Origin of the sequence: Pontibacter populi (assembly GCF_019336435.1) — a bacterium.
Lineage (GTDB): Bacteria > Bacteroidota > Bacteroidia > Cytophagales > Hymenobacteraceae > Pontibacter > Pontibacter humidus.
Map to the genome: position 1 here is coordinate 57,672 of NZ_JAHWXQ010000007.1, position 52,092 is coordinate 109,763.

Annotated in this window: 45 protein-coding genes and 1 tRNA gene (1 of these 46 cut by a window edge); 25 read left to right on the forward strand and 21 right to left on the reverse strand. The window is 45.1% G+C overall.

Annotated elements, in window-relative coordinates; translation table 11 throughout:
• Positions 1–89, reverse strand: partial view of a hypothetical protein gene (locus tag KYK27_RS17530; protein WP_233150505.1) — the start only. 520 nt of this gene lie to the left of the window's left edge; the window shows 89 of its 609 coding nt (coding positions 1–89); its start codon is at positions 87–89; its stop codon lies beyond the left edge, outside the window.
• A 202-nt stretch (positions 90–291) separates the two neighbouring features.
• On the opposite strand from KYK27_RS17530, the gene KYK27_RS17535 reads away from it, so the two are divergent.
• The 4 genes from KYK27_RS17535 to KYK27_RS17550 all read left to right on the forward strand — a co-directional run bounded on the left by KYK27_RS17535 (position 292) and on the right by KYK27_RS17550 (position 5,284).
• A complete protein-coding gene (locus tag KYK27_RS17535) occupies positions 292–555 on the forward strand; it encodes a hypothetical protein (RefSeq protein WP_199111614.1) in 264 nt (87 codons plus the stop codon).
• Between the two features lie 121 nt (positions 556–676).
• A complete protein-coding gene (locus tag KYK27_RS17540; protein ID WP_199111615.1) occupies positions 677–1,471 on the forward strand; it encodes a thymidylate synthase in 795 nt (264 codons plus the stop codon).
• Between the two features lie 308 nt (positions 1,472–1,779).
• Positions 1,780–2,553 carry an MBL fold metallo-hydrolase gene (locus KYK27_RS17545; RefSeq protein WP_370583655.1) on the forward strand — a complete coding sequence of 258 codons (774 nt, stop codon included), beginning with the start codon at positions 1,780–1,782 and terminating at the stop codon, positions 2,551–2,553.
• Between the two features lie 118 nt (positions 2,554–2,671).
• Positions 2,672–5,284, forward strand: a complete 2,613-nt coding sequence (locus KYK27_RS17550) for a SusC/RagA family TonB-linked outer membrane protein (RefSeq protein ID WP_199111616.1) — start codon at positions 2,672–2,674, stop codon at positions 5,282–5,284.
• 59 nt (positions 5,285–5,343) lie between these two features.
• Here the strand turns inward: KYK27_RS17550 and KYK27_RS17555 are convergent, their stop codons facing one another.
• The 3 genes from KYK27_RS17555 to KYK27_RS17565 all read right to left on the reverse strand — a co-directional run bounded on the left by KYK27_RS17555 (position 5,344) and on the right by KYK27_RS17565 (position 7,884).
• Positions 5,344–6,159, reverse strand: a complete 816-nt coding sequence (locus KYK27_RS17555; protein ID WP_199111617.1) for an aminotransferase class IV — start codon at positions 6,157–6,159, stop codon at positions 5,344–5,346.
• Positions 6,160–6,393: 234 nt separating this feature from the next.
• Positions 6,394–7,515 carry a DNA-processing protein DprA gene (gene dprA, locus KYK27_RS17560; protein WP_199111618.1) on the reverse strand — a complete coding sequence of 374 codons (1,122 nt, stop codon included), beginning with the start codon at positions 7,513–7,515 and terminating at the stop codon, positions 6,394–6,396.
• Positions 7,516–7,536: 21 nt separating this feature from the next.
• The gene (locus KYK27_RS17565) at positions 7,537–7,884 is read right to left on the reverse strand and encodes a MerR family transcriptional regulator (RefSeq protein WP_199111619.1); all 348 of its coding nucleotides are present in this window, start codon (positions 7,882–7,884) and stop codon (positions 7,537–7,539) included.
• A gap of 202 nt (positions 7,885–8,086) precedes the next feature.
• On the opposite strand from KYK27_RS17565, the gene alaS reads away from it, so the two are divergent.
• The 3 genes from alaS (at position 8,087) to KYK27_RS17580 (ending at position 13,384) form a co-directional block, all read left to right on the forward strand.
• Positions 8,087–10,723: an alanine--tRNA ligase gene (alaS, locus tag KYK27_RS17570; protein WP_199111620.1), complete on the forward strand. Its 2,637-nt coding sequence runs from the start codon at positions 8,087–8,089 to the stop codon at positions 10,721–10,723.
• A 72-nt stretch (positions 10,724–10,795) separates the two neighbouring features.
• Positions 10,796–12,253, forward strand: coding sequence for an Asp-tRNA(Asn)/Glu-tRNA(Gln) amidotransferase subunit GatB (gatB, locus tag KYK27_RS17575; RefSeq protein WP_199111621.1), 1,458 nt, complete (start codon positions 10,796–10,798; stop codon positions 12,251–12,253).
• A gap of 9 nt (positions 12,254–12,262) precedes the next feature.
• On the forward strand, positions 12,263–13,384 hold the full coding sequence (locus KYK27_RS17580; RefSeq protein WP_199111622.1) for a TlpA disulfide reductase family protein: 1,122 nt from the start codon (positions 12,263–12,265) through the stop codon (positions 13,382–13,384).
• A 157-nt stretch (positions 13,385–13,541) separates the two neighbouring features.
• Here the strand turns inward: KYK27_RS17580 and KYK27_RS17585 are convergent, their stop codons facing one another.
• From KYK27_RS17585 to KYK27_RS17595, 3 genes are all read right to left on the reverse strand, one after another.
• Positions 13,542–14,159 (reverse strand): hypothetical protein, encoded by a 618-nt coding sequence (locus KYK27_RS17585; RefSeq protein WP_199111623.1) that lies wholly within the window; start codon positions 14,157–14,159, stop codon positions 13,542–13,544.
• 4 nt (positions 14,160–14,163) lie between these two features.
• On the reverse strand, positions 14,164–14,697 hold the full coding sequence (locus KYK27_RS17590; RefSeq protein ID WP_199111624.1) for an acyl-CoA thioesterase: 534 nt from the start codon (positions 14,695–14,697) through the stop codon (positions 14,164–14,166).
• Positions 14,698–14,792: 95 nt separating this feature from the next.
• Entirely contained in the window at positions 14,793–15,452 is a 660-nt protein-coding gene (locus KYK27_RS17595; RefSeq protein ID WP_199111625.1) for a protein-L-isoaspartate(D-aspartate) O-methyltransferase, read from the reverse strand.
• Positions 15,453–15,623: 171 nt separating this feature from the next.
• Here KYK27_RS17595 and KYK27_RS17600 point away from each other — a divergent pair, with 171 nt between their 5' ends.
• Complete coding sequence (locus KYK27_RS17600) at positions 15,624–16,211, forward strand: riboflavin synthase (protein WP_199111626.1); 588 nt, start codon at positions 15,624–15,626, stop codon at positions 16,209–16,211.
• A 198-nt stretch (positions 16,212–16,409) separates the two neighbouring features.
• On the opposite strand, the gene KYK27_RS17605 is transcribed toward KYK27_RS17600, so the two are convergent.
• Both KYK27_RS17605 and hemF read right to left on the reverse strand, forming a co-directional pair.
• Entirely contained in the window at positions 16,410–16,988 is a 579-nt protein-coding gene (locus KYK27_RS17605; protein ID WP_199111627.1) for a phosphatase PAP2 family protein, read from the reverse strand.
• 6 nt (positions 16,989–16,994) lie between these two features.
• Positions 16,995–17,894 carry an oxygen-dependent coproporphyrinogen oxidase gene (hemF, locus tag KYK27_RS17610; protein ID WP_199111628.1) on the reverse strand — a complete coding sequence of 300 codons (900 nt, stop codon included), beginning with the start codon at positions 17,892–17,894 and terminating at the stop codon, positions 16,995–16,997.
• A gap of 207 nt (positions 17,895–18,101) precedes the next feature.
• Between hemF and KYK27_RS17615 the strand changes: the two genes are divergently transcribed.
• Positions 18,102–20,180 carry a thiamine pyrophosphate-dependent enzyme gene (locus tag KYK27_RS17615; RefSeq protein WP_199111629.1) on the forward strand — a complete coding sequence of 693 codons (2,079 nt, stop codon included), beginning with the start codon at positions 18,102–18,104 and terminating at the stop codon, positions 20,178–20,180.
• A gap of 239 nt (positions 20,181–20,419) precedes the next feature.
• Here the strand turns inward: KYK27_RS17615 and KYK27_RS17620 are convergent, their stop codons facing one another.
• Entirely contained in the window at positions 20,420–22,852 is a 2,433-nt protein-coding gene (locus tag KYK27_RS17620) for a BamA/TamA family outer membrane protein (RefSeq protein ID WP_199111630.1), read from the reverse strand.
• A gap of 13 nt (positions 22,853–22,865) precedes the next feature.
• Here KYK27_RS17620 and KYK27_RS17625 point away from each other — a divergent pair, with 13 nt between their 5' ends.
• The gene (locus tag KYK27_RS17625; protein ID WP_199111631.1) at positions 22,866–23,612 is read left to right on the forward strand and encodes a TrmH family RNA methyltransferase; all 747 of its coding nucleotides are present in this window, start codon (positions 22,866–22,868) and stop codon (positions 23,610–23,612) included.
• A gap of 80 nt (positions 23,613–23,692) precedes the next feature.
• On the opposite strand, the gene KYK27_RS17630 is transcribed toward KYK27_RS17625, so the two are convergent.
• The 4 genes from KYK27_RS17630 to KYK27_RS17645 form a co-directional block, all read right to left on the reverse strand.
• Positions 23,693–24,817, reverse strand: coding sequence for an outer membrane beta-barrel protein (locus KYK27_RS17630; RefSeq protein ID WP_199111632.1), 1,125 nt, complete (start codon positions 24,815–24,817; stop codon positions 23,693–23,695).
• A gap of 12 nt (positions 24,818–24,829) precedes the next feature.
• Positions 24,830–25,690 carry a hypothetical protein gene (locus KYK27_RS17635; protein ID WP_199111633.1) on the reverse strand — a complete coding sequence of 287 codons (861 nt, stop codon included), beginning with the start codon at positions 25,688–25,690 and terminating at the stop codon, positions 24,830–24,832.
• A 15-nt stretch (positions 25,691–25,705) separates the two neighbouring features.
• Positions 25,706–26,239, reverse strand: coding sequence for an RNA polymerase sigma factor (locus tag KYK27_RS17640; protein ID WP_199111634.1), 534 nt, complete (start codon positions 26,237–26,239; stop codon positions 25,706–25,708).
• 686 nt (positions 26,240–26,925) lie between these two features.
• Positions 26,926–27,648: an arylesterase gene (locus KYK27_RS17645; RefSeq protein WP_317195955.1), complete on the reverse strand. Its 723-nt coding sequence runs from the start codon at positions 27,646–27,648 to the stop codon at positions 26,926–26,928.
• Positions 27,649–27,787: 139 nt separating this feature from the next.
• Here KYK27_RS17645 and KYK27_RS17650 point away from each other — a divergent pair, with 139 nt between their 5' ends.
• From KYK27_RS17650 to KYK27_RS17660, 3 genes are all read left to right on the forward strand, one after another.
• Positions 27,788–28,489, forward strand: coding sequence for an ABC transporter ATP-binding protein (locus KYK27_RS17650; protein WP_199111635.1), 702 nt, complete (start codon positions 27,788–27,790; stop codon positions 28,487–28,489).
• Between the two features lie 138 nt (positions 28,490–28,627).
• On the forward strand, positions 28,628–31,138 hold the full coding sequence (locus KYK27_RS17655; RefSeq protein WP_199111656.1) for an ABC transporter permease: 2,511 nt from the start codon (positions 28,628–28,630) through the stop codon (positions 31,136–31,138).
• Positions 31,139–31,283: 145 nt separating this feature from the next.
• Positions 31,284–32,120, forward strand: a complete 837-nt coding sequence (locus tag KYK27_RS17660; RefSeq protein ID WP_199111636.1) for an SDR family NAD(P)-dependent oxidoreductase — start codon at positions 31,284–31,286, stop codon at positions 32,118–32,120.
• Between the two features lie 140 nt (positions 32,121–32,260).
• Here the strand turns inward: KYK27_RS17660 and KYK27_RS17665 are convergent, their stop codons facing one another.
• From KYK27_RS17665 to KYK27_RS17675, 3 genes are all read right to left on the reverse strand, one after another.
• The gene (locus tag KYK27_RS17665; RefSeq protein ID WP_199111637.1) at positions 32,261–32,623 is read right to left on the reverse strand and encodes a CoA-binding protein; all 363 of its coding nucleotides are present in this window, start codon (positions 32,621–32,623) and stop codon (positions 32,261–32,263) included.
• A gap of 94 nt (positions 32,624–32,717) precedes the next feature.
• Entirely contained in the window at positions 32,718–34,295 is a 1,578-nt protein-coding gene (locus KYK27_RS17670) for an NAD(P)/FAD-dependent oxidoreductase (RefSeq protein WP_199111638.1), read from the reverse strand.
• Between the two features lie 317 nt (positions 34,296–34,612).
• Positions 34,613–35,605, reverse strand: coding sequence for a tryptophan 2,3-dioxygenase family protein (locus KYK27_RS17675; RefSeq protein ID WP_246594272.1), 993 nt, complete (start codon positions 35,603–35,605; stop codon positions 34,613–34,615).
• Positions 35,606–35,914: 309 nt separating this feature from the next.
• Here KYK27_RS17675 and sdaAB point away from each other — a divergent pair, with 309 nt between their 5' ends.
• The 9 genes from sdaAB to KYK27_RS17720 all read left to right on the forward strand — a co-directional run bounded on the left by sdaAB (position 35,915) and on the right by KYK27_RS17720 (position 44,836).
• Entirely contained in the window at positions 35,915–36,592 is a 678-nt protein-coding gene (sdaAB, locus tag KYK27_RS17680; protein ID WP_199111640.1) for an L-serine ammonia-lyase, iron-sulfur-dependent subunit beta, read from the forward strand.
• 21 nt (positions 36,593–36,613) lie between these two features.
• Entirely contained in the window at positions 36,614–38,089 is a 1,476-nt protein-coding gene (locus tag KYK27_RS17685; RefSeq protein WP_199111641.1) for a TolC family protein, read from the forward strand.
• Positions 38,090–38,095: 6 nt separating this feature from the next.
• Positions 38,096–39,490 (forward strand): efflux RND transporter periplasmic adaptor subunit, encoded by a 1,395-nt coding sequence (locus KYK27_RS17690; protein ID WP_199111642.1) that lies wholly within the window; start codon positions 38,096–38,098, stop codon positions 39,488–39,490.
• A gap of 2 nt (positions 39,491–39,492) precedes the next feature.
• On the forward strand, positions 39,493–40,482 hold the full coding sequence (locus tag KYK27_RS17695; RefSeq protein ID WP_199111643.1) for an NAD(P)H-dependent glycerol-3-phosphate dehydrogenase: 990 nt from the start codon (positions 39,493–39,495) through the stop codon (positions 40,480–40,482).
• 108 nt (positions 40,483–40,590) lie between these two features.
• On the forward strand, positions 40,591–41,463 hold the full coding sequence (locus KYK27_RS17700; protein WP_199111644.1) for a hypothetical protein: 873 nt from the start codon (positions 40,591–40,593) through the stop codon (positions 41,461–41,463).
• 192 nt (positions 41,464–41,655) lie between these two features.
• Entirely contained in the window at positions 41,656–42,081 is a 426-nt protein-coding gene (locus KYK27_RS17705) for a VOC family protein (RefSeq protein WP_199111645.1), read from the forward strand.
• Positions 42,082–42,298: 217 nt separating this feature from the next.
• Entirely contained in the window at positions 42,299–42,916 is a 618-nt protein-coding gene (locus KYK27_RS17710) for a hypothetical protein (protein WP_233150506.1), read from the forward strand.
• A gap of 93 nt (positions 42,917–43,009) precedes the next feature.
• The gene (locus KYK27_RS17715) at positions 43,010–43,405 is read left to right on the forward strand and encodes a (deoxy)nucleoside triphosphate pyrophosphohydrolase (RefSeq protein ID WP_199111646.1); all 396 of its coding nucleotides are present in this window, start codon (positions 43,010–43,012) and stop codon (positions 43,403–43,405) included.
• Between the two features lie 33 nt (positions 43,406–43,438).
• A complete protein-coding gene (locus tag KYK27_RS17720; protein ID WP_233150507.1) occupies positions 43,439–44,836 on the forward strand; it encodes a methyltransferase RsmF C-terminal domain-like protein in 1,398 nt (465 codons plus the stop codon).
• Between the two features lie 208 nt (positions 44,837–45,044).
• Here KYK27_RS17720 and KYK27_RS17725 read toward each other — a convergent pair whose 3' ends face one another.
• The 4 genes from KYK27_RS17725 to pdxH form a co-directional block, all read right to left on the reverse strand.
• Positions 45,045–46,229 carry a class I SAM-dependent rRNA methyltransferase gene (locus tag KYK27_RS17725; RefSeq protein WP_199111647.1) on the reverse strand — a complete coding sequence of 395 codons (1,185 nt, stop codon included), beginning with the start codon at positions 46,227–46,229 and terminating at the stop codon, positions 45,045–45,047.
• 126 nt (positions 46,230–46,355) lie between these two features.
• Complete coding sequence (locus KYK27_RS17730; protein WP_199111648.1) at positions 46,356–46,940, reverse strand: Maf family nucleotide pyrophosphatase; 585 nt, start codon at positions 46,938–46,940, stop codon at positions 46,356–46,358.
• On the reverse strand, positions 46,906–48,204 hold the full coding sequence (locus tag KYK27_RS17735) for a DUF1015 domain-containing protein (RefSeq protein WP_199111649.1): 1,299 nt from the start codon (positions 48,202–48,204) through the stop codon (positions 46,906–46,908). The genes KYK27_RS17730 and KYK27_RS17735 overlap by 35 nt, the downstream gene beginning before the upstream one ends.
• Positions 48,205–48,253: 49 nt before the next feature.
• On the reverse strand, positions 48,254–48,904 hold the full coding sequence (gene pdxH / locus KYK27_RS17740; RefSeq protein ID WP_199111650.1) for a pyridoxamine 5'-phosphate oxidase: 651 nt from the start codon (positions 48,902–48,904) through the stop codon (positions 48,254–48,256).
• Positions 48,905–49,132: 228 nt separating this feature from the next.
• Between pdxH and KYK27_RS17745 the strand changes: the two genes are divergently transcribed.
• From KYK27_RS17745 to KYK27_RS17755, 3 genes are all read left to right on the forward strand, one after another.
• On the forward strand, positions 49,133–49,708 hold the full coding sequence (locus tag KYK27_RS17745) for a YqgE/AlgH family protein (protein ID WP_317195957.1): 576 nt from the start codon (positions 49,133–49,135) through the stop codon (positions 49,706–49,708).
• A gap of 30 nt (positions 49,709–49,738) precedes the next feature.
• Positions 49,739–51,889 carry a DUF349 domain-containing protein gene (locus KYK27_RS17750; RefSeq protein WP_199111651.1) on the forward strand — a complete coding sequence of 717 codons (2,151 nt, stop codon included), beginning with the start codon at positions 49,739–49,741 and terminating at the stop codon, positions 51,887–51,889.
• A gap of 125 nt (positions 51,890–52,014) precedes the next feature.
• A tRNA-Thr gene (locus KYK27_RS17755) sits at positions 52,015–52,087 on the forward strand.
• Positions 52,088–52,092 lie beyond the last annotated feature (5 nt).

Genomic DNA, 52,092 nt, shown 5'->3' on the forward strand with positions numbered 1-52,092 from the left:
TCTTTTTCCTTGGATGGTGCATCCTGGGCCTGCATGTTACTAAATACGGCACACAGCAGCACCAACAGGAGTATTACGTTTTTCTTCATCGTTATTATAGTTGCCATGTTACTTACACGCAAATATGGCAAGCATATTGGATAAAGTCTGATTTATTTTAGAGAAAGGGCCAACATGAGCAAGCCGAATCTATAGTTTGACAGAAGTGAGAAACATCATTTTGCGCATTTCGTTATTTCCCTATCTTTACTCCTGAAAAGTCCATCAACACAAGAAATTAACCCCGACATTATGAAAAAATTAGTTCTGGTTTTAGCAATCGCCGGCTTTATGGGTGCCAGCGCGACTTCTGCACTCGCTTGCGAAGGAGGTAAATGCAAAATGGAGCATACCGATAAGGACAAAAAAGGCAAAAAAAACAAAAAAGCTACGGCTTCAGTGGAAAGCTGCCACATGAAGTCTGAAACGGCTGATGCAGGTAAAACTGCTTCTTGCTGCATGAAAAAGGAGGCTGCTAAAACAGAAGCGGCCAAAGAAACAAAAATTAAAAAGTAATTAACTATAACTTTTAGCCAACTCGGAAAACCTTTTGCCTGTAAGCAGAAGGTTTTTTGTTTTAAGCAGATTGCCCTTATCTTTAACCTCCAACTCTTAACTATAGCAAGCCCACCTTACCATGAAGCAATATTTAGACCTGATGCAGCACATCTTAGATAATGGTGTGAAGAAAGAAGACAGAACCGGAACAGGTACACTGAGCGTGTTTGGCTACCAGATGCGCTTTAATCTTGCTGAAGGTTTTCCGTTGGTAACGACAAAAAAAGTGCATCTCAAGTCTATTATACACGAACTGCTGTGGTTCCTGAAAGGCGAGACTAATACTGCTTACCTGAAAGAGAACGGCGTGAGCATCTGGGATGAATGGGCTGACGAGAACGGGAATTTAGGACCGGTTTACGGGTCGCAGTGGCGCAGCTGGCCAACACCCGATGGCCGCCACATCGACCAGATAACGCAGGTAGTAAACCAACTTAAAAATAATCCCGACTCGAGAAGAATTATAGTTAGTGCCTGGAACGTAGCAGAGATCGAGCACATGAAGCTGCCGCCTTGCCACGCGTTTTACCAGTTTTATGTTGCCGAAGGCAAACTGAGTTGCCAACTATACCAGCGTTCTGCCGATGTATTCCTGGGAGTACCATTTAACATTGCGTCGTATGCTTTACTGGTATTGATGATGGCACAGGTAACCGGACTAGAGCCCGGCGAATTTATCTGGACAGGCGGCGATACACACCTGTATACCAACCACCTGGAGCAGGCAAAATTACAGCTAACCCGCGAACCACGCCAGTTGCCAACTATGGTTATCAACCCGGATGTGAAAGATATATTCGACTTTAAATTTGAAGATTTTGAACTGGTAAACTATAACCCACACCCGGGCATTAAGGCACCTGTGGCTGTTTAAATTAAAACGATGAACAATTTGTTTAAACAGCCAACAAAAAGGTTTCTAGTGATAAACCTGCTTACCTGGTTTGTAAGCGCTATCATAATTATGTTTTTCTCAACAGATTATTTTCAGGAAAGTCCATTTCAGAAAAAGAATCTGGTTTTTGGAATACTGATAATCTACACAACAATCAGGGCAGGTATTGTTCTGCGAAATTATTTGAGAACCAGACCGGCCTGATGGCGGAATGAAAAGCAGGCAGTTACGTAAACAAAAATCTATGTTTTTTACTTTATAGTTAAACTCACTAACCAATTTATACTATGAAATTAAAAGCTCTTTTTACGATGATCTGCTGCCTGGCTTTACTGCATACCTATGCACAGCCGCCTAAGTTCGACATGGTTAAAACCAATAAAGGTCAGCTTAAGCTTCAGCCGATTACGCATGGTTCGCTTGTACTGAGTTGGAATGGCATGAACATTTACGTAGATCCGTACGGCGGTGCAGATGCCTATAAAACTATTCCTAAACCGGACCTGGTATTGATCACCGACATACATGGCGACCACCTGGACCCGAAAACCCTGGATGCTTTGGATCTGAAAGTCGCAAAATTTGTGGTTCCGCAAGCCGTAGCCGATCAGCTACCGGAAAAGTATAAGGGGCAGGCTATAGTTATCGGTAACGGCGAAGACACCACGCTGGCAGGCATAGCCATTGAAGTTATTGCGATGTATAACTTACCAGAAGCACCTGATGCAAAACACCCGAAAGGTAGGGGCAATGGGTACATTTTAACTTTAGGAGGTAAGCGTATCTACATCTCCGGCGATACAGAAGACATACCGGAGATGCGGGCGTTGAAGAATATTGATGTCGCTTTTGTGAGCATGAACCTGCCCTACACGATGGACATTGACCAGGCTGCCAGCGGCGTGCTGGCCTTCAAACCAAAAGTAATTTATCCGTACCATTACCGTGGTACCGAAGGCCTGGCTGATGTGGAAGCTTTCAAGAAAATGGTCAACGAAAAGGACAAAAACATTGATGTAAGATTGCGAAACTGGTACCCGCAACAGCAGCAGAAAAAATAAGCTATAAACTATAGTTAGTGCAAAGGAGCACAGGTCTTAGGCCTGTGCTTTTTTGTTTTATATAGATTCAAATATATTTCATAATTTCATCCAATCTTACAACCAAACCTTAATCCGCTTGAAACAAACTTTACGCACCGCAGGAACGCTTTTTTGTGTTCTCTTATTTTCTTCAGTAGTTAAAGCTCAGCAAAGTGATTCTACACAGCTTGTACATAAGGTTCAGGGAATAAAAATACTGCATACCCTGGAAACCGCCTATGGAGCTAAAGATGTAGAGCAACTAACAGAACATGTTCCAGCTAAATCCCTTAACAAAGGTTTAATCTCGACGCCGGAACAACTAATTGCCGGTCATTTCACCGGGCTTCAGGTTGTGCAGGGAAACGGCAGGCCAGGTAAAGGTGACCAACTCATCATCCGTAACGGCACATCTGTTTTTGGCAACAACGCTCCGCTTATAGTTGTAGATGGCGTTCCGCTGGAAAGCACGCATGTTTTCGATTATACAGGTTTGTTAAGTTTCCTTGCCCCGGAAGACATTGCCTCTATAACGCTGCTGAAAGTTGCTGCATCCAATGCCATCTATGGTTCTAGGGCTACAAATGGGGTTTTGTTTATTTCTACCAAAAGTGGCGCGGAAAATGCTAACCCTACTGTTACTTACACAACTACAACTGCCATATCAGTTTTAAGAAAAAAAGCGGATATACTGGATATAGAGCAATTCAGGGACTTGGTTAAGAAAGAATATCCGAAAGAAGCAGCGTTACTTGGCAACGACAATACAGATTGGCAGGATGTGATCTACAGAAAAGCTTTCAGCCACGACCATAACCTGGGTGTATCCGGAACTGCATTTAATTTTATGCCATATCGTGTGTCTGGCGGCTATCTGACCCAGAACGGTATTTTAGAAACTTCTCAACAGAAGCGCACTTCATTTGCAGTTACTTTAAACCCTGTCTTTTTAAAAGAGCATTTAAACCTCAACCTGCATGTACGGAAGGCAGACCAACGCATACGTGTTGCCAACGAAAGAGCAATTGGTGCTGCGCTGTCTTTTGACCCTACACAACCCGTTCACCAGCAGAATAATTATGGAAATTATTTTGCCTACCTGCATGAAGATGGAACGGCCGATCAGTATGCTCCTTCTAACCCGTTAAGCCTGTTGGAGCTACATCGGGGCATAGACGAAACCAATTCATTTATGGGGCAGGCGCACCTGCAATACAAACTACACTTTTTCCCGCAACTTAGCCTCAACGTCCGTTACTCATTACGCGACCAGGAAAACGCTTACTCCGCATATGAGCCTAAAGAGATGGTAGCCGTATCAAGTACAAAGGGGAGACTTCAAGCGAACAGCGCGGCTATAAACTGGGAGCAGAAAGAAGCTTTTCTGTCGCTGAATCAGCCACTGAATTCATTACAGAGTAAGCTCGCATTTACAGTTGGTGCGCAAACAAGGAAGTATGAGTATGAAACACGCACAAGTGTAGTTTATGATCCGGATGGCGATAAGGTAAACGGGAACTATTACAACTACAATTCCAGGACTGAATTTGCATCGCTCTTTACTGAGGCAGGTATCAGCGTTAAAGACCGTTATTTCCTGAATGGGGCGCTTACCCAGGAAAAGTACCCAACTGTTATGAGTGATACGGAAGGTCTCATTACCTGGGGAATTGGCTCAGCCTGGAATATAGCAAACGAGAGCTTTATTGCTGGTATACCAACTATAAGTATGCTGCGCCTGCACGCCAACTATAGTTATTTTGTAAAGCCAGATCTAGGTGCAAATCAGTTCTCAAAGGGTGATCCTAGATATGAAAATACGACAAAATGGAACACCGGCCTGAGTTGGGGTATCAATAATAACAGGTTATCCGGAGATGTAAACTATTTCCAGACCAAAACATCCGATCTCTATAACTATGTATACCAAACATCTTCCAATGGCTACATCAGAAGGTATGTTAATGGCGGAGAAATAAGCTCTAAAGGACTGGAAGCAACTATAAGTTATAGTTTGGTTTCTAATGATGATCTAAATTGGAACATTGGCACTAACCTGAGCCATACACTTACAAAAGTTAATAGCCTGTATCAAAACGTAAAAAACTTAAAGTACGGACCTGATGGGCCTGTTACATTGACGATGTTCGTAGGTAACCCGGTTGGTTCTTTTTATGTTTCAGGTCAGGTATATGATGAGTCCGGAAAGCCTGTTGAAGGCGAGTATAAAGGAGCAGATTCCTCCGGCAGAATTGCAATGGGCCAAAAAGATCCGAAGTGGATGCTTGGCCTACTTTCCGATCTAAGCTACAAAAAGTTTACAGCCTCTTTCCTGTTACGGGCAGCAACCGGACAACAGGTTTATAATATGGCAGATGCCTTACGAAGCTCTATTGCTATGGTTTGGGGCCCCAATTATTTAGAGAACATTACCCGCAGCTATTATGACAGCGGCTTTGAATACCGACAGCAAACATCAAGCTACTTTTTAGAAGATGCATCCTTCATTAAGTTGGAGTATTTGCAGGTAGGCTATCGGGTAGGAAGTATCTGGAAAGAGCGTGCAAACCTGAATCTTACGGCTACTGCGCAGAATGCATTCGTACTAACAAACTATAGCGGCCAGGACCCCGAAGTGGCAGGAGGAATTGATTACGGCCAATACCCGCAACCAGCTACTTTTTCTGTCGGTCTTAAAGTGGAGATTTAACAACAAAGAATACGGAAGGGCATAGGTTAAGCACCTGTGCTTTTTGTTTACCCTTATAGTTAAGTAAACAGTTCATTTCGTAGCTGCTCTACAAAACTTTCATCTATAGTTACCGGCATACCATTTATAGTTGCTACACTTCGGATACCGGCTACATTACAGCTGAAAATTGAATCGGCCTTTAATAGACTGTCCAAATCATAATACACTTCTTTGGTTATAGTTCCCGCTTGCTGCGCCCACCTAAGGATGTTTTGCCTGACAATGCCTTGCACGCAACCTGTATCTATAGCGGGAGTAAAGAGCACATCATCCTTTAGCCAGAAGATGTTGGATGAGATCAGTTCTGCAACCTGGTTCTGTCGGTTGAGTAACAGCATGTCATCAAAGCCTTTTTCCTTTTTTTCGGTACCCGCCATTACATACAGCAATGCATTCGGCCCTTTAAAAAAAGAGAATGCACTATAGTTGGTTGTTATAGTTTCACAGATGCCAATGTTCAGGGGAGATGTAGTAGCTAAAGTTGCAGGAGTTATAGTTGCAAGCCAGTCAGCCAGGTTCGTTTCAGGGGTATAAAGCCCCGATCCGCTGCGCCATAGTTTCAGTTTCAGCCTGCCATAGTTCACCGCATTATTTTTCTCGGCCAGTTGCAACAGCTTTTCTTCAATCTCTTCTGAAACTATAGTTTGGGGAAATTCTAACTCTAAAGTCTTTGCCGCGGCTTTCATGCGGTATAGGTGGTCATCCCAGAAACGCAGCTTTCCGTCAGAAACTATAATCGTCTCAAAAAAGCCATCATTATACTGAAAAGCCCGGTTCGTAAGCGGCAGTTGCAGTTGAGTTTCCGGAATAAAGTCGCCGTTGTAAAGCAGCATTTAGTTTAGTTAAGAGTTAAGAGTTGAAAGTTAAGAGTTTTTGGAAGTATTTCTGTAAAGCTTAAGATAACTGCCTTGCCCTCGCTCGCGTCCCGCGAGTGTGAGCTATCACTGCTCTTTCGGGCTTCCTAGTCCGAAAGCTAACTGCAGGGGATTTCCTAATCCCCGTACTTAAAAGGCGGCGGATTAGGAAATCCGAAACAGCAGTATCCTACCTCTAACACCTAACAACGATTAACGAATCAACCCAAACCGTTTGCCAGGCATTGCCTTTATCATTCCCTTAAACTCCAGGGTTAGCAGCACCGACGCCAGCAAACTTACCGGAATCTGAGTTTTCCAACTGATGTTGTCCATGTGCTCATCCTGCGTTTGTACGAGAAGGTTTAATACTTTCAGCTCGTCTATAGTATAATCGTTAGGAGAGAAGTTCAGTGACTTTTGCTTACGAGCATTTGTTTCATCTTCTAGGTCCCAGTTCAGTAATTCTATAAGATCCTGCACGGAGGTGTAAATGGCGGCTTTATGGTTTTTGATGAGATGGTTTGGTCCTTCTGAAACAGCCGAAGTTATATTGCCAGGCACTGCCATTACTTCTTTGTCGTAGCCATGCGCCAGGTCTGCTGTGATGAGTGTACCGCTCTTTAGCGCAGCTTCCACAACTATAGTACAGTCGCTCATGCCGGCTATAATGCGGTTTCGTGCCGGGAAACGGGGAGCGTCGGGTTTCGTGCCAAATGTATTCTCGGTCAATAAACCGCCCTGCGTCAACATGCGCTCTGCATATTTACGGTGCACAGCCGGATACATGATCTCTGGTCCGCTGGCCATGACGCCTATAGTTGGCAAACCTGCCTGTAATGCTGCTCTGTGCGAGATGATATCAATTCCGTAAGCAAGGCCGCTAACGATAAGCACGTTATAAGGAGCCAGATCGGCTACAATTTTTTCGGTAACGGATTGCCCATAGTTGCTGACCTGCCGTGTGCCAACTATAGAAATGATGCGTTTCTGATTCAGGTTGCCGTTGCCGCGGAAGTACAACAGGATAGGAGCATCGGCGATTTGTTTCAGCCGGTCAGGATATTTCGGAGAAGTATAAAATAACAGTTGTACTTCGTGTTGCTCGGCCTGTTTCAGTATCTCTTCAGCTTGTAATAAAGCTTGTTTGGTACCTTGCGTTAGGTTTTTATAAGCAACAGGACCAATTCCCGGAATTTTCTGGAGTTTACCCGGCGGCGCGTGAAATACGCCAAGCGGTGAGCCACAGTAACTTACCAGCTGGCGCGTAAGCTGTGGCCCTATACCGGGTATCTGGGTAATGGCAACTTCGTAGAGGTTCTGGTTATCTCCCATGGTTAGGGAAATACGCAGGATTTAGGCTTTGGTGTTCAGCTGATTCTTAATACCCACCAGGAAAGAGCGCACTTTCTCCAGCGAATCGATGATCTCCATCTTATCCTTGGTCTGCACAGATTTGTTTTTCATTACATCCTTAGCACCCTGAATGGTATAGCCGCGCTCTTTTACAAGATGATATACGGTACGTAATGTTTCAATGTCCTGCTTAGTGTACTGGCGGTTGCCTTTCTTGTTTTTCTTGGGGCGCAGCTGTTCAAATTCGGTCTCCCAGAAGCGGATCAGCGATGGAGCAACATCAAACATAGCGGCTACTTCACCGATGGTATAGTACTGTTTCTCTATTTCTTTTTCTTTATAAGGCATAAGGCTATGGCTAAACTATAGTTTGCGCACAGTTAATTTTCGGAGGGATGTTACGCTTTACAGCTAAAATATGCTACTTTTGCTAGTAATTGGCTTCCCGGAAGGCGAAAAATATCCGTGCTTCTGAAAGGCAAAAATTCTATATTTTTTGTTCTTAAACAACAAGTATAGCAGATAGTATCTAAAGGCTTAATAATCATAGATGAACTCAGCTGAGATAAGACAAAAGTTCCTGGATTTCTTCGCTTCCAAGCAACACCAGATCGTGCCATCGGCACCGATCGTGGTTAAAGACGACCCAACCCTGATGTTTATCAACTCAGGTATGGCCCCATTCAAAGACTACTTTTTGGGTAACAAGCCTGCGCCTTACAAGCGCATCGCCGACACCCAGAAATGCCTTCGCGTAAGCGGCAAGCACAACGACCTGGAAGAAGTAGGCTACGACACTTACCACCATACCATGTTCGAGATGCTGGGCAACTGGTCGTTTGGCGATTACTTTAAAAAGGATGCCTTAGAATGGTCATGGGAATTACTTACCAAAGTATACAAGCTGCCTAAAGACAGGCTGTACGTTTCCGTTTTCCAGGGCGATGCTTCTGAGAACCTGCAAATGGACCAGGATGCCTTTAACATCTGGAAGACGATGATTGCAGAAGACCGTATCCTGATGGGTAACAAAAAGGACAACTTCTGGGAGATGGGCGATACCGGACCGTGTGGTCCTTGTTCGGAGATTCACGTCGATTTGCGTACGGATGAAGAACGTGCGCAAGTTGACGGTAAGTCTTTAGTGAATAACGATCACCCGCAGGTTGTCGAGATTTGGAACAACGTATTCATGGAGTTCAACCGCTTGGCGGATGGTTCGCTGGTAAAACTACCTGCGCAGCACGTAGATACCGGTATGGGCTTCGAGCGTTTGTGCATGGCAATCCAGGGCAAGCGTTCCAACTATGATACAGATGTTTTCCAGCCGCTGATCCAGTTTGTAGCAAAAGAAGCTGGCGTGGTGTATGGCGAAAACGAAAAGACAGACATTGCCATCCGTGTAATTTCTGACCACATTCGTGCCATTGCCTTCACCATAGCTGACGGGCAGCTGCCATCTAATAACAAAGCTGGTTATGTGATCCGTCGTATCCTGCGCCGCGCGGTGCGTTATGGTTTCACTTTCCTGGATTTCAAAAAGCCGTTCCTGTATAAACTGGCTGCTGTGCTTGCCGACCAGATGGAAACTGTGTTCCCTGAGCTGAAGCAGCAATTGAGCTTTGTGCAGCGCGTGATCGAAGAAGAAGAGAACGCCTTCCTACGTACGCTGGAAAACGGTCTGAAAAGACTGGATGCACTGGAAGCAAAATTCAAAGAGAACAACAATACCATCGATGGCAAAACTGCCTTCGAACTATACGACACCTTCGGCTTCCCGCTGGACCTGACTGCCCTGATCGCCCGTGAAAAAGGCTTAAAAGTAGACGAAGCCGGTTTTGGCGTGGAGATGGAGCAGCAGAAGAACCGCTCCCGTAACGCATCAGCTTCCGAGCAAAGCGACTGGGTTATCGTTCAGCCAGACGTTACTACCGAGTTTGTAGGCTACGACTGTAATGTTTCAGACTCACACATCGTGCGTTACCGCCAGGTAAAGACCAAGACTAAGAGCGAGTATCACATTGTGCTTGACAGAACGCCTTTCTATGCAGAGAGTGGTGGCCAGGTTGGAGATACTGGTTATTTGGTTTCTGATTCAGAGCAAATCGAAGTATTGGACACGAAAAAGGAGAACGATCTTATACTGCATATCACGGCTAAGTTGCCACAAAATCTAGAAGCTGCATTCCGTAGCGGGATCGATTTTGAGCGCCGTAACTATATCCGTAAGAACCACTCTGCTACGCACTTACTGCATGCCGCTTTACGTAAAGTTTTAGGTGACCACGTGCAGCAGAAAGGCTCCCTGGTAAACGAAAAGGTACTGCGTTTCGACTTTTCGCATTTCTCTAAAGTAGAAGATGCCGAGTTAAGGGAGATTGAACATATCGTGAACGAACGCGTGCGCCAGAGCATTCCGTTGGAAGAGCAGCGCAACGTACCAATTGCCGAAGCAAAAGAAATGGGAGCAACAGCCCTGTTCGGTGAGAAGTATGGCGAATACGTTCGCGTGATCGCATTCGATCGTGAGCACTCTGTTGAGCTTTGCGGTGGTACGCACGTGTACAATACCGGCGAGATCGGTTACTTTAAGATCGTATCTGAAAGCTCCGTAGCAGCCGGTGTTCGCCGTATTGAAGCCGTAACTGCTACACTTGCTGAAGACTTTGTACAAGCGCAGTTAGATGAGTTACATGCCGTACGCGAAGTGCTGAACACCCAAAGCAATGTATCAGGAGCAGTTCAGAAACTACAGGACGACAACAAAGCCCTGCAGAAGCAACTGGAAGCATTTGAACTGAAGCAACTGAGCGGACTGAAAGATACGTTGGCCCAAAAAGCACATCAATTAAACGGTGTTAGCCTGGTAGCCGAGCAGGTAGAAGTAAGCAACGCAGATCACCTTAAAAAGCTAGCATTCGACATGCGTCAGGTAGTTGATAACCTTATACTTGTGTTGGCTGCTGAAATTGACGGCAAACCACAGATCGCGGTAATGTTATCGGATAATCTGGTTGCTGAAAAGAATCTGAACGCCAGTCAGATGGTACGCGAACTTGCCAAAGAAATTAAAGGTGGCGGCGGTGGTCAACCGTTCTATGCCACTGCCGGTGGTAAAGACACTGCTGGTCTGCAGGCGGTACCTGGCAAAGCAGTAGAGTTAGTGAAATCAATGATTAATGGTTAATTAATAATGATTGATGAATAATGGCTTAACTATAAATTAGTCATTACTCATTCGTCATTAATCATTATAAAAATGGAAGAATCAATCAGAAATAAATACCAGGCGATCATCGGCCTGGAGGTACACGCGCAGTTGCTAACAGAGAGCAAGGCTTATAGTTCTGACTCTACGGAATACGGCATGCTGCCAAACACCAACCTGAGTGCTATCACGCTAGGTCATCCGGGCACTTTGCCACGCATCAATAAAACAGTGGTAGAGATGGCTGTAAAAATGGGCCTTGCTACCAACTGTAACATTACGCGCTACAACATTTACGCCCGTAAAAATTACTTCTATCCCGATCTTCCGAAAGGCTACCAGATCACACAGGATAAGACGCCTATTTGTACGGCTGGCCATGTAATAGTAAAGGATGCAGATGGTAACGACAAGCAGATTGGTATTACTCGCATTCATATGGAAGAAGATGCCGGTAAATCAATGCACTTAGCGGGCGAGACCGAGACGCTGGTTGACTTTAACCGCGCAGGCGTTGCCTTGATCGAGATCGTATCAGAGCCGGATATCCGCGACTCTGTTGAAGCCTATAACTACCTGACCGAGATCAAGCGTTTGGTGAAGTACCTGGATATTTGCGACGGTAACATGGAAGAAGGCTCGCTTCGTTGCGATGCCAACGTTTCGGTGATGCTGAAGGATTCTCCGCTATGGGGTACGAAGGTGGAAGTGAAGAATATGAACTCCTTCCGTAACGTGCAGCGCGCTATCGAGCACGAAATTGAGCGCCAGATCATGGTGCTGGAGAACGGTGGCACCGTAGACGGTGAGACGCGAAACTTCGATGCCAACACCGGCACTACCACGGCCATGCGTTCTAAGGAAACACTGAACGATTACCGCTACTTCCCGGAGCCGGACCTTCCGCCGTTGGTAATTGAGCAGGAGTGGCTGGAGCGCATTAAGGAAACTATGCCGAGTCTTCCGCAGGAACTATACAAGCGCTTTTCCGAAGAGTACGGTTTGCCAGAATATGACGCTGCCGTTTTAACTGATTCAAAAGAGGTAGCTTTATACTATGCAGAACTGTGTAAGTATACTACCAACTATAAGGCCGCATCTAACTGGGTAATGGGTCCGGTGAAATCGTATCTGAACGAGTTGCAGCTGCATATGAAGGATTTCCCGCTGCAGCCGCATAGCATCGCTGAGATTATTGCTTTAGTAGATGAGAACAAGGTAAGCCACTCGGTTGCTTCAAAAAAAATCTTCCCTTACATGCTGGAGAACCCGGGCACACCGGCGCACCAGGTAGCCGAAGAGCAGAACCTGTTGCAGGATTCTGATGCCGGAGCACTGGAAGCTATTATTGCTGAAGTGGTGGCTGGCAATCCGCAGAAAGTAGCCGAGTATAAAGCTGGTAAGCAAAGCCTGGTGGGCATGTTTATGGGCGAAGTCATGAAAAAAACCAAGGGCAAGGCCGACCCTAAAGTTGCGAACAAATTGTTGGTTGAGCGCCTGAATGCTTAATAGATTATTATGAAGAACTATAAAAACTATATTATTGTCGCATCTGCAGCCGCTTTGCTGGTTGGTTGCCAGGGCAATAAGTCTGCTACAAACGGTGAAGATGGATACACTATTCAGGGTAAACTGAATAATGCCACCGCAGGAAGCAATATTTATCTCTTTGAACTGGACAAGCAGCAGTTTGTGCCACGTGATACCGTAGCGGTAGGAGAGAACGGCACCTTTAATTTTGAAGGCGAAATTGCTGAACCATCTTTTTATCGGGTAACAATTGATCAGCGCGACGGTGTAATCCTGGTTTTGGATAAAGCTACTAACGTAAAATTGGAAGCGGATGCCAAGGATCTGAACGGAACTTCCAAGATCGAAGGCTCTGACGATTCAAAATTGTTTCAGGAGCTGAATAAGATGGTGAATGAAACGCAGATGCAGAAAATGGAGTTGGAGCAGCGTTTTATGCAGGCTAACAACGAAGGCAAAACTGAAGAAGCAGAAGCTATCAAAAAAGAATATGATGCACTCCAGGTTAAAATTAAGAAGTTTCTGGCACAGCATCCGACTTCGGTAGTTTCAACGTTTGGCACGCTTACCCTTATCGACCCTGCTACTGATTTCGCTTTTGCGGACAGCATGTCAACTCTTTTCAGTAAGAATCTACCAAACTCAAAGTATACTTCAGAACTGAATGAGCGCCTGAAAGGAATGCGCAGCACAGCAGTTGGGCAGATGGCTCCTGAAATTACGTTGCCTACACCAGATGGTGGCTCAGCTTCTTTGTCGTCGCTGCGTGGTAAGTATGTCCTGATCGATTTCTGGGCTAGCTGGTGCGGACCATGCCGCAAAGAGAACCCGAACGTAGTGCGTATGTACAATGCGTATAAAGATAAGGGTTTCGAGATCTTTGGCGTGTCGCTGGATCAGAACCGTGATAAATGGCTGAAAGCGATTGCGGATGATAAACTGACCTGGCCACATGTATCGGACCTGAAAGGATGGGAGAGTGCTGCTGCCGGTATCTACAACATCACAGCTATTCCGCAGACATTGTTACTTGACAAAGAAGGCCGTATTATCGCCAAAAACCTGCGCGGTAAAGAGCTGGAGGCCAAACTAGCCGAAGTGCTGAATTAAATCATTACACTTCATTATAAAAGAAAAGCCTTTCCGTAACTGGAAAGGCTTTTCTTTTATATCCTGGGCTCTAAGCTTATATATTGACTAAAAATAGAAACCCTAATGTTACTGATGAATGGCTTCCTATTTAAAACAAATTTTATAGTTTAAGCAATTATAAGAACGTTTTTTGAAGCGCTCCCCAAAGTAACTTTTTCTTATCCTGGTCATGCTCCAGATCTGCAAGAGAGTGGGAGAACACTATGGGCACTGCCCCGAGCATTACAGGATTGTATAACGTAAATTTATCATGAGGCAGGTTAGACTCCACACGACTGGCAAAACTGATGATATAGTTTACCTGCAGGGTTTGCTGCAAGTCTTCGAATACCGCATTTGCCCCGGTTAAATTATTCACATACGCTACATCTGCTGGCTGTAACCCGATCGCTGTTAAAATCTTCTGCAGAAAGCCAAGTTGTGGTAAGTGCATAAATGCTTCATCTGGCATTGTTACCAATACAGCAACACCTTTCCTGTTTTCGCCAATCGTTTTATACTTTGGCGGAGCTGTAACTTCTTTTGGTATTTCGGGCAGCTTTGGAATATCCTTTATGTGCGCCTCGGGCTTAGCGGCAGCAACCGGCTCAACTATAGTTGGCTGTTCCGGTTTTATAGTTTCTTGTCTAGCAGGAGCAGGCACAGTCATTTCGCCATCCACTAAAAATATAGTTTCAGGTAAGAAGTTCTTTAAAAACTCGCTGCTTAGTTCGTCTGCCTGTAATCCTGACATATAATTAGCTTTGCGCGCTTTCTTTAATATCAAATATAGATTTCAGCTCATTGGCTTCGCTCGGCTTCATACGGCCAGCCAATACCAGACGCAACTGACGGCGGCGTAAGGCACCATCATATAATTTGATTTCTTCTTCAGTTTCAGGAACCGCTTCCGGCACATCTATCGCTTTACCTGACTGGTCTACCGCAACAAAGGTGAAAAAAGCCTGGTTTGATAATACCTTGGTACCACTTGGAATGTCTTCGGCATAAACCACAATGTGTACTTCCATAGAGGAACTGAAAGCACGTGTAACCTTTGCCTCCAGGGTAACCACATTCCCCAGCTTTATACTTTCTCTGAAAGAAACGTTATCTACGGATGCTGTAACAACTATACGATTTGAGTGTTTCTGAGCGGCAATAGCTGATACAATGTCCATCCAATGCATCATTTTACCACCCATCAGGTTGTGCAGGGTGTTGGTATCGTTTGGCAATACCAGCTCGGTCATAATTACATAGGATTCGCTTACTTTCTTTTGTTTACGCATAGTTGGTTCTTGGATCTTTGTACAAAGATAGGGCAAGAGCATCCAAACAAAAAACGCTCTTAACTAATTGATAAAAGATAAGCTATAAAATAACATTAAGCGCCAGCATCCCAGCCTTCGCGGCCCAGTAAGGGCACAAACTTGAAGTCGTCGAAAGATTCCTGCTCAAACTCGGTTTCCGTAGTTCTGGTAATGCGTAACATTTTCTGGGTGCTCTCGTCGCCTACAGGTATAACCAGTATACCGCCCACATTTAATTGTTTTAAAAGGCTACGGGGAACTACAGGGGCACCGGCAGTAACTATAATTTTATCGTAGGGGGCATGCATCGGCAGCCCTTCTGAACCATCGCCATGAAACGTGTTGGGCTTTAAACCATACCTGGCAAAAAATCTCCGTGCTTTTTCGTAAAGTGGCTTGTTGTACTCTATGGTATAAACGTTTGGTGTTATCTGTAATAAAACGCAACACTGGTAGCCAGAGCCGGTACCGATTTCCAGTACTTTATCGGTTGGTCTTAGCCGGAGCAGTTCTGTCTGGAAAGCCACGGTATAGGGTTGCGAAATCGTCTGGCCTTCACCTATTGGGAAAGCTTTGTCCTGGTACGCCTGCTCTACAAAGGCTTTATCGAAAAAGAAATGGCGGGGCACTGCATCTATAGCAGCAAGTACGCGTTCGTCGCGGATACCTTTCTGGCGAAGATGCTGCACCAGCCCGCGGCGCATTCCTTTGTGTTTATACAGATCAGTTTCCATTGTTAATATTACTTTGGCTATAGTTATGTGTACTGCCTGTAAGCTACAGGGGTTCTTATCTGCGAAAATAAGTAACTATAGCCTATTTTAACCTATAAACCGGAGTATTTGGCTGATAACTTTCTCTGAACTACCATTATCGCGTATCTTTGTGCCACAAACTATAGAACTATGTTTACCGGAATAATTGAAACGTTGGGCAAGGTAGAAGCCATCCGCGATGAAGCCACCAACAAGCATTTTACACTTTCGTCGGCATTCACAAACGAGCTTCAGATAGACCAGAGCGTGGCGCATAACGGCGTGTGCCTTACTGTGGTAGCTATTGATGGTGATAGCTATACTGTAACTGCTATTGATGAAACGCTACAGAAAACAAACCTGAACAGCCTGAAGCTAGGTGATGTGGTAAACCTGGAACGCTGCATGCAGGCGAACGGCCGTTTCGACGGGCACGTGGTTCAGGGCCACGTAGACCAAACCGGCATTTGCGAAAGTGTTACAGACGAAAATGGTAGTTGGAAATTTACATTTTCGTATGATGCCGGCATCGGAAATGTAACCGTAGAAAAAGGTTCTATCTGCATAAATGGCATTAGCCTGACGGTTGTAGATTCCCAGGCAGACCGTTTCTCAGTGGCAATTATTCCTTATACTTACGAGCATACCAATTTATACAGCGTAAAGCCTGGCGATACTGTAAACCTGGAATTTGATATTATTGGCAAGTATGTAGCACGATTGCTGGGCAAGGCGTGAGTTGCTGATTAATAGAACTTATTAGATTTTATAAAAAGAGACGCTGGAAGTAGCGTCTCTTTTTTTGTCTGAATCAGGATTTACAGGATTATATGATTTATAAGATGAACTAGACCTCGTAGCGTGCGTAGCTCCTACGAGCGTCTAGCTACGGAGCGATTAATTGCTTTCAGGTTTTTAAACGTTCGTAGGCCCAAGTTATCTTACCCTGAACCAACTATACTTCTTTAAAACTATAGCATAGCCCAGTGAGCAAACATACGCTGCAAAACTACCAACTATAGCCCCGCCCAAAACATCTCCCGGGAAATGAACGCCCAGGTAAATTCTACTGTAAGAAACTATAACCGCCCAGGCAATCAGTATAAACTTAAAGATAGCGTAACGGTCGGAAAGGATCAGGTTAAAGAAAACGGCAAAACCAAAGGCATTAGCCGCATGCGACGACATAAAACCGAACTTCCCACCACAACCAGCCACCAGGTTTATTACATCCGAAAGCGTTTCATCGTGGCAGGGACGAAGGCGGGCGAAATAGGGCTTAAAAATACCGGAAGTGATACTATCTGCCAAAGCTATAGTTAGTACAGCCAGCAGTAGCATGGGTATACTCTGGCGTTTATATTTCCAGATCACATACCCGATCAGACCCAGGTAAAAAGGAACCCACACATACTTATCCGAAGCGAAAAGCATGATCGGATCCCAGAAAGGCGACTGCATGTCGTTCAGATAAACAAAAAGCTCTTTGTCAAGCTCAATCAGCTTTTCCAGCATCTCAGTCTATAGTACGTTTATCCAATCGATGTCTTTCTTCAGGTAATTCAGCGTCTGCTCTTCAGGGCTGCCTGGCACAGGTTGATGGTTATAAACCCAGGAGGCCAGTTCCGGTAAACTCATCAGAATAGATTCAATCCTCCCACCGGTCATTAACCCGAATTTGGTACCACGGTCATATACCAGGTTAAACTCTACGTAACGGCCACGGCGAATCAGTTGCCACTTTTTCTGTTCTTCGTTATAAGGAAGGTTACGGTTCTGGTTGATGATCGCGGTGTAAAACGGAGCAAAAGCATAAGCCACGTCCTTTACAAATTCAAAGCGCTGCTGTAAGGTAAAATCATCATTAGCCATCAGCCTGTCGAAGAAAATGCCGCCTACACCGCGCGTCTCATTGCGGTGCACGTTAAAAAAGTAATCATCAGCCCACTTTTTAAACTCAGGATAGTAACTTGGGTGGTGCTTGTCGCAAACAGCTTTCATAGCCTTATGGAATTCCTGCGCCTGTTTCAGGTCCAGATAGATAGGCGTTAGGTCGATGCCACCACCAAACCAGGCTTTGCCATCCCCGGCCTCAAAGTAGCGCACGTTCATATGCGTGATGGGTACCATCGGGTTGTGCGGATGCATAACCACCGAAACACCGGTCGCAAAGAAATTAGGGTCCGGCATTTCAAGCATTTTCAGAAACTGAGGAGAAAGCTGACCACCAACCGCTGAGAAGTTAACACCGCCTTTTTCAAGCACAGCACCGTGCTCAATAATGCGCGTTATGCCGCCGCCATGCTCGGCATGCTGCCATTCATCTGTCTGGAAAGTGGTTCCGCCATCGCACGTTTCAAGGTCGCGTACCAAATCCAGCTGAAACTGGCGCATAAAGGCTTCTACTTCGTCTCTGAACATATATTTTTATTGATATTTTGACTTTTTTGACAAAAGACAAACGACTGTAAACAATGATTTCCAGCCAAAAGTCTTTAATCCTTTGTCAATAAGTCTTTTGTCAAGAAGTTACAAAATTACTTAAATATGCGGGTTTTACAGAACGAACTATAGATTTTAGAAACAGGTTTGATTTTAGTATCTTCGGGCAAGACTAAAGTATAAAAAATGTCACGAGATACACTGGAAGACTTTAAGGTGGATGTTGCTGTCCTGAAGAAAGCCTACCGCCTGATGATAACTGCCAAAACCATGGCAGACACCTACGAAGAGAATAAAGCGATCTGCAGTAAATATGTGCACAGCACCTCGCGTGGCCACGAAGCTATACAACTTGCCGCTGCTTTTCAGCTTAATGCTTACGACTACGCAGCGCTTTATTACCGCGATGATTCTGTGCTGTTGGGAATTGGAATGCAGCCGTATGAGCTGATGCTGCAGTTAATGGCAAAAGCAGATGACCCTTTTTCTGGAGGTCGTACTTATTATGGCCACCCATCTTTAAAACGTGAAGGTTTCCCGGTTATACCGCACCAGAGTTCTGCAACCGGCATGCAGGCTATTCCGGCAACAGGCATGGCCCACGGAATTGCCTACCTCGAAAACCAGGGTTTACTAAACGGTGATGAGAAACCGGTGGTACTTTGCTCGCTGGGCGATGGTTCAGTTACAGAAGGTGAAGTTGCCGAAGCATTCCAGATGGCAGTGCTGAAAGGTTTGCCAATCGTTTACCTGGTGCAGGATAATGACTGGGGTATTTCAGCGACGGGCAAGGAAATGCGAGCTATGGATGCCTACGAGTATGCTGCCGGCTTTAAAGGCATGGAGCGCCTGCGCGTAAACGGATCCGATTTTGCCGAGTCGTTTGAAGGCATGCGAATTGCCTTTGAATATGCCCGCGAAGTGCGTAAGCCTATACTGGTGCATGCAAAAGTTCCTCTACTTGGTCACCATACCTCGGGTGTGCGCCGGGAGTGGTACCGTGGCGATAACCTGCAGGAACATGCTGTTAATGATCCGATTCCTAGATTAAAACAAACACTTTTAAGCCTGGATGTAACGGAAAATGAAATTGAAGCGCTGGAGCAGGAAGCACAACGAATAGTTGCCGCTGATTATCAGAAAGCTTTAGATGCACCAGTTCCTGATCCGTCTACCTTTGACCAGCACGAATTTGCTCCAACTCCCGTTACCGAAGAAAAAGGTGAACGTGCACCAGCAGGAGCAGAGAAGGCGATTATGGTGGATGCTGCACTGCATGCGGTAGATGATATTTTAAGAACATACCCGGAAGCCTTATTTTACGGACAGGACGTTGGCGGTGAATTAGGTGGTGTGTTCCGTGAAGCTGCTTTGCTGGCTAAAAAGTACGGAGATACCCGTGTGTTCAACACCCCGATTCAGGAAGCGTACATTGTTGGCTCTACAGCAGGTATGTCGGCCGTTGGTGCCAAGGCTATAGTTGAGATCCAGTTTGCGGATTACATCTGGCCGGGTATGAACCAGTTGGTAGAAGAACTATCGAAGAGCTGCTACCTGTCCATGGGTAAATTCCCGGTGCAATCCGTTATCCGTGTACCGATCGGGGCATACGGTGGAGGCGGGCCTTACCATTCGGGTAGTATAGAGTCTACGTTGCTGACGATACGCGGTATAAAAGTAGTGTATCCAAGCAATGCTGCCGATATGAAAGGCCTGATGAAAGCTGCTTTCCTGGATCCGAACCCGGTTATCATGCTGGAACATAAAGGCCTGTACTGGTCTAAAGTAGCAGGAACCGAAGACGCCAAAACTATAGAGCCGGATGAAAACTACATCCTACCGCTTGGCAAGGCCAATGTAGTTCAGTATGCTTCCGGTGATCAGATAAAGATGGGTAACTCCATGACCATAATAACTTATGGTATGGGTGTTTACTGGGCCAAAACAGCTTCCAAACAGTTCCCGGGAAGTATCGAAATCCTAGATCTTCGCACGCTTAACCCGTTGGATTTTGATGCGGTGCTGGCCTCGGTTCGCCGCCATGGAAAAGCGTTGGTATTAACCGAAGAACCTTTGATGAACTCATTTGCAGAGTCTTTGGCGGGCCGTATCTCAAAAGAATGTTTCCAGCAACTAGATGCCCCGGTTTATACCTTAGGGGCTGCTAACCTGCCGGCAATACCGCTAAATGTGGAGCTTGAGAAAATGATGCTGCCTAACCCGGATAAAGTAGCTGCAACGATAGAGGACCTGCTGAACTACTAAACTATAGTTTACCTATAAAATGAAAGCCCTGCCGTAATTGGCGGGGCTTTTTATATGTACTACAATTTCAGACTTGTTTTTGGGATTTTTCCTATTCCTTTGTGTCCATTTTGTTTCGTAGGCTGCGTGGGATATGGGTATCTATAGTTTGTTCAAAAAGCTTTGAACTATAGTTTTACCTAAAAAGCATGCAATAGGCACTAGCACGAAATCTATTAGATTCACATTAAACGCAGGGTTTAAAATGGATACCCGATGCCGATGTTGAGGTTGCTCTGGTTGATTCTGGCTTCGGTTGTTCTGGTAAAGAAATCGGAGAACCGGAAATCGCCCAACACAAATTTTTTACCGTTTATGCCACTCGGATCATACACCTTGGTTGAAAAGTCGAAGCGGAGTACCAGTACGGATAAATCGAACCTAAGACCAAATCCGGTACCCACTGCCAGCTCTTTGTAAAAATTATTGAACTGGAAAGAAGAACCGGGGCGTGTCGGGTCTTTTTCTAATGTCCAGATGTTACCGGCATCTACAAATAAGGCCCCATTCAGGAAACTGAAGATATTGAAACGATATTCTGTGCTGGCTTCTATCAGTATGTTACCCGGTTGCTCCGACTGAATAAATTCTTTCGTGTTCTCAATTTTGGTAGTGTCGGCAAACGTGCCCGGACCTAAGCGACGCGATTGCCAGGCACGCACACTGGAAGCGCCACCTGCAAAGAAATGTTTCTCGTAAGGCAATACCGTAGCATTTAGGATCGGGCTGGCAATACCTGTATTAATCCGATATACAAAATATCGCTTATTGCCCAACGGGATGTACCGACGATAATCGGGGTTTAGCCTAGCGAACTGGAATGTTTCAAGGTCTTTTATCCTGAGATCTACTCCAAGTTCCTGAGACAGGCCGCCAACTTCTACCAGCCCTCTGAAAAACCGGGCATTACGGGTCTGTGCAAAATCGTTGGTATTGTAGGTCAGGTTAAAAGACATCGAACTGATAATACCGCTTGTGAAACTTTCTTCAAAAGATCTGTAGCGCTGCAGTGCCTTCTTGAAATCGTCAGAGAAGGTATTTGGATCAGCTTCAACTATAGTCAGGTTTAAGGGCGAGAAAATATATTGCAGCGTTGGTGCCTGTAACGGGGCGCGCGATTTCTGCCAGATGTAATCAAGCGATAATTCGTAACTGGAACGCTTGTATTCCTGGCGATCTACATTCGTAAACCCTGTATAAATACGGGTACGTGGGCTGTATCTGGATAACATGTTCCTCCCGCCCGGTGCAATTATGAACGGGAAAGTAAGCGACATGTCACCTCCGAATTCCTTGATCATAACTGTTTTTTGAGGGTCAGTTAGGCTTATCTGTCCTTCAAGACCACCGCGTATTCCCAGGTCAAGATTTTCGGCTCCTCCAAACACATTACGCACCCGTAACCTGATACTGGAGAATGGGCCGGGTGTACGCTCCGTATAGTTCACACCAAGCTCTGTTGTTTCCTGGAAACGTTTGGATGGCAGGGCATTTATATAGGCATTCAGCAAGTTGGTACGGCTACTATCCGCGGGATCAGTAATTTTATTGTATTGCACATTGTTAAACTGGAACACATCCAGGTCGGCTAGCTTACGTTGGGTAGTGGCTGTATTTAACTGGCTGTATTTCTGGCCAGGGTAAATATCTACCTTCTTGTCCAGTATGCGGGTAGAATATTTCTGGTCGTAGGCAACGTAATTAATGTTGTTATAGGTAATGGTATCACGCGGTATGCCAAAGCGGTCAGAATCAGTTTTAAAGTAGACATTATTTATAGAATAAACCTGGTGTCTTCCGCCTGTTTCGGGGTTCAGAACTATAGTTGTTACGCCGGTACCATTTTCTGTTGCCAGGGTATCAATTTCAAACTCAATATAAGCCCGGGCAAAATCATAGTACCCGTTATTACGCAGTAATTCATAAATACGGGTGCGTTCTTCTGTTATGATATCCTCATTAAAAATATCGTTCAGTTGCAGCAGCGATTTGTTTGAAGAGGCTTTAACCAGTGCCAGAATGGCTGTATCCGGAATGCTATAGTTTAGTTTATTGTACCTGTAAGGTTCATTCTCACTGATGTTGAGTGTAACATAAGCCAGTTTTTCCTTTTCTTCCTTCTCAAAATCAATGGTGTGCTTAAAATACCCGTGCGCGTTCAGGTAAATAGAGATCTGGTCTATAGTTTTCACCATCAGGGTGGAGTCGTAGATGGCAGGTGGCTCACCAAGCTGCATCAGGAAATTACCTTCTTCTTTTTTCTCCCGTAACCTGGCAATACGATTACTGAAACGATTTCGGATACGCTGTACCTTTGCCGAATCGGTGCCGGCTTCCCGGAATTTTGTGCGCCACTTTTCCTGCGTTTCCCGGATGCGCTCATCAATTTTAGGCGGGTCATAAAACTTTTTACCGATGTTATACACTACCAGGTAAGGCGTAGAGCCCAGGAACATACGGTTAGGCTGTTGCTGGTATAAGTTCTCAATCTCAGCTACTTCAATTTGCTGCAGCCCCTGCGGTTTTATGCTTACCAACAGCTGTTCGTCCTCGCCCAGATCTTTGGTGGGTACGCAGCCTGCAGAAAACAAAATTGTAATTACCAGACCGAATATGTAAAATCGTGACTTCAAACGGACCACAGTTATGTTATCGAAAGCAGTTATAAAGTATATAAACTCGTTGCAAGTAAAAAAATACCGCAACCAACACCAAGCCTTTGTGGTGGAGGGAGCAAAAAGTGTTATTGAATTACTGCAATCCGGTTTTGAACTGCAGCATGTATACGTAACCGAAAGCTTTGCGAAAGAACATGCCAGGCTACTGGGTAAAGGTATAACTTATGAAGTTGTAACGGAAGCAGACCTGGTTCGTGCCGGCACTTATGCTACAAATAATGCTGCCCTGGCAGTAGCCCATATGCGCCGGTTGCCCGACCTTATAGTTGCGCCAACCGAACTGGTAATAGCTCTGGATGATATCCGCGACCCGGGCAACCTTGGAACTATTATCCGGATAGCGGATTGGTACGGCATAGAAAAAATAATCTGTTCTGAAAACTGCGCTGATTTTTATAACCCAAAGGTAATTGCTGCTACTATGGGTTCTTTTACCCGCATGCAGGTGCATTATCTCAATCTCGAAAACTGGTTACAGCAACACACCACAACGCATAGTATCTACGGTGCATCTTTAGCAGGCGAGAACATTCACCAGATGAAATTGCAGCCGCAGGGTATAGTTGTAATGGGCAACGAAGCCAACGGCATCCGACCTGAAGTAGCAAAACAGGTAAATCAGCTTATCAAAATACCCGCTTTTGGCCATGCCGAGTCTTTAAATGTGGCTACGGCTACTGCCATCATCATGGATAATTTCAGGCGCTGGGCATAAACTATAACTTATAGTTAATAAAAAAGAGAGCCCTAGACTAGAGCTCTCCTTTAACACAATCAATTCACAAATTAAACTTCTTAATTAAGCAAACGGAAACCAAAGCTGATAACATTCACCTGCGGTCCGCGCTCTTCTTTAAAGAGGTCGTTCATGTTATACTTCACAAACAGGCTAAAGTTGTTGTAACCGATCACACCGGTAGCTCCATACTGGAAATCGCTCAGGTTAAAGCTGCCATGGTCTTTGTCTTTTGTAGAGTTACCTTCCTGCTCATATTTTACTTTGCTGTGGCTACCTAAACGGTAACCTGCAAAACCACCCGCACCAATATGGAAACCATCTTTGCCATTGGCGCGCTTAAATTTAAGCATCGGCATTAGCGGTATGTTTATGCTTGAAGTAGCCAGTTTAGATTTCTCATAATTAATGTCCGCCACTTTCGTGAATTCTGTCACGTCATCATTATCCTGGATGATCACGTTCTTATCAAACATATAGTTGTTGAACGCGAACTCTACGCCAGATACCAGGTAGAACGGACTCTTCTGACCACCGATCTGCGAGATCATGTGTGAGTTTAAGCTTACATAACGAGAGCCCATTGGCTTAAGGTCTGGCACGAATGAGGCGTTTTCCTTATCTATAAACGTGTTCAGGCCAAGGTCAATATCGAAATTGAAGCGGGTTGCCTTATAAATTTCTATGTGGTTGTCATCGTCAGAGTCGCCATCCTGGTCACCAATATTTACTTTGGTAGTATCGCCATCTTCTTCAATTTCCACATCAATCTTTATATTTCTGCCAACCTTAATCTGGTGATGTTCTTTGGTTACTTTGCCTTTAGCGTCGGTTTCCTGAATGGTAACATTTACTTCTTCCGCTTCATCTGTGTCACCTTCTTTGGTATTAAAGGTCACAGTCATTTGCTTCGGATTGCCGTCCTTCTCAGTAGCGCCTTCCATTTTATCAACCTGCTTTACGTAGTTGTTCAGTTCGCGCATCAGCGAGTCCAGGCTATAGTTCTGGAAAGCTTCGAGTTGCTTCATGTTCTTCAGTTGCAGGATCATTTTAGCGCCATTGGCCATTTTCACAACGATGGTGTCCTGATTTCCGGCTCTTTTTGCAACGGTAAGACCGCCTTTGGCAGACACACCGGTAGCTGCGGCCATGCAGATGGCCATTACAAGTAGTATTCGTTTCATGGTTTTAAGGGATTAGAGATTGATTACTTTTGAGATTTTTTGTTTTCCGATTTTTGTTTCGAGTGCAATTTTGCTTGCGTTAACGCCCAGGTCTGCGAAGTTTACCTGTTCTCCGTTAGAGAGATTTTTTACCTGTTTAAAGATGCTTTTTGCAAGGCGCTGCTTTTTCTGGAAAGAGTTGCTTTCTTCCGGCTCATCTGCCGCTGCCAGTGCAACCGGTTCCTCGTTAACAGTGCGCTTGATAATGATCTGAACCGGCTCGGCGCTGTTTGCTGAAGCAAAAGCAACCGGAGTTTGTACGGCAGTTGGTAACTGAGGCTCCTCCACCTGATGCGCTGGTTTAGTGGTTTGCTGTGCCAGCATAGTTTTATCTTCAGCTTTCACCCATTGCTGTTCAGCTTTTTTACGTGGTTTGGTAACCGGCTTTTTAATAGTAGTTTTTGCAGGCTCAGTAACTACAGCTGGTTCTTCAGTTATGGTTGGTTCAACTATAGTTTGTTCCGGAGTTGCAGCAGCTATAGTTTGCTCTGTGCTCACGTCTGTTTTATCCGGATCTATAGTTTGTGCCGGCGCTACAGCTTTCTTGCTTCCTAAGTCAACCTGTGCTATCGTTTGGTCCGTAACAGTTTGCGGCTGATTGTATTTTAGCACAACACCTACAGCCAACAATAAAGCAATGGCAGCTGCAATAGAGTAGTACAAAAATCCGTATCTGCGTTTTTCTTCGTGTTGCTCTGGTTGTATCTGCGGAGTTGCCTGTGGCATTTCTGCTTCCATGCGTTCCTGCAGTCGGTTCCAGAGGTCAGCTGATGGCGTAGGAGCCATGCGGCCCAGGCGCTCATTAAATAATTTATCTACTTCTTCAAGTTCCATAATTTTCCTCCTTTCTTAGCTGGCAATTGCTTCCTGCCCGGTCAGTCTTTTTTGTAACATGGCTCGGGCCTTGCTAAGTTGTGATTTTGATGTTCCTTCTGTTATGTTCAGCATGTCGGCGATCTCTTTATGCGAGTAGCCTTCAATAGCATATAAGTTAAACACGGCTCTGTAGCCGGCTGGTAGCGTGTGTAATAATCCTAACAGTTCGCCTTCGTTCAGGTCATGGTCTGCGCCGCCGGTTCCTGCAATCTGCGTGTAGCCATCTTCTATGGCCAGGTGCAGCGGTTCTTTCTTTCTTAAAAAGCCTAGTGCTTCGTTTACCATAATGCGGCGTACCCACCCTTCAAAACTTCCTTTGGCTTCAAACCGGTCTATGTTCTGATAAATCTTCATAAACCCGTTCAGTAAAGCTTCTTCGGCATCCATTTCGTTTTTAAGGTAGCGCAGACAAACCCCGTACATCTGTGACGCATAGCGCTCGTAAAGCACCTTCTGCGCTTTACTGTCAGCCTGCTGGCATCCTGCTATTAATTCTGACTCTGTCACGCTGGGTAAAAGTTTAACTTATAATCTACTCGTTGTCTTGTTAATCGTCTCAGCGTTTTGCTGCGCTTCTGAACCTAAGATGTAAGGTTTAGGCTGGAGGTTGCCTGAGGGATTATAAATTTCTTCTTTTTTTTAGATATAGCCTTATCACTAACTATAAATAATTGATTATCAACTATAAATATTTTAAATATCAGGAAATAAAATGTATGGGATAGACTTCCTGGTATTTATAAGCTGATTATCCAGAAAGGAAAGATTACGCGCAAAGCAATGTATTGCCGATGTACTCAGCTTAAACAAAGTTGCTATCTCAACAAAAGGAGAGTTCTGTACAGAATACCTTTGAGTAAATCCGAATCAGATATCTAACGATGTTCGAAATGACAGTTTGGAAAACAAAACTTGATACGTTGACGACATTGAAGGAAAGTACGCTATGGATAAGCGAACTATAGATAAGTATTACAACTATAGCTATACTATGTTAGGGTTGCTACGTTTAGGAAACTATAGTTTGTGAAGATTGAAACGGCTTAAAAACATAAAAGGCTCTCCGGGAGGAGAACCTTTTAGTAAGTTTATGAAAATATAATTTTCAACTTTTAGCCATACATACTAACGGGGTAGTTGCAGGAAGGTTACATTCATCTGAAAATTTGTGCAATTTTTTTCAGAAAGTTTCCTTACTGCGCCGTTTCCTGCATTACGATCGGTTCCAGAGCATCCCAAACATTCTCTGTTAGTATTTTCTGTCCTTCCTCTGTTGGGTGAATGCCATCATTCTGATTCAGTTCAGGGTTACCGGCTACGCCTTCGAGTAAGAACGGAATCAAAGTAACATTCTCATCTTTCTGCAGCCTTGTAAATACTTCCCCAAACGAACGGGTATATTTCTGGCCCATACTCGGTGGTAACATCATACCGGCTAAAACAATCTCAACATCCGGATTCTTGGCCCTAACCTTTTCAATGATCGTTTTAAGGTTCTTGTACGTACTTTCCGGATCAATGCCGCGAAGGCCGTCGTTTGCGCCCAGTTCCAGTACAAAAATATCAACAGGCTTTTTGAGTAGCCAATCAATACGGCTCTTGCCACCAGCTGATGTTTCGCCGCTCACTCCGGCATTAACTACTTTATAAGGTAGGTCAAGTGAGTCCAGGCGTTGCTGAATTAGCGCCGGAAAAGCCTGTTGTGGCTCCAGACCATAACCTGCTGTTAAGCTGTTTCCGAAGAACAGGATCACTTTTGTTTCTTCCTTTTTTGCATCTGTTTTATTGCCCTCCATATTTCCGGCCACAGCTTCCTGCCCGGCTGCTGTTTGTTCTGTAGAGCTTTCCGATTGGCTGCAACCAACTATAGTTAAGCTTAGTACCAGGGCCCTGATCCAATTATTATTTAACTTCACGGTTTATCTATTTAGTTGTAATTTTATACCTTAATACCTGTTAAACAAGCAACGAACTTAAACAGTTATTACGTTTTAGCCAAACATCAGATCCTGTGCCTGCGTTTTTCTCAGGTATACACCTTATAATCTAACGACATTGTCTACTATACTTGATATCCAGAACCTGACCAAAACCTACGACTCCGGCGACCGCCACCTTACGGTACTGCAGGACATTAACTTCGCGCTGCAAGCCGGCGACACCTGTTCTATAGTTGGGCCTTCAGGGAGTGGTAAAACCACGCTGCTTGGCTTATGTGCTGGCCTCGACAGGGCAAGTTCCGGTTCTGTTATTCTGAATGGGGTGAAACTTGACAATATGAGCGAAGATGAGCGTGCGCAGGTTCGGAACATGTATGTAGGATTTGTATTCCAGAATTTCCAGCTGATACCGACTTTAACAGCCCTTGAAAATGTGATGGTGCCGCTGGAGCTACGGGGCGAGCGAAATGTACAGAAACAGGCGCTGGAGTTATTAGGCCGCGTTGGGCTGGCAGAACGCTCCGATCATTACCCGACACAACTTTCTGGTGGAGAGCAACAGCGTGTATCTATAGCCAGGGCATTTTCTAACAGACCAACTATCCTTTTTGCAGATGAGCCAACCGGAAACCTGGACGAGGAAACAGGCACACGCGTAGAGCAATTGCTTTTCGACCTGAATAAAGAAGCCGGAACCACACTGGTACTGGTAACACACGACCTGGAACTGGCAGAAAAAACGAACCGTATCATCCGTATCAAAGGAGGGCTTATAGTTTCTGACCAGGTGACTGCGTTAATGAATAATGGTCAATGAGTAAAGACGAATAACTCATTAAAATTAGACCAGCTTATTATTCATTAATCATTATTAACTAATCATCACAACCCCGTGTCTGATAACTATATACACCTTCCTGATAAATCTAAACTTAACCTGCGCTGGTTGCTGCTGATGGCATGGCGCGACAGTCGCCGGAACCGTGGCAAACTGGCGCTGTTCATATCATCTATAGTTCTGGGCATAGCGGCGTTGGTGGCTATCAATTCGTTCAGCGACAACCTGAAAACGGATATAGACAAACAGGCAAAGTCACTGATTGGCGCGGATCTGGTAATGGCTGGTAACAAACCACCGGAAGGAGAGATCAAAGCGCTGATCGATTCCATATCAGTGGGCGGGGACAGGTCTGATGAAGTGCGCTTTGTTTCGATGGTATTTTTTAATGCCTCGCAAAGTACACGCCTGGTGCAGGTAAGAGCCCTGGAAGGCGGCTTTCCGTACTATGGCGCTATTGAAACCGAGCCTGTAGAAGCAAGCAGGAACTTTAGAAAGGCAAGAAGGGCACTGGTTGACAATACCTTACTACTCCAATTCAATACCAAACCTGGTGATTCGATCAGGGTTGGCAATCTTACGTTTGAGATCGCGGGCGCATTAAACAAAATTCCGGGGCAATCGGCTGTTACGGCAACTATAGCCCCGGCGGTTTACATTCCAAGAGAGTATCTGGAAGCTACTGGATTATTACAGAAAGGCAGTCGCATCAGCTATTATCATTACTTTAAGCTACCTGCCAAAACCGATGCCGACAAACTGGTAAAAAAACTGGAACCACGCCTGGACGAAGATGGGATTGCCTTTGATACCGTAAAAAGCCGACAGGAGAGCACCGGTAAAGCCTACAGCGATCTGGCAAGTTTCCTGGCTCTGGTTGGGTTTGTGGCTTTGTTGCTGGGTTGTGTAGGTGTAGCAAGTGCTGTGCATGTGTACATCCGCGAAAAACTGGCAACTATAGGCGTATTGCGCTGCATCGGGGTTAGCGGCAAACAGGCTTTCTTGATATATTTATTCCAGGTTATGGCCATGGGATTGATCGGGGCTGTTATAGGAGCTATTCTTGGCAGCCTGATACAATTGTACTTACCACAGCTGTTCCAGGCTTTCCTTCCTGTTGAAGTTACCGTTTCAGTATCGTGGGCTGCTATTGCAGAAGGTATTGGCATTGGCGTGCTGGTGTCGGTTTTGTTTGCGCTGCTGCCGTTGCTAACGATACGCAATGTTTCCCCGATTATCACCCTGCGCTCCAGTGTAGAGCACCTTACCAACCAGAAAGACCCATTACGCTTAGCTGTTTATGGGTTGATTCTGATGTTTGTGCTGGTATTCGCTTATTTTCAGTTAGGTACCTGGCTGCGGGCGCTGGCTTTTACAGGTGGTGTTGTAGTTGGGTTTATGGTGCTAGCATTGCTGGCGCGCGGCATGATGTGGCTGGTAAAACGATTCTTCCCGGTAAACTGGGGCTACGTATGGCGCCAGAGCCTTGCCAACTTGTACCGCCCAAATAACCAGACCTTGTTGCTGACAGTTTCTATTGGTTTAGGCACTGCGCTTATTGCTACGTTGGTGCTGATGCAGCGCCTGTTGATCTCAGAAGTTGCCATTGCCGGCAGCGAACATCAGCCTAACCTGGTATTATTCGATATTCAGACTGCTCAGAAACAGGGCGTGGTAGATATGACCAGAGCCGAAGGGTTGCCAGTGCAGCAGTTAGTACCTGTTGTGACTATGCGCCTCGAGGAAATGAATGGCCTTACCGGAAACGATGTGCGCAAGGATACCACTCTAGAGATACCGGACTGGGCATTTACCCGCGAATACCGCGTGACCTACCGTGATACTTTAATTGATTCGGAATCCACTGCTGAAGGGGAGTGGAAAGGAGAGGTTTCAGAAGATACCGAGGTTATACCGATCTCATTAGAAGACAGATATGCCGAACGGCTTAAAGTAAAACTTGGCGATACGATGGTGTTTAACGTGCAGGGTGCTTTAATGAAAACTCGTGTGGCGCATCTCCGCGAAATAGAATGGAACCGTGTGCAAAGTAACTTCCTGGTACTTTTCCCGAAAGGCGTGCTGGAAGATGCTCCCCAGTTTTATATCCTGATGACGCGTACAAAATCTGATCAGCAATCAGCTGATTTTCAACGTGCCCTTGTGCAGCATTTTCCGAATGTTTCTGCCATAGATTTAGACCTTATTTTACAGACGCTGGATGATATTTTGGGCAAGATCTCTTTTGTTATCCGGTTCATGGCATTGTTCAGTATCAGTACGGGCTTATTGGTACTGATAGGCTCTGTCAATATCAGTAAATTCCAGCGGGTACAGGAAAGTGTACTGCTACGTACCTTAGGCGCCAGTCGCAAACAGATTTTAACTATAACAGCCTTCGAATACTTGCTGCTGGGTGCGCTGGCCTCTGGTACAGGTGTGGTACTGGCAGTACTTGCCAGTTGGGCGCTGGCAGTGTTCAGCTTCGAAGTAAGTTTTGTGCCGGTACTATGGCCATTAATTCCGGTATTTATCGGCATTACGCTGCTTACAGTAATTATAGGCATTCTGAACAGCCGAGGCATTTTAAGCAGGCCACCGTTGGAGGTACTTCGCCGCGAAGTATAGTTGCCAGATCGATTTTTTTAATTTCGACCATTTATTGAGCCTTTTAGACCCGGCTTTATTGTTAGAAAGTAACCTTCAGCTTGTTGCAGCTGTAAACCTATAGTTCCGGCAGGGGCATCGCTTAACCGGAACTATAAATCTAACTATGAAAACAATGGAAGGTAACAATCAGAAGACCGTACTCATTACGGGAGCATCCAACGGTTTCGGGATGGAGTTTGCCAGGCTGTTTGCCAAAGACAAATACAACCTGGTGCTGGTGGCTCGCAGCGAAGACCGCTTGAAAGAGCTAGGCTATAGTTTGCAGGACGAATACCAGTTAGAACATGTCTGCATCGTACAATCAGATCTCTCAAGACCTGAGTCTCCGCAGGAGATTTACGACCAACTGAAGCAGAATGGAATAACGGTAGATGTGCTGGTAAATAATGCCGGCGCCGGTTTGCATGGCTTCTTTCACGAAACAGATCTTACCCGGGAAATGGAGATCATCCAGCTTAACATCAGTTCGGTTGTACACCTTACCAAGCTTTTCCTGAAAGATATGGTGGCTCGCGACGAGGGTAAAATATTGAATGTAGCCTCTATCGTGTCGTTTATGCCTTCTCCATTGATGTCGGTTTATGCTGCCTCCAAGGCTTTTGTACTTTCCTTTACTGAGGCGCTACAGAACGAGCTTAAAGATAAGAACATAACTGTAACAGCACTGTGCCCGGGTCCAAGCGATACATATTTCTTTAAACGTGCTGAAGCTGAAAATACAAGGGCTGCAAACGGACCAATGTCTTCGCCGGAGGAAGTTGCCAGAGATGGTTATGCCGCTTTAATGAAAGGAGAGTCGCGTATAGTTCCGGGGATAATGAACAAAGTGCAGGCAGGTGCCTCTAATTTATTACCGGATAGTGCATTGGCTTCTACGATGCGTTACCAGATGGAAGAAATGCAGGAAGAAGACAGGAAAACACCGGAAAGTAAACTATAAACTATAGCAAAACAAAAAAGGGATCTTTAGCAGATCCCTTTTTCTTTGTTAAACATAAGACAACTAATGCCATCTGCTTAACTTACTCTTATTTATACGGATGCCCTTTTGGGCAGGTTATAGTTTCAGCCTAAAAAATTTTAGTAGGTGCTGCTGGCCAGCATAACAAGGGTACAATGGTGTAAAGCTTCTATGCCATTATCTTCAGCCAGTTGCTCTAATTCGCGGTTTTCGGTGCCCGGATTAAAAATAATGCGTTTCGGTTTCAGACCTATTATATAGTCGTACCAGACCGGCTGGTTCTGTGGGCCCACATAAAGCGTCACCGTATCCACATCATCTACCTTCTGGGTTTTATCTGTAATTATCTGGAGTCCTTCTACCGTTGCATTTTTAATACCAACCGGTACTACTTCGTGGCCGTGTTGTTTCAGGCGGTTAATGGCTTTATACGAATAGCGTGATGGATTATCAGAGGCTCCCAACACTACTGTCTTTTTCATAGTTATTACTTTAAGTAGAACAAAGTATATAGTTAGTTTACAGCTACTTTTATAGTTTAGTTTTAAATCAACTCTTTCTAAAGCCGGTGCAAAACTATAGTACGCGTTTCACCTTGGCTGCTATCATTTCCGCACAACGTTCGCCATCCATGGCAGCCGAAACAATACCACCGGCATAACCAGCGCCCTCGCCGCATGGGTAAAGATTCTTGATCGTAACGTGCTCCAGTGTTTCCTTGTCTCTTGGGATTCTGACAGGAGAGGAGGTCCGGCTTTCCACACCAACGATCTGGGCGTTGTTGCTCAGGTAGCCGCGCATTTTATTCCCAAATCCCTTAAAACCTTCGCACAAACGGTAAGCCATGTCTTCAGAGAAAAGTTCGTTCATATCTACAGATGCCAGACCTGGTTGGTACGACGTTTCGAGCAAAGATTTACTCACCTTTCCATTTGTAAAGTCCTGAAGTAACTGGGCCGGTGCAACCTGTGTGCCTCCTGCCATCTGGCAAGCCTTCTGTTCCAGGGCCTGCTGCATACGCAAACCGGCTAACGGACCGTACTTCTCAAGCTCCATATCCTCCAGTTCGATAGCTACTACAATACCGGAATTGGCAAATTTAGAATCGCGGCGGCTCGGCGACATACCATTCACCACCACCTCGCCGGGTGCTGTAGCCGACGGAACTATAAATCCGCCCGGGCACATACAGAAGGAGAAAATACCGCGCTGCCTGTTATTATAAACTGTTTGCTGCACCAGCGCATAAGAAGACGCTGGCAAAAATGGCCCGCGATCTTCGCATTTATACTGTATGCTATCTATCAGGCTTTGCTGATGCTCTACACGCACGCCCATGGCAAAAGGCTTGGCTTCTATAGTTACCCCGGAAGTGTGCAGCGTTTCAAAGATATCGCGGGCGCTGTGGCCAGTGGCAAGTATGACAGATTCGCCTATATATTCCTGTCCGTCCTGCGTCACAACGCCTTTCATCTCGCCTTGCTCCACTATAAAATTAGCTACGCGGGTATCAAAGTGAACTTCACCGCCGGCTTCGCGCACTGTTTCGCGCAAAGCTTCTATGATCTTAGGTAGTTTGTTGGTACCGATATGCGGATGCGCATCGAATAAAATATCCGGCGTTGCGCCGTGCTGTACAAATATCTGGAGGATACGGAGCAGGTCGCCGCGCTTTTTAGAACGGGTATATAGTTTGCCATCTGAGTAAGTTCCGGCTCCGCCTTCGCCAAAGCAGTAATTGGAATCAGGGTTTACAATGTGTTCTTTGTTGATGGCTGCCAGATCGCGGCGGCGGCTTCTTACATCTTTGCCACGCTCCAGAACGATAGGCTTCAAGCCTAACTCAATGCAACGCAAGGCTGCAAACAAACCAGCTGGCCCGGCACCAACTATAACAACAGCTTTTTCTTTCGAAACGTCGCTGTAACTATAAACCGGGGAAATGATCTCAGTAGGAGGATTGTCTAAGTACAGATCGGCTTTTACGCGTACCAGCACCTGGCGGCCGCGGGCATCGATAGAGCGTTTTATACGGTGCAGGAATTTTACGTCTGCCGGGCTAAGCTTAGCGCTTTTAAGTAATTCGTGTTCTAGCTGAGCAGCATCAAAAGCCACTTCAGGAGCCAGTACCAGCTCCAGTTCTTTTTTTCTCATGTAACGCAGGTAAGGTAGTTAACCTTAAACTATTTAATTGATTGCTAAATGGCTGGATGGTTAAATGGTTAAAAAATACATCCAGCTATAGTTTGACGATAACAATACAAAGGTAATGCTAATTCAATTTATAATAAAAAAGACCTCACAGATCCGGTAAATACTATGAGGTCAGTTATATAAATTTTTGTCATCTCGACGATAGGAGAGATCTATCTCAACTATAAGCTGTATAAGATTTCTCGCTTTGGCTCGAAATGACAAATAAAGAGATTAACAATTAGATCTTCAACAATTTAACAATCAGCAATTAACAATTAAATATCCCCGTTCAGCACTTTATCTACCCAGCCTTTGCCCCATTCTTCGGTTTCCTGTTCCGTGAACAGCTCGGGGTAGAAAATGCGTTTCTGGAATTTTGGAGGCAGGTATTTCATCCAGTTCGTCCCGCCGGTTGCTGCTATAACATCAGGGTCGCGCTGCAGGTAACGTACCGCCGATTTATAGTGCATCAATGGCCAGTTCACGTTTACGTTGCTGTCCAGGTCACGCATCTGGTTTTTTAGCCTTTCGTTCTGCTGTTCGGCTTCCGGCAGGCGCTTATAAACGCTCCATACATTCTTGTCCTGGTACTCCTTCGCAAACTCAATGAGTTGTTTGGTATATTTCTCTTCGAAGCGGATCAGGGTAAGTGTTTTAGCACCCGAAGCCACTTCTGTAGCTCCTTCTTTCCAGTAAATGCAGCCGATCATTTCTTCCTGGGTGCTCTGTAAACCAAGCACCGAGCGCTTATCTTTCGCCACCAGGTTACGCAGGTCTGTAGAGGCAATCTCAATCAAACGGTACTGCGCCGACTGGAAACCACTGGCAGGCATCAGGGCCATCCGAAACTGCAGAAATTGCTTCGGATCCATACCATCTACCATCACATCAAACGAATTTATCAGGTTATCGAAATACCGGTTGATGCGCTTCAAGCGTTTAGTTAATATCTCAGCTGTAATCGCTTTGTCTTCACCTATTTGACGATACTCTTCCAGGCAAAGCTTAAAGTAAAGCTCTGTGATCTGGTGATACATGATAAAAATCTTTTCGTCTGGAATATTGGTGCGCGGGTTCTGCAGACTTAGCAGCGTATCCAGGTGAATATAATCCCAGTAGTTAATAAAATCGGTGTGGTAGAGTCCTTCCAGGTAAGCAGCCAGATCCTGGCCCAAAGGCACATACTTTTCTTCCAGCCGCTTTAGTTGCTCAAGCACTTCCGGTTTAAAGTTGTAGTCCATAGTTGGTTTGTTTGGTGAGATGCTCATTTACTGTGCAAAGTAAGAAAAACTATAGTTTGGTACATGGCAATTCTGAAATATTATAACGCCTATAGTTTATTTTACGCCAGCTGCCGGTAATTAAACTATAATTAAACTAGAGTTAGGCCTTTAATAGCTGCTCCTAACTATAGTTTAAGCCCATTAAACCAGATTTTATAGAGCAGGTCGTGTAATTGGTATAGCTAAAAAGCTGATTGGTAGAAATATGCCTAATTTATAGTTTGCTTGCTGAAATACTGGGAGTTTATTCATAAATTTGGTTTTCACGATATTTTAGTAAGACGCTTACCTGTTATGGCCGAAAAAAGCAGTGTTTTTGATATGATTGGTCCCGTTATGATCGGTCCGTCCAGTTCGCATACAGCCGGTGTGGTTCGTATTGCCAGAGCTGCCATCCGCATTCTTGGCGCAGCTCCCGAAGAAGCCATCATCACCTTTTATAATTCCTTTGCCCGCACCTACGAAGGCCACGGCAGCGACCGTGCTATAGTTGCAGGTTTGCTTGATTTTAAAACCGATGATAAACGCATAAAAGAAGCCTTTGACCATGCTAAAGAGCGTGGCCTGAAATATACGTTCAAGTCTGTTGGCAATGCCTCGACCATGCACCCGAACACCATTAAACTTAACCTGAAAGCACAGGGCCGTGAGGTAGAAGTGGTAGGCCAGAGCCGAGGAGGTGGTGTGATACAGATTGTGGAAGTAGATGGTTTTACAGCCAGTTTCTCAGCTAACCTGCACACGCTGATTATAGATGCCGATGATAAGACAGGCAGTATTGCATTCATAGCCTCTGTTATTGCTCACGACGACTGTAACATTGCCACCATGAGTGTATCCAGAAAAGGCAAAAATGAAATGGCCCGCCAGTTTATAGAAATGGACTCGGGCATAAAACCAATAACCCTGGAATACCTGAAACAATTGAGCTGGGTGAAGCACGTGATCTATATTCCGAACATTGATCTATAACCGACCCTTAATACCTAAACTATGAAGAAGAAATCTGTGAACCTGCTTTTAGCAGCTGCGCTGGGCTCGTTATTGTTCTCTGCGCCTGCTTTTGCCCAGGATAACCCCGGCAATGGTGGCTGGACGCTGACTGAAGCGATCGAATACGCCCAGAAAAATAACCTGCAGGTAAAGCAAACCCGCGTAGGTCGCGACCTGAACGCCATTGACCTGAAACAAGCCCGTTACGACCGACTGCCTGACTTAAATGGAGGTGGCGGCTATAGTTTCAATGCGGGTTCGTACCAAAACCCGGTAGACTTTAGCCTAAGCACCGAGAACTCCCAGACAGCAAACTTCCAGGCCAGCTCAAACCTACCGTTGTTCATGGGCTTTCAGCAGACAAACCTGATCAAGCAGTATGGTCTTGACCTGCAGGCAAGCGAGCAGGATATTCTGGCAATACAAAACGATATTACACTGCAGGTTATCACGTCTTACTTAAACGTTTTGTTTTCGGAAGAGCTGATTAAAACGGCCGAACTACAGCGCAGCACATCTCAGAAACAACTCGACAGAACCCGCTTACTTTATAAAGCAGGTAGTGTAGCCGAAATTGCGGTGCTTGACCTGGAATCTCAATTGGCTACGGATGAGCTGGATATCATTAATGCACAGAACCAGCGCGATATAGCCCGTTTATCGCTGATACAACTGCTTAACCTTGAGAATGAGCAGGCCCGTACCTTTGAAATCATTATACCAGATGTGCCGGAACCTGATGAAGCCCCGGTTGTTGCTAACCCAACTATGGTGTATGATATTGCGGCACAAACACAGCCAGGCGTAAAAGCGGCAGACTTCAGGGTGCTAAGCGCAGACAAAGCCCTGGATGTTGCCAGGGGAGCATATTACCCAAGAGTAAGTCTGGGAGCTGGATTTAGTACCCGTTACATTAAAGGTGGCCAGCGTCTGATCAGTGTCGAAACTATATCAGGAAGGAATCCGCAAACATTTTACCTGGGGCAAACAGGAGATGCTGCCCAGACCTACTACCTGCCATTCTCTGTTGAGAAAGGTGTTTTTGAGACAAGCAATATAGTTGATCAGTTTCAGGATAACGTCAACAAATATGTAGGCATAAATCTTAGCATACCGGTTTTCAATGGTTTCCTGGCCCGTAACAATGTACAGCGCGCTAAACTTGGCCAGCAGAATGCTAAACTGAATGCCGATATAGAGCGCAACCAGCTTCGCCAGACAATTGAGCAGGCGTATGTGGATGCACTTGCCGCACAACGTAAATATGCAGCAGCCAAGCAACAGGTAACAGCCCTCGAGAAGAACTATAAGAATGCGGAGCTACGCCTCAACAGTGGTGTTATCAATACCGTGGACTTTTTTGTGATCACGAATAACTACCGCACAGCCCAATCAAATTTAATTCAAGCCAAATACGAGTATACTTTTAAACTTAAGGTACTGGACTTTTACCAGGGGAAAGAAATCACTTTATAATCAACCATGGCAGCTAAAAAATCTAAAAGACTCATTCCAATTTTAATTACTGTATTAGTTGTAGCTATAGTTCTTATAGTTGTAGCCAAAAAAGCCGGCTGGATAGGAAAAGAAGATGGAACTGAAGTATTGCTGTCTGAGGCTAAAAAGGCAGAGATCGTAGAAAAAGTGAGTGCATCCGGTAAAGTGCAGCCGGAAACTGAAGTGAAGATAAGCCCGGACGTATCAGGAGAGATCATCGAACTGAACGTGGAAGAAGGCGACTCAGTGGTGAAAGGCCAGTTGTTGCTTCGTATCCGCCCTGATAACTATCAGTCGTTTGTAGATGCGCAACAGGCAACCGTAAATTCATCCAGAGCGCAGTTATCGCAATCTAAAGCTAGATTGGCGCAAGCACAGGCCAACCAGGTACAGGTTAAGCAGGCGTATGAGCGTAACAAGAAGCTGTTTGACCAGAAGGTGATCTCTGAAGCAGAGTATGAGCAAAGCCGCGCCAGCTACAATGCCGGCCTTCAGGAAATTGAATCGTTGAAGCAAAGCATCCGTGCAGCTGAATTTGGTGTGCAGAATGCACAGGCCTCTTTAAAAGACGCCCGTGAAAACCTGAACAAAACAACCATTTATGCGCCTGTAAGCGGAACTGTCTCTAAACTGAACGTAGAGCGTGGCGAGCGTGTGGTTGGTACATCGCAGATGGCCGGTACTGAAATTATGCGTATTGCCAACCTGAACAACATGGAAGTGCGCGTAAATGTGAACGAGAACGACATCATTCGTGTACACATGGGCGACTCTGTTATAGTTGAAGTTGACTCTTACACCACCCGCGACGAGAAGTTTAAAGGTATAGTTACAGCCATCGCCAACACGGCAAAAGATGCAACTACACTGGAGGCAGTAACCGAATTTGAAGTTCGCATACGCCTGATAAACGAATCGTACAACCACCTTTCTAAGAACAACCGTTTCCCTTTCCGACCGGGCATGACGGCATCGGTTGACATCATTACAGAGCGTAAAAGCAACGTATTATCAGTTCCTTTGTCGGCGGTGACTACCCGTGCTGATGAGAAGAAAAAAGAAACGGCAAATGCTGGCAATCCGGCTAAAGAAAGCGAAGAAGATCAGGAAAAACGTGCGCAGGTCAAGGTGGATGAGATCGTATTTGTGTACGATGCTGCATCTAACACCGTAAAAGCGCAGAAAGTAAAGACCGGCATCAGTGATTTTGATAACATCGAAATTATCAGTGGTATTAAAGCTGGCCAGAAAGTAGTGTCTGGCCCGTTCAGAGCTGTATCTAAAACATTGAAAGATGGCAGCAAAGTAGTAGTAAAAGATGCTAAATCTATCAGCAAAGCAAAAGCTGAGGATGAGGAGAAAGAAGAAAACGAAGAATAGACTTGGAAAAAATAGCCGTTATAGGAGGGGGAAGTTGGGCAACAGCGATTGTTAAGATACTCTCCGAAAACAAATCGCAGGTACATTGGTGGATGCGCAACAAAAACGATGTGCAGCACCTGGTAAACTATAAGCACAACCCACGCTATCTGAGTGGGGTGCAGTTCGACCTGAACTATGTAAAACCGAACTCTGATATTCAGGCGGTAGTGGCTGCTGCCGATTGGGTGGTACTTGCTGTGCCGGCCGCTTTTGTGCAGGAAGCTGTAGCCGAGTTACCGGAAGATGCGCTTCAGGGCAAAGTCATAGTTTCGGCTATCAAAGGTATGATCCCGGAAGAGAACATCCTGATAACGGACTATGTGGAGCAACGTTTTAATGTGCCGAACACCCACCAATTAATAATTGCAGGGCCGTGCCACGCCGAAGAAGTTGCACTCGAAAAGCAGTCTTACTTAACTATAGGCTCGCACGACATTAGCACCGCCGAACGTTTCTGTGAGCTGCTTCGCAACCGCTATGTTAAAGCAAACCCGCTCGACGACCTGGATGGTATTGAGTACTGCGCGGTAATGAAGAACATTATTGCTTTGGCTTGCGGTATCGCCCGTGGGTTAAACTATGGCGATAACTTCCAGGCGGTGTTGGTATCAAATGCCATGTTCGAGATTGAGCGTTTCCTGGATGCCATTATGCCAATGCACCGTGCCTTGAGTGGTTCTGCTTACCTGGGTGATTTGCTGGTAACTTCTTATTCACAGTTCAGCCGTAACCGCACATTTGGTAATATGATCGGCCATGGCTATTCAGTAAAATCTGCGCAGGTAGAGATGAACATGGTAGCCGAGGGTTACTACGCCGTGAAAAGCATTTACGAACTGAACAAGACTCTAAAGGTGGATATGCCTATTACCAACGCAGTCTACCTTATTCTGTATGAGAAGATATCGCCGGGTGTAGAGTTTGAGATTCTGAAGGAGAAGTTGAAGTAGGGAATAGTACTATATACATAGTGCAGATAAGCGTTTGTTATCGTTCAGCTGGTAGTTGTGCGTTATGCCGTTTGAGTACTCTAATAATTTGACCAACCAAAAGAGTAAATGGAAGACAATACAGAAGTAGAACCTCTAGAGAATAAAATAAATACCGTATCTGAAAATCTTTCAGACAAAATTAGCGCCCCTGTTGAGACAGCCATTATTACTCCAAAGCAAGGAATTGAAAATATAGAAGAACATCATGCTCGTCACGAAGGAATGAAAAACTGGAAATCTTACGTTTGGGAATTTGTGATGCTTTTTTTTGCTGTCTTCTTGGGTTTTTTAGCCCAGAACTTTTTAGAGCATAGGCTTGAAAAAGAAACAGGGAACCAATATGTACGGTCTATGATAGAAGATATTATCTCAGACTCTACAAAAATCAATCAAACCTTAGAATTCACCAAAAAACAACAATTAGCTTTAGACAGTTTATCGGCATTATTTGATAATCCACCTTACAGCGACAGCACAATTAAAACAATGTATATCTTAATGTTAAAGTATACAATGAATCAATCTAACGTCACATTAACCAAAAGAACGGTTTCTCAATTAAAAAATTCAGGAGGTATGAGATTAATATCCGACAAAATATCTGCTGATGAAATTACAAAGTACATTGAGGGCGCAGAAGATATAGAATCGCAAGGAGATTATTTTAAAAACATTGCATTAGGTGAAATTATAAAACTAAATAACCAAATTTTTTACTTAAAATATATCAAAGGAGTTGCACGAAAGGATATAGATAGTTTTATAATGAAGGCTCCTGTTAAATTAGCAAACAATAATGAAGATTTGTTAATAGAATATAGCAACCTGGTATTCTTCACATCTGGGCTATTAATAAATTATAATAATAAATTAACCAACTTTAAAGCCGGAATTCCTAGAACAATAGAAATTTTAAAAAAAGAAAATCACATAGAATAAAGAAGCACGAACGCACAACAAGGGATTTGGCTTTATTGGGCAGGATGTTGTTAACTTCGGCTGATGTTTTTCAAATATCCCAACAACGCCAAACACTGATCGTTAATCTTGAAGTTAAAACTATAGCTGCCTCAATTTTATATTCTTGCTTTCTATACAACTATAACATCCCACTCTAACACATAGATACAAATGAAAAAGGTAACAGGTATTGGTGGCATTTTCTTTAAATGCGAAGACCCAAATAAAATGAGAGCGTGGTATCAGACACATCTCGGGTTAAATACCAACGATTACGGAGCTGTTTTTGAATGGCGCCAGGGTGCTGACGAGACAAAGAAAGGATTTACACAGTGGAGCCCGTTTCCTGACTCAACCAATTATTTTGAGCCCTCTACAAGGGAGTTCATGATAAATTACCGTGTAGAGAATATAGAAGCACTTGTAGAACAACTGCAACAGGAGGGTGTTACGATACTGGATAAGATCGAGACATACGACTATGGCAAGTTCGTGCATATTGTAGATGTGGAAGGTAACAAAATAGAACTATGGGAGCCTAACGACATAGCTTACGAAAAGTTAGGCGAGCAAATTGGGGCGAAAACCACAAAATAACTATCATCTCCAAATAGTTGCGACTTCTGTAACTAACTACCCAACACAAGGCCCCGAATAAGGGCAAAAACACCTGAAAACATCAGGTGTTTTTTTGTTTAACTATAACTGATGTTATAACTATAATTTATTTTGATTTTTTAGCATTCAGGGATATACGGCGGATTAAAATATTGTCTAATTTTCCGGCACTATTCAACTCTAAGCCAAACACTTTATGAAAAAACTATTACTCCTTTCCCTTCTTGGATTAGGTAGCTTTTACAACGCAAATGCCCAGGATGCTGACTCTACTAAAGTAGCTCCACCAATAGTTGAAGATGTTTCTGACTATAAGCCTGTTCGCTTTTTGTTAGGCGCTGCTTTTGAATTCGGTGGCGACGAGGTAGGTACGGTAACATTCACCAACGGCGACGAGCAATCTATTAATGCAGGGCAGGGTATAGCCATAGCGGTAGGTGCTGAGTTTCAGTTCAGAAAACTCGAGCAACTGCGCTTACGGGCAACAATTGGTTACAAGTATGTCACCACCGCAGCCGATAACGCTCACATCAGGCTAACACGCGTGCCATTGCACCTTACAGCAAACTGGATGGCTACCGAAAAAATCAGGCTGGGTGCTGGTGTTGTTAAGCATCAGGCAATAAAATTAAACACCGATGGCTTAAGCGAAAACATGGAGTTTGATGGGAGCACCGGAGCCATTTTTGAATTTGCATACAGCGGTTTCGGTATTTCGTATACCATTATGGAGTATACAGACCAGGCAAACAACTCGTATGCAGCAAATGCAATTGGTTTTACTATAAGCGGCGTATTACCAAAACGTAAATAACCGACTCAGATTCCCGTAAACTCCTGCTGCTGTAATTGTACACGTAAAGAACGTAGGCCAATTACTGTTGCAGGAGTTTTTTTAATGAAAGGTATGATCAAAGTAGTTTGTGCTATTATAGAAAACGAAGGCACGGTATTGATAACCCAACGCAGTAGCAGGATGGCGCAACCACTGCTCTGGGAGTTTCCGGGTGGTAAGGTAGAAGTTGGCGAGTCAGAAGTAGAAGCCCTGATACGGGAAATACAGGAAGAACTTAACCTGCTTATAGTTCCTCGCGAACGCCTGACACCTGTATTACATTACTATAGTTCAAGAGCAATTGAACTGATTCCTTATACCTGTAGTTTGCAGAACGGGAATATTTTGCTGGCAGAACACCAGGCCTATAGTTGGGCAAGCTTAGATGTATTAGCAAACTATAGTTGGTGCCCTGCAGATATCCCCATCGTTGAAGAATATTTGCACCTGAAAAGAAGCCAACTATAGAACTGCTTTTCAGGGAATCAGTAAATTTGCACTATGATAAAACTCCCGGTCACCTTCGAGACGCGCATGCAGCGATTGTTAGGTGAAAACTACTCCAAATTCCAACAGTCACTGCAGCAAGCCCCCCCAGTAAGTATCCGGGTAAACCGGAATAAATTTCAAAACACAGTTAAATTCCCCCAGGTCCCCTGGACCGACTCCGGTTATTATTTAGCCGAACGCCCTTCCTTTACCTTAGACCCACTATTACACGCAGGCGCATACTATGTGCAGGAAGCCAGCTCCATGTTCCTGGAGCAGGTCCTCAAGCAAACTATAAACCTGGACCTGCCACTGCATGTGCTGGACCTTTGCGGTGCACCCGGCGGAAAATCCACACATTTGGCCAGCCTGATCTCGAAAGATAGTTTACTGGTTTCGAATGAGGTGATTAAAAGTCGCGCAACTATTCTGGCTGAGAATATTGCCAAGTGGGGTACCGGCAACGTGCTGGTAACCAGCAACGACCCGCGTGATTTTGGTAGATTATCCGAGTTTTTCGATGTAATGGTGATCGATGCGCCTTGTAGCGGCGAAGGCATGTTCCGGAAAGATCCTCAAGCTGTAGGAGAGTGGTCGGAAGAGAATGTAGTGCTTTGTGCCCGACGACAACAACGCATTTTAGCAGATACCTGGGAAGCCCTGAAACCTGGCGGCATCCTGATCTACAGCACCTGTACCTGGAACGAAGCCGAAAACGAAGAAAATATGGCCTGGCTGGCCGGTCAGGAAAATGCGGAAAGCATTAAACTGAAATTTGATGATTGCCTGGGAATTGTACGCTCCGAATTACAAGGTGTGGAGGGCTACCGCTTTTACCCACATGCCGTGCAAGGCGAAGGCTTCTTTTTAGCCGTGATGCGCAAAGCCGGCGAAGCAGAAGAAGAGAACTATAGTTCAGGCAAAAAGAAGAAATATAAACTTCAGGAAGCCGGCAAGAAAGAAAAAGCGTTGGTACAGGACTGGCTTCAGCATCCGGAAAATTTAGCCTGGATACAGCACAACGAGACCATCTTTACCTTACCTGAGAATTTGTTTGAAGCTGCCGACGAAGTTTACCAGAAACTATACGTGATCTATGGCGGCACACAGGTAGCAGAAGTAGCTGGCAAAAAAGTAAAACCACTCCAACAACTGGCCTTATCGCAACATCTGAACAAAGAAGCATTTAATAGCATCGAACTGAACCTTGAAAAGGCAATTCGCTACTTACGCAAAGAAGACATAAACCTAGGGAGCCACGGTACTGACTGGGTATTGCTACAATACAATAGTATGCCGTTGGGCTGGGCAAAACAGATAGGCAACCGTATTAATAACTACTACCCAAAAGAATGGCGCATCCGCATGGACCTGCCGGCTTTGCTGCCTGAGAAGTCTGTACTGGAGTAAACTATAGCTGTCATTCCGAACTTCAATTGTCATCTCGACGAAAGGAGAGATCTATATAGAATATGTATTAGATTTCTCACGTTGTTCGAAATGACAGTAATATTATAAAACATAAAAGCCGATGCAGTTTATAGTTGTCCCGGCTTTTATGTTTTATAATAAGGTTAACTTTCTAACCTTCTAACTTCCCAACTTTCTAACTAAAAGTCTATTCTACAAACAGCACCAATCCTTTCAGATACTCGCCTTCCGGGTGGAAAATGGAGATCGGGTGATCGGCAGGCTGGGAGAGGTGGTGCATCACTTTTATGTTACGACCAGCTTCAATAGCTGCAGCCATTACGGTATTATTAAACAGGTATTTATCTACAACCTGCGAGCATGAAAAAGTGAACAGGATACCGCCCGGTTTTATCTTTTTCATAGCCTCAGCGTTCAGGCGCTTATAACCCATCACAGCATTGTGGCGCACTTTCTGGCTCTTGGCAAAAGCAGGTGGGTCTAGCACGATTACATCATACAGGTCTTCCTTGCCTTTCAGGAAATCAAACGTGTCCACCGCAAATGCTTCGTGGCGGTCTGGGGCATTGCTCAGGTCGCCGTTCTTTATAGTTAGCTCAATCGCCTTTTTAGAAACATCAACCGAATGCACCAGTTCGGCACCAACATTTAAAGCATAAACTGAGAAGCCGCCTGTGTAGCAGAATGTATTCAGTACAGATTTACCTTTAGAATAACGGGCCAGCAGATCACGGTTCTCGCGTTGGTCTATAAAGAAGCCGGTTTTCTGGCCGCTTTCCCAGTCAATAAAGAACTTGTTGCCATTTTCGGTAACCACTACGCCACCTTCCGATTTGCCGAACAAATATCCGTTAACAGCACCCGGCACTGACTTTTGCGGAAGTGATTCAGCACTTTTATCATACACGGCACGCAGCTTAGAACCGTAAATTTCCTGCAACGCTTTGGTCACAAATTCGCGCACGTTATACATGCCCAGCGAGTGTGTCTGTACTACAGCTGTATCTTTGTACATGTCAACTATAAGGCCCGGCACGCCATCGCCTTCCGCGTAGATCAGTCGGTAAACATCTGTTTCAGGATTATCAATTAAGCCTAACCGGTTGCGGTAATCATATGCCTGTTGCACTTTGCTTTTCCAGAAACTATAGTCTGGCTCTACCTGCTCAAAAGAAAAAATACGAACGGCAATTGAACCCAGGCCGTAATGGCCCATTCCCAGGAACTCACGCTTGCTGGAGTAAACCTCTACAATTTCGCCTTCTTCAGGATCGCCGTCTGCTTTGCGGATCGCGCCCGAAAAAACCCATGGGTGTAAACGTTTAAGCGAGTTCTCCTTGCCTGGAGCCAGGTATAATTTTATAAAAGACATATTGATTGCTGGTTGTTAAATAACTCTGATCTATAGTTTCAGAAAACAAAACTATAAACAAGGTGCAAAGGTAGGTAATTCAATTTTTACAGTTATACCAGCAGAAAAAAAAGCAATGAACAAATATCAATCAATCTTCAATAAACCTAACTCGGTCAGCTGATGGTATAGTTTCTGAACAGGCAGGCCCACCACATTAAAGTAAGAACCCTCAATTCGCTCAATGCCTATTTTGCCGATCCACTCCTGGATGCCGTAAGCACCGGCCTTGTCGTATGGCTTATAGTTGGTAATATAATAGTCGATCTCCTGGTGGCTCAGTTCTTTGAAGTACACCTTGGTGGTATCATGAAAAACGGTCTTGCTTTCGCGGGTAAGGATGCAAACGCCTGTAATAACCTCATGATGGGTACCGGAAAGAGAGCGGAGCATATCGTAGGCCTGCTCGTAATCTGCAGGTTTGTTCAGTACCTGATCGCCAAGGCAAACAATTGTATCAGCTGTAAGCAGGATTTGGTCTTCCAGGTCCTCTAAGTACTGATCTGCCTTATGAGAAGCCAAGAATTCAGCTACCTGTTCACGTTTCAGTTCAGCCGGAAAATCTTCGTGCACTTCCTTTATTTTCACCTCGAACGTTAACCCTAGGCCGGTAAGCAATTCTTTGCGGCGCGGCGAATTAGAGGCAAGCAGCAGGGGCCGAGATAAATTCATCTTCTTTTATGGAGCTAAATAAAAATCCACAGATAACTTTCGGGTAAAAGAAGGTAGACTTCTGGGGCATGATCGCGCCACTATAGCAAACTTTTTTTACCTGTTCCATCGACACTTCGTTTGTAATAAGCGCAAGCCGTGAAGCATTGGTGTCAACCTGGCGGATGCATGTTGTAAAATTACGTTCATAGCTCAGGCGGCTATAGTTACGCTGCACTTCCGGGTCTATTCCTAACACGCATTGGAAAATAAAATAATGCATCACTGTCAGGTCAAGGTCTTTCACTTCCTGCGGCACTTCCCAGTCTATCAGGTGGTGCATCTCCGGTTTCAGACGCAGTTTGTAGGCATTCCCCGACAAGTACAAACCAAAGGCCCATTTCTTGCCAACTATAACTTCGTTCAGCTCAACAGGGTCTTCTTTCGGGATGATCGTAAAAAACTCGCCCAGTCGTTGCAGAAACTCCTCATCCGACATGTCGATCTGCTGCAGCACGCGGTGTGTCGGTAAAATGCGCAGGTCATCCGACTCGGTATTGGTCAGGTACATTAAATGGTAATTGTACGCTTCGAAACCGGTATGTGACGGGTTTTGCGCCATCATGCGTTTGCGGTATTCCAGCGAGCCTTCGTAGCGGTGATGCCCATCTGCCAGCAACACCTGTTTATCACGCAGCACATCCATAAACTTCTGAATCACATCATGGTCGTGTATCACAGCAAGTACATCGCGCACGCCCTGGTAATCTTCCGTTTCATAAATCGGTGACTTAATACTCTCATCCATGTACTGCTCCAGGGCAAATTCCGGGTCAGTATACAAGCCATGCGTAGCGCTGCTGTTCAGCTCGGTTTTAGCAAGCAGGTCTATTCTGTCGTTTACCGCACTGGGAATGGTATTTTCATGACGAAGCAGAACACGTTCATTCCAGTCGTAGGCTTTTATGTGGCAGATAAATCCTTTGCGGCAATATTCCTTTTGCTCACCCGACAGCTTAAAATACTGGTAGTATACATAAATACCCGGCAGCGCATCCTGTACTATAATGCCACGCTCTTTCCAGTGCTGCAGCAAGGCAGCAGCTTCGTCGGCGGGCTGTGTGCCAAGCGGAACAGAAAGATGGATGCTGTTATACGGATTGCGATATAAAGTTTCGCGCTGCTTTGCCGATACTACATCAAAAAGGGGAGAGGTTAGCTCTTCAATTGGTTGATTCAGTAAGTGGCTGTAGCGCCAGGCTTTTAAGGGTAATATCTCTGCCATTTTGTTGGGGAGGTGGTGAGTAAATTTTGCTGTGAATTTGCCTTATACCTTACGGGGCCAGTCTTTTTATGTGCCACTGATTTTCCTGCAACTCATACACGATACGATCATGCAGTCGGTTCGGACGTCCCTGCCAGAACTCTACCCGGTCAGGTTCCAGCAGGTAACCGCCCCAATGTTCGGGCCTGGGAATAACAGGCAGATCGCCGAATCGTTTTGTATAGTCTGCGTCTGCTGCTTCCAGTTCTTCGCGGCTGCTTATAGGCTGGCTTTGCGGTGAGGCCCAGGCCCCGATCTGGCTGCCAACCGGCCTGCTATGGAAATAGGAATCCGATATCGCAGCCGACACTTTTTTGATGGTTCCTTCCACGCGTACCTGGCGCTCCAGTTCGGGCCAGAAAAAAGTGAACGAAGCAAAAGGATTTACCTGCAGGTCATGACCCTTACGGCTAGCATAGTTTGTGAAGAATATAAAACCGTCCGTGGTCACATCTTTTAGTAACACCACACGGGCCGATGGTCTTCCGGAGCTGTTTACCGTAGAAAGCACCATGGCAGTAGGCTCATTTACTTCAGCGGCTATAGTTTCATCCATCCATGACTTAAACTGAGTTATAGGATCTTTGGCTACAGATGCCTCGCTAAGCGACTCCATAGCATAATTCTTGCGGATAGCGGCAATGTTTGGTAACAGGGACATAGGCTTGTTCGGTTTGTCCAAATTTAAAAAAAATATCCGCTGCCATAACAATTAAGTTACAATATGGCTTAATATCTGGCACTGTAGAAGCTTTCCGTACCTTAAACTATAAATATGCGTAGTGCAAACTTTGCTACTATAGTGTATACATCACGTAATAAAACTACACACTGGCTGTAACTCTACACAGGGCAGAAAGAGTACAACAAAATACTTAAAACTGACTTAATGAAGATGGAAGAAGAAAGGTTGGTAAAACCTCAGAGCGGGAGTATACTTATATCCGAACCTTACCAGGGCGACCCTAATTTCGAACGCTCGGTGGTACTGCTTTGTAATCATAACGAAGCAGAAGGAACATTTGGCCTGGTGCTTAACAAGCTCTCCGATATGAAACTATCGGATGTGGTGGATATATATAACGATACATTTGACGTTACTTTAGGCATTGGCGGACCTGTGCAATTCAATACCCTGCATTATCTGCATCGCATACCTGATCTGCCGCAGGCTGTAAAACTGGGTGAGGACCTTTACTGGGGTGGTGATTTTGAAATGCTCCGTACCATGATCGGCTCAGGCTTAGTCACTTCTGATGATGTTCGTTTCTTTTTAGGTTATTCTGGCTGGACGGCAGGGCAACTACAGGAAGAAATTGATAAAAATGTTTGGATCGTGAATAACAATGCTGTGAATAAATTGTTTAATTTAGAGGCAGATACTCTATGGCGAAGCATCCTGCGCCAGATGGGGGGCAAGTATAAGGTCTTATCGAATTATCCGGTAGACCCGCGCCTGAACTAATGCTATTACGTTATTAATATATCCGTAATCATGACTACAGAAAATAAGGATCTGGACACTACCGGAGCTGAGGTTAACCAACCTGAGAATCAAAATGCAGCAGATGAGCAGAAGCAACAGCCTGAATCGCCGCAAAGTATAGTTGACAAACGTCTGGCTGAAATAAATGCCGGCAAACAGGGCGAAGAAACCGGTGACAAGGGAGTTCCAAAAGAGGAGCAGCCTGAAGTAGCACCGGATCTTAAAACAGAAGATGAAGCTGCTGCCTCAGAAGAGATAACAGAAATATTTGCTGAAGCGAACACAGGCACTACTGATGTAGAAGAAACAGCTTCTCAAAGCACTGATACACCTTCAGGTGATATACAGGAACAATCTGCTGCCGAAATAACTCCGGAAGTACCTGCTGCAGAACCGCAGCCAGCCATACATGCAGATCATGATGACGAAGAACTGGACGAAGAAGATCATACAGATTACAGCCAGTTACCTTTAGAAGAATTACGCGCCGCACTGGCCACTACACTAAAGAGCTCTGATGCCCGTAAAAAGCACAGAATTATAAACGAAATTCAGCGCAATTACGATCTCCGCTTCCAGGCTGAAAAAGCTGAAGCTTTAGACCGTTTTAAGCAGGAGGGGGGCACAGACGAAGATTTCGAATACCATACCTCTCCCGAGCATCAGGACCTGGAAAAATTACTGACCGCTTACCGCGATGCCCGTCATCAGGAGCGCCAGCAAACAGAAGAGAACCGTAACCGCAACCTGGAACGCAAACAGGAATTGCTAGCCCGCCTGCGTGAGTTGGTTGAGTCTGCTGAAACAAAAAGCAGTACAGACGAATTAAAAAAAATACAGTCGGAGTGGAAAAGCATTGGCCCGGTACAAGCCGGAGCAGCGCAGCAACTATGGGATTCGTACCACGCGCTGCTGGATATTTTCTACAACAACCGCAGTATATTTTACGAACTGAAAGAGCTTGACCGCAAACGTAACCTGGATGCAAAACTACTGCTGATAGATCGTGCCGAAGCACTGGAAAACGAGCAAACTATAAATAAAGCGCTGGAGGAACTACGCCACCTGCACGAAGAATGGAAAAACATAGGGCCGGTACCAAACGACCAACGCGACCCGATCTGGGAACGTTTTATACAGGCATCCGAAAAAGTACATACCCGCCGTAAGGCTTACCAGGAAGAGCGCAAAGGCGTTGAAATGCAAAACCTGGAAAAGAAACGCGCTTTACTTGAGAGATTGCAGGCATACCAGGGCTTTAACACCGATCGCATAAACGAATGGCGCGATAAGACTGACGAAATTCAGAAACTGAAAGAAGAATGGGATGCAGCCGGGTTGGTACCGAAAGAATATGCTGAAGAAGTAAATAAAAATTTCTGGGGCAACTATAAAGCTTTCTTCCAGCACAAAAACCAGTTCTTTAAAGGGCTTGATGAGCAGAAAATGCAAAACCTGCGCATGAAGACCGAACTATGCGAGCAAGCGGAAAGCCTGAAGGACAGCAATGACTGGAATGCTACCAAAGAAAAACTGATACAGCTTCAGAAAAAATGGAAAACGATCGGTCGTGTTCCGGACAAGTATTCAGATAAGATCTGGCAACGTTTCAGAAGTGCCTGTAACGAGTTCTTTGACCGTAAGCAGGCGCAGGAGCAAAGCCGTACCGCTGAACTGGAGAAGCTATCGTCTGAAAAGATGGAGCTGACTGACAGGATCTCTGAAAAGATATCCCAACCTACAGAACCAGCTTCTATGGAAGAGTATGAGCAGTTTGTGAGCCAGTGGAGAGCCTTGGATCAGAACACCCAGCGCAGTAGCCCGAAAGTAGAAGAAAAGTTTATCTCCCTTATGGAAAGTTACCTGGAGCGCGTGCCTGGCCTTAGCCTGGAAGAGCGAACTGAAATGGTGGTGAAACTACAGGTAGAGCGCTTGAAAAACAGCCCGGATGCTGCTCAGAAATTACAGCATAAAGAGCAAAACATTCGCCGTGAGATTACACAGCTGCAGAACGACATACAGACCTTGCGTACCAACATCGAGTTCTTTGCCCGTTCTAAAAATGCCGATAAATTACGCGAGGAATACGAAGGACGCATTGCAGATGCACAACACCGTATTGAGCAGCTGAATCGTCAGCTAAAGGCCTTCAGAGGATAAATTTTTATACCTGACATTCAAAACATTAGACAAAAGCTATAAAAAAAGTTGCGACGGGTATTTGCAGTTTTCAAAATAGAACATACCTTTGCAACGCTTTAGAACATTAAGGCACACCAGAGTAAGCCTCCATAGCTCAGCTGGTAGAGCAACTGACTTGTAATCAGTAGGTCGTTGGTTCGATTCCGACTGGGGGCTCACCC

Bases quoted from the DNA above. Each gene is read 5' to 3' on its own strand.
- KYK27_RS17700 (WP_199111644.1), top strand. From the start codon at position 40,591: ATGGAAGACAATACAGAAGTAGAACCTCTAGAGAATAAAATAAATACC.
- hemF (WP_199111628.1), bottom strand. From the start codon at position 17,894: ATGTTCAGAGACGAAGTAGAAGCCTTTATGCGCCAGTTTCAGCTGGAT.
- KYK27_RS17730 (WP_199111648.1), bottom strand. From the start codon at position 46,940: ATGAATTTATCTCGGCCCCTGCTGCTTGCCTCTAATTCGCCGCGCCGC.
- KYK27_RS17590 (WP_199111624.1), bottom strand. From the start codon at position 14,697: ATGCGTAAACAAAAGAAAGTAAGCGAATCCTATGTAATTATGACCGAG.
- KYK27_RS17595 (WP_199111625.1), bottom strand. From the start codon at position 15,452: ATGGAAACTGATCTGTATAAACACAAAGGAATGCGCCGCGGGCTGGTG.
- KYK27_RS17635 (WP_199111633.1), bottom strand. From the start codon at position 25,690: ATGGAACTTGAAGAAGTAGATAAATTATTTAATGAGCGCCTGGGCCGC.
- dprA (WP_199111618.1), bottom strand. From the start codon at position 7,515: ATGGGAGATAACCAGAACCTCTACGAAGTTGCCATTACCCAGATACCC.
- KYK27_RS17545 (WP_370583655.1), top strand. From the start codon at position 1,780: ATGAAATTAAAAGCTCTTTTTACGATGATCTGCTGCCTGGCTTTACTG.
- KYK27_RS17750 (WP_199111651.1), top strand. From the start codon at position 49,739: ATGACTACAGAAAATAAGGATCTGGACACTACCGGAGCTGAGGTTAAC.
- alaS (WP_199111620.1), top strand. From the start codon at position 8,087: ATGAACTCAGCTGAGATAAGACAAAAGTTCCTGGATTTCTTCGCTTCC.
- KYK27_RS17655 (WP_199111656.1), top strand. From the start codon at position 28,628: ATGGCATGGCGCGACAGTCGCCGGAACCGTGGCAAACTGGCGCTGTTC.
- KYK27_RS17710 (WP_233150506.1), top strand. From the start codon at position 42,299: ATGAAAAAACTATTACTCCTTTCCCTTCTTGGATTAGGTAGCTTTTAC.
- KYK27_RS17600 (WP_199111626.1), top strand. From the start codon at position 15,624: ATGTTTACCGGAATAATTGAAACGTTGGGCAAGGTAGAAGCCATCCGC.
- KYK27_RS17580 (WP_199111622.1), top strand. From the start codon at position 12,263: ATGAAGAACTATAAAAACTATATTATTGTCGCATCTGCAGCCGCTTTG.
- KYK27_RS17625 (WP_199111631.1), top strand. From the start codon at position 22,866: ATGTTATCGAAAGCAGTTATAAAGTATATAAACTCGTTGCAAGTAAAA.
- KYK27_RS17685 (WP_199111641.1), top strand. From the start codon at position 36,614: ATGAAGAAGAAATCTGTGAACCTGCTTTTAGCAGCTGCGCTGGGCTCG.
- KYK27_RS17535 (WP_199111614.1), top strand. From the start codon at position 292: ATGAAAAAATTAGTTCTGGTTTTAGCAATCGCCGGCTTTATGGGTGCC.
- KYK27_RS17615 (WP_199111629.1), top strand. From the start codon at position 18,102: ATGTCACGAGATACACTGGAAGACTTTAAGGTGGATGTTGCTGTCCTG.
- KYK27_RS17670 (WP_199111638.1), bottom strand. From the start codon at position 34,295: ATGAGAAAAAAAGAACTGGAGCTGGTACTGGCTCCTGAAGTGGCTTTT.
- KYK27_RS17605 (WP_199111627.1), bottom strand. From the start codon at position 16,988: ATGCTGGAAAAGCTGATTGAGCTTGACAAAGAGCTTTTTGTTTATCTG.
- KYK27_RS17555 (WP_199111617.1), bottom strand. From the start codon at position 6,159: ATGCTGCTTTACAACGGCGACTTTATTCCGGAAACTCAACTGCAACTG.
- KYK27_RS17630 (WP_199111632.1), bottom strand. From the start codon at position 24,817: ATGAAACGAATACTACTTGTAATGGCCATCTGCATGGCCGCAGCTACC.
- KYK27_RS17715 (WP_199111646.1), top strand. From the start codon at position 43,010: ATGATCAAAGTAGTTTGTGCTATTATAGAAAACGAAGGCACGGTATTG.
- KYK27_RS17540 (WP_199111615.1), top strand. From the start codon at position 677: ATGAAGCAATATTTAGACCTGATGCAGCACATCTTAGATAATGGTGTG.
- sdaAB (WP_199111640.1), top strand. From the start codon at position 35,915: ATGGCCGAAAAAAGCAGTGTTTTTGATATGATTGGTCCCGTTATGATC.
- KYK27_RS17665 (WP_199111637.1), bottom strand. From the start codon at position 32,623: ATGAAAAAGACAGTAGTGTTGGGAGCCTCTGATAATCCATCACGCTAT.
- KYK27_RS17675 (WP_246594272.1), bottom strand. From the start codon at position 35,605: ATGAGCATCTCACCAAACAAACCAACTATGGACTACAACTTTAAACCG.
- KYK27_RS17745 (WP_317195957.1), top strand. From the start codon at position 49,133: ATGAAGATGGAAGAAGAAAGGTTGGTAAAACCTCAGAGCGGGAGTATA.
- KYK27_RS17705 (WP_199111645.1), top strand. From the start codon at position 41,656: ATGAAAAAGGTAACAGGTATTGGTGGCATTTTCTTTAAATGCGAAGAC.
- gatB (WP_199111621.1), top strand. From the start codon at position 10,796: ATGGAAGAATCAATCAGAAATAAATACCAGGCGATCATCGGCCTGGAG.
- KYK27_RS17585 (WP_199111623.1), bottom strand. From the start codon at position 14,159: ATGTCAGGATTACAGGCAGACGAACTAAGCAGCGAGTTTTTAAAGAAC.
- pdxH (WP_199111650.1), bottom strand. From the start codon at position 48,904: ATGTCCCTGTTACCAAACATTGCCGCTATCCGCAAGAATTATGCTATG.
- KYK27_RS17725 (WP_199111647.1), bottom strand. From the start codon at position 46,229: ATGTCTTTTATAAAATTATACCTGGCTCCAGGCAAGGAGAACTCGCTT.
- KYK27_RS17690 (WP_199111642.1), top strand. From the start codon at position 38,096: ATGGCAGCTAAAAAATCTAAAAGACTCATTCCAATTTTAATTACTGTA.
- KYK27_RS17565 (WP_199111619.1), bottom strand. From the start codon at position 7,884: ATGCCTTATAAAGAAAAAGAAATAGAGAAACAGTACTATACCATCGGT.
- KYK27_RS17735 (WP_199111649.1), bottom strand. From the start codon at position 48,204: ATGGCAGAGATATTACCCTTAAAAGCCTGGCGCTACAGCCACTTACTG.
- KYK27_RS17720 (WP_233150507.1), top strand. From the start codon at position 43,439: ATGATAAAACTCCCGGTCACCTTCGAGACGCGCATGCAGCGATTGTTA.
- KYK27_RS17660 (WP_199111636.1), top strand. From the start codon at position 31,284: ATGAAAACAATGGAAGGTAACAATCAGAAGACCGTACTCATTACGGGA.